The 57,671-nt window shown below is 69.2% G+C and carries 44 protein-coding genes (2 of these 44 cut by a window edge); 18 read left to right on the forward strand and 26 right to left on the reverse strand.

The window, feature by feature from the left end; genetic code table 11:
- On the reverse strand, positions 1 to 979 hold the 5' portion of the coding sequence (locus AB3X08_RS22125; protein ID WP_369935212.1) for a LacI family DNA-binding transcriptional regulator. 86 nt of this gene lie to the left of the window's left edge; the window shows 979 of its 1,065 coding nt (coding positions 1-979); it begins with the start codon at positions 977 to 979; its stop codon lies beyond the left edge, outside the window.
- Positions 976 to 4,041, reverse strand: coding sequence for a discoidin domain-containing protein (locus AB3X08_RS22130; RefSeq protein WP_369935215.1), 3,066 nt, complete (start codon positions 4,039 to 4,041; stop codon positions 976 to 978). Before AB3X08_RS22130 ends, AB3X08_RS22125 begins: the two co-directional genes overlap by 4 nt.
- Before the next feature lie 389 nt (positions 4,042 to 4,430).
- Here AB3X08_RS22130 and AB3X08_RS22135 point away from each other — a divergent pair, with 389 nt between their 5' ends.
- Both AB3X08_RS22135 and plsB read left to right on the forward strand, forming a co-directional pair.
- Positions 4,431 to 5,375: a hypothetical protein gene (locus AB3X08_RS22135; protein WP_369935217.1), complete on the forward strand. Its 945-nt coding sequence runs from the start codon at positions 4,431 to 4,433 to the stop codon at positions 5,373 to 5,375.
- Positions 5,375 to 8,035, forward strand: a complete 2,661-nt coding sequence (plsB, locus tag AB3X08_RS22140) for a glycerol-3-phosphate 1-O-acyltransferase PlsB (protein WP_369935219.1) — start codon at positions 5,375 to 5,377, stop codon at positions 8,033 to 8,035. The genes AB3X08_RS22135 and plsB overlap by 1 nt, the downstream gene beginning before the upstream one ends.
- Positions 8,036 to 8,169: 134 nt before the next feature.
- On the opposite strand, the gene AB3X08_RS22145 is transcribed toward plsB, so the two are convergent.
- Together AB3X08_RS22145 and AB3X08_RS22150 are read right to left on the reverse strand one after the other, a co-directional pair.
- Positions 8,170 to 8,748: a DUF488 family protein gene (locus tag AB3X08_RS22145; RefSeq protein ID WP_369935221.1), complete on the reverse strand. Its 579-nt coding sequence runs from the start codon at positions 8,746 to 8,748 to the stop codon at positions 8,170 to 8,172.
- Positions 8,745 to 8,948 carry a YdcH family protein gene (locus tag AB3X08_RS22150; protein WP_179570107.1) on the reverse strand — a complete coding sequence of 68 codons (204 nt, stop codon included), beginning with the start codon at positions 8,946 to 8,948 and terminating at the stop codon, positions 8,745 to 8,747. The genes AB3X08_RS22145 and AB3X08_RS22150 overlap by 4 nt, the downstream gene beginning before the upstream one ends.
- Before the next feature lie 163 nt (positions 8,949 to 9,111).
- Between AB3X08_RS22150 and AB3X08_RS22155 the strand changes: the two genes are divergently transcribed.
- Positions 9,112 to 9,684 (forward strand): hypothetical protein, encoded by a 573-nt coding sequence (locus AB3X08_RS22155; RefSeq protein ID WP_369935222.1) that lies wholly within the window; start codon positions 9,112 to 9,114, stop codon positions 9,682 to 9,684.
- Between the two features lie 80 nt (positions 9,685 to 9,764).
- Here AB3X08_RS22155 and AB3X08_RS22160 read toward each other — a convergent pair whose 3' ends face one another.
- The 3 genes from AB3X08_RS22160 to AB3X08_RS22170 form a co-directional block, all read right to left on the reverse strand.
- Entirely contained in the window at positions 9,765 to 10,781 is a 1,017-nt protein-coding gene (locus tag AB3X08_RS22160; protein ID WP_369935224.1) for a glycoside hydrolase family 43 protein, read from the reverse strand.
- A 30-nt stretch (positions 10,782 to 10,811) separates the two neighbouring features.
- The gene (locus AB3X08_RS22165) at positions 10,812 to 12,296 is read right to left on the reverse strand and encodes an MFS transporter (RefSeq protein WP_369935225.1); all 1,485 of its coding nucleotides are present in this window, start codon (positions 12,294 to 12,296) and stop codon (positions 10,812 to 10,814) included.
- 174 nt (positions 12,297 to 12,470) lie between these two features.
- On the reverse strand, positions 12,471 to 15,407 hold the full coding sequence (locus AB3X08_RS22170) for a TonB-dependent receptor (protein ID WP_369935226.1): 2,937 nt from the start codon (positions 15,405 to 15,407) through the stop codon (positions 12,471 to 12,473).
- Positions 15,408 to 15,899: 492 nt separating this feature from the next.
- On the opposite strand from AB3X08_RS22170, the gene AB3X08_RS22175 reads away from it, so the two are divergent.
- The 5 genes from AB3X08_RS22175 to AB3X08_RS22195 all read left to right on the forward strand — a co-directional run bounded on the left by AB3X08_RS22175 (position 15,900) and on the right by AB3X08_RS22195 (position 23,836).
- Positions 15,900 to 17,213, forward strand: coding sequence for an MFS transporter (locus AB3X08_RS22175; RefSeq protein WP_369935227.1), 1,314 nt, complete (start codon positions 15,900 to 15,902; stop codon positions 17,211 to 17,213).
- A 99-nt stretch (positions 17,214 to 17,312) separates the two neighbouring features.
- Positions 17,313 to 18,293: an endo-1,4-beta-xylanase gene (locus tag AB3X08_RS22180; protein WP_369935229.1), complete on the forward strand. Its 981-nt coding sequence runs from the start codon at positions 17,313 to 17,315 to the stop codon at positions 18,291 to 18,293.
- Positions 18,294 to 18,351: 58 nt separating this feature from the next.
- The gene (gene uxaC / locus AB3X08_RS22185) at positions 18,352 to 19,770 is read left to right on the forward strand and encodes a glucuronate isomerase (RefSeq protein ID WP_369938614.1); all 1,419 of its coding nucleotides are present in this window, start codon (positions 18,352 to 18,354) and stop codon (positions 19,768 to 19,770) included.
- 62 nt (positions 19,771 to 19,832) lie between these two features.
- A complete protein-coding gene (galB, locus tag AB3X08_RS22190; protein ID WP_369935231.1) occupies positions 19,833 to 22,586 on the forward strand; it encodes a beta-galactosidase GalB in 2,754 nt (917 codons plus the stop codon).
- Positions 22,587 to 22,636: 50 nt separating this feature from the next.
- Positions 22,637 to 23,836 (forward strand): endo-1,4-beta-xylanase, encoded by a 1,200-nt coding sequence (locus AB3X08_RS22195; RefSeq protein WP_369935233.1) that lies wholly within the window; start codon positions 22,637 to 22,639, stop codon positions 23,834 to 23,836.
- 58 nt (positions 23,837 to 23,894) lie between these two features.
- Here the strand turns inward: AB3X08_RS22195 and AB3X08_RS22200 are convergent, their stop codons facing one another.
- The 3 genes from AB3X08_RS22200 to AB3X08_RS22210 all read right to left on the reverse strand — a co-directional run bounded on the left by AB3X08_RS22200 (position 23,895) and on the right by AB3X08_RS22210 (position 27,340).
- A complete protein-coding gene (locus AB3X08_RS22200; RefSeq protein WP_369935234.1) occupies positions 23,895 to 25,064 on the reverse strand; it encodes a serine hydrolase domain-containing protein in 1,170 nt (389 codons plus the stop codon).
- 279 nt (positions 25,065 to 25,343) lie between these two features.
- Complete coding sequence (locus AB3X08_RS22205; RefSeq protein WP_369935236.1) at positions 25,344 to 26,696, reverse strand: XVIPCD domain-containing protein; 1,353 nt, start codon at positions 26,694 to 26,696, stop codon at positions 25,344 to 25,346.
- A gap of 11 nt (positions 26,697 to 26,707) precedes the next feature.
- A complete protein-coding gene (locus AB3X08_RS22210) occupies positions 26,708 to 27,340 on the reverse strand; it encodes a hypothetical protein (protein WP_369935238.1) in 633 nt (210 codons plus the stop codon).
- A 205-nt stretch (positions 27,341 to 27,545) separates the two neighbouring features.
- On the opposite strand from AB3X08_RS22210, the gene AB3X08_RS22215 reads away from it, so the two are divergent.
- Complete coding sequence (locus AB3X08_RS22215) at positions 27,546 to 28,583, forward strand: SMP-30/gluconolactonase/LRE family protein (protein ID WP_369935240.1); 1,038 nt, start codon at positions 27,546 to 27,548, stop codon at positions 28,581 to 28,583.
- 332 nt (positions 28,584 to 28,915) lie between these two features.
- Here AB3X08_RS22215 and AB3X08_RS22220 read toward each other — a convergent pair whose 3' ends face one another.
- Positions 28,916 to 29,791 (reverse strand): aldo/keto reductase family oxidoreductase, encoded by an 876-nt coding sequence (locus AB3X08_RS22220; protein ID WP_369935241.1) that lies wholly within the window; start codon positions 29,789 to 29,791, stop codon positions 28,916 to 28,918.
- Between the two features lie 113 nt (positions 29,792 to 29,904).
- Here AB3X08_RS22220 and AB3X08_RS22225 point away from each other — a divergent pair, with 113 nt between their 5' ends.
- Together AB3X08_RS22225 and AB3X08_RS22230 are read left to right on the forward strand one after the other, a co-directional pair.
- On the forward strand, positions 29,905 to 30,801 hold the full coding sequence (locus AB3X08_RS22225; RefSeq protein WP_369935243.1) for a LysR family transcriptional regulator: 897 nt from the start codon (positions 29,905 to 29,907) through the stop codon (positions 30,799 to 30,801).
- Between the two features lie 483 nt (positions 30,802 to 31,284).
- Positions 31,285 to 31,824 (forward strand): NIF family HAD-type phosphatase, encoded by a 540-nt coding sequence (locus tag AB3X08_RS22230; protein WP_369935244.1) that lies wholly within the window; start codon positions 31,285 to 31,287, stop codon positions 31,822 to 31,824.
- Between the two features lie 23 nt (positions 31,825 to 31,847).
- Here the strand turns inward: AB3X08_RS22230 and AB3X08_RS22235 are convergent, their stop codons facing one another.
- From AB3X08_RS22235 to AB3X08_RS22255, 5 genes are all read right to left on the reverse strand, one after another.
- On the reverse strand, positions 31,848 to 32,327 hold the full coding sequence (locus tag AB3X08_RS22235; RefSeq protein WP_369935245.1) for a hypothetical protein: 480 nt from the start codon (positions 32,325 to 32,327) through the stop codon (positions 31,848 to 31,850).
- Between the two features lie 278 nt (positions 32,328 to 32,605).
- The gene (locus AB3X08_RS22240) at positions 32,606 to 32,848 is read right to left on the reverse strand and encodes a hypothetical protein (protein WP_369935246.1); all 243 of its coding nucleotides are present in this window, start codon (positions 32,846 to 32,848) and stop codon (positions 32,606 to 32,608) included.
- Between the two features lie 59 nt (positions 32,849 to 32,907).
- Positions 32,908 to 33,231 (reverse strand): hypothetical protein, encoded by a 324-nt coding sequence (locus tag AB3X08_RS22245; RefSeq protein ID WP_369935247.1) that lies wholly within the window; start codon positions 33,229 to 33,231, stop codon positions 32,908 to 32,910.
- Positions 33,232 to 33,544: 313 nt separating this feature from the next.
- Positions 33,545 to 33,904: a hypothetical protein gene (locus tag AB3X08_RS22250; protein ID WP_369935248.1), complete on the reverse strand. Its 360-nt coding sequence runs from the start codon at positions 33,902 to 33,904 to the stop codon at positions 33,545 to 33,547.
- Between the two features lie 72 nt (positions 33,905 to 33,976).
- Positions 33,977 to 34,375 carry a hypothetical protein gene (locus tag AB3X08_RS22255; protein WP_369935249.1) on the reverse strand — a complete coding sequence of 133 codons (399 nt, stop codon included), beginning with the start codon at positions 34,373 to 34,375 and terminating at the stop codon, positions 33,977 to 33,979.
- Between the two features lie 107 nt (positions 34,376 to 34,482).
- Here AB3X08_RS22255 and AB3X08_RS22260 point away from each other — a divergent pair, with 107 nt between their 5' ends.
- Positions 34,483 to 34,887 (forward strand): hypothetical protein, encoded by a 405-nt coding sequence (locus AB3X08_RS22260; RefSeq protein ID WP_369935251.1) that lies wholly within the window; start codon positions 34,483 to 34,485, stop codon positions 34,885 to 34,887.
- Between the two features lie 159 nt (positions 34,888 to 35,046).
- Here AB3X08_RS22260 and AB3X08_RS22265 read toward each other — a convergent pair whose 3' ends face one another.
- Positions 35,047 to 35,688, reverse strand: a complete 642-nt coding sequence (locus AB3X08_RS22265; protein ID WP_369935253.1) for a TetR family transcriptional regulator — start codon at positions 35,686 to 35,688, stop codon at positions 35,047 to 35,049.
- Between the two features lie 89 nt (positions 35,689 to 35,777).
- On the opposite strand from AB3X08_RS22265, the gene AB3X08_RS22270 reads away from it, so the two are divergent.
- Positions 35,778 to 36,443, forward strand: a complete 666-nt coding sequence (locus tag AB3X08_RS22270; protein ID WP_369935255.1) for an O-methyltransferase — start codon at positions 35,778 to 35,780, stop codon at positions 36,441 to 36,443.
- Between the two features lie 129 nt (positions 36,444 to 36,572).
- Here AB3X08_RS22270 and AB3X08_RS22275 read toward each other — a convergent pair whose 3' ends face one another.
- The 6 genes from AB3X08_RS22275 to AB3X08_RS22300 all read right to left on the reverse strand — a co-directional run bounded on the left by AB3X08_RS22275 (position 36,573) and on the right by AB3X08_RS22300 (position 48,221).
- Positions 36,573 to 38,060 carry a mannitol dehydrogenase family protein gene (locus AB3X08_RS22275; RefSeq protein WP_369935257.1) on the reverse strand — a complete coding sequence of 496 codons (1,488 nt, stop codon included), beginning with the start codon at positions 38,058 to 38,060 and terminating at the stop codon, positions 36,573 to 36,575.
- A 247-nt stretch (positions 38,061 to 38,307) separates the two neighbouring features.
- Complete coding sequence (locus tag AB3X08_RS22280; RefSeq protein WP_369935259.1) at positions 38,308 to 41,052, reverse strand: glycoside hydrolase family 3 protein; 2,745 nt, start codon at positions 41,050 to 41,052, stop codon at positions 38,308 to 38,310.
- Positions 41,053 to 41,055: 3 nt separating this feature from the next.
- Entirely contained in the window at positions 41,056 to 42,732 is a 1,677-nt protein-coding gene (locus tag AB3X08_RS22285) for a glycoside hydrolase family 43 protein (RefSeq protein WP_369938616.1), read from the reverse strand.
- Positions 42,733 to 42,761: 29 nt separating this feature from the next.
- Positions 42,762 to 44,021, reverse strand: a complete 1,260-nt coding sequence (manD, locus tag AB3X08_RS22290; RefSeq protein WP_369935261.1) for a D-mannonate dehydratase ManD — start codon at positions 44,019 to 44,021, stop codon at positions 42,762 to 42,764.
- A 10-nt stretch (positions 44,022 to 44,031) separates the two neighbouring features.
- Positions 44,032 to 46,023, reverse strand: a complete 1,992-nt coding sequence (locus AB3X08_RS22295; RefSeq protein ID WP_369935263.1) for a sialate O-acetylesterase — start codon at positions 46,021 to 46,023, stop codon at positions 44,032 to 44,034.
- Positions 46,020 to 48,221 carry an alpha-glucuronidase family glycosyl hydrolase gene (locus AB3X08_RS22300; RefSeq protein WP_369935265.1) on the reverse strand — a complete coding sequence of 734 codons (2,202 nt, stop codon included), beginning with the start codon at positions 48,219 to 48,221 and terminating at the stop codon, positions 46,020 to 46,022. The genes AB3X08_RS22295 and AB3X08_RS22300 overlap by 4 nt, the downstream gene beginning before the upstream one ends.
- Before the next feature lie 125 nt (positions 48,222 to 48,346).
- Here AB3X08_RS22300 and AB3X08_RS22305 point away from each other — a divergent pair, with 125 nt between their 5' ends.
- Complete coding sequence (locus tag AB3X08_RS22305) at positions 48,347 to 49,480, forward strand: LacI family DNA-binding transcriptional regulator (RefSeq protein WP_369935267.1); 1,134 nt, start codon at positions 48,347 to 48,349, stop codon at positions 49,478 to 49,480.
- Between the two features lie 26 nt (positions 49,481 to 49,506).
- Here the strand turns inward: AB3X08_RS22305 and xylA are convergent, their stop codons facing one another.
- Positions 49,507 to 50,847, reverse strand: a complete 1,341-nt coding sequence (gene xylA, locus AB3X08_RS22310) for a xylose isomerase (RefSeq protein WP_369935269.1) — start codon at positions 50,845 to 50,847, stop codon at positions 49,507 to 49,509.
- Positions 50,848 to 51,351: 504 nt separating this feature from the next.
- Between xylA and ttcA the strand changes: the two genes are divergently transcribed.
- The 3 genes from ttcA to AB3X08_RS22325 all read left to right on the forward strand — a co-directional run bounded on the left by ttcA (position 51,352) and on the right by AB3X08_RS22325 (position 54,693).
- The gene (gene ttcA, locus AB3X08_RS22315) at positions 51,352 to 52,224 is read left to right on the forward strand and encodes a tRNA 2-thiocytidine(32) synthetase TtcA (RefSeq protein ID WP_369935271.1); all 873 of its coding nucleotides are present in this window, start codon (positions 51,352 to 51,354) and stop codon (positions 52,222 to 52,224) included.
- A gap of 132 nt (positions 52,225 to 52,356) precedes the next feature.
- Entirely contained in the window at positions 52,357 to 53,265 is a 909-nt protein-coding gene (locus tag AB3X08_RS22320) for a recombination-associated protein RdgC (protein WP_369935272.1), read from the forward strand.
- A gap of 648 nt (positions 53,266 to 53,913) precedes the next feature.
- Entirely contained in the window at positions 53,914 to 54,693 is a 780-nt protein-coding gene (locus AB3X08_RS22325; protein WP_369935273.1) for a SprT family zinc-dependent metalloprotease, read from the forward strand.
- A gap of 891 nt (positions 54,694 to 55,584) precedes the next feature.
- Here the strand turns inward: AB3X08_RS22325 and AB3X08_RS22330 are convergent.
- A complete protein-coding gene (locus AB3X08_RS22330; RefSeq protein ID WP_369935274.1) occupies positions 55,585 to 56,427 on the reverse strand; it encodes an alpha/beta fold hydrolase in 843 nt (280 codons plus the stop codon).
- A complete protein-coding gene (gene hemH, locus AB3X08_RS22335; protein ID WP_369935276.1) occupies positions 56,424 to 57,383 on the reverse strand; it encodes a ferrochelatase in 960 nt (319 codons plus the stop codon). The genes AB3X08_RS22330 and hemH overlap by 4 nt, the downstream gene beginning before the upstream one ends.
- 165 nt (positions 57,384 to 57,548) lie before the next feature.
- Here hemH and AB3X08_RS22340 point away from each other — a divergent pair, with 165 nt between their 5' ends.
- Positions 57,549 to 57,671, forward strand: the beginning of a protein-coding gene (locus AB3X08_RS22340) for a lipid-binding SYLF domain-containing protein (RefSeq protein ID WP_369935277.1). The gene runs 777 nt beyond the window's last position; only the first 123 of its 900 coding nucleotides appear in the window; its start codon is at positions 57,549 to 57,551; the stop codon falls past the right edge of the window.

A 57,671-nucleotide genomic window follows, 5' to 3' on the forward strand; every position in this document is an offset into this window, starting at 1 on the left:
CTGGCACCGCGGCGTGCGGTTCCAGCGCGGCGATCAGCAACTGCATCGCGCGCGCGCCGAAGCCGGCGATGTCCACCCGCATCGTCGTCAGCGCCGGATGCACGTAACGCGCCATCGGCACGTCGTCGAATCCGGCCAGGGCGATGTCGTCGGGCACACGCAGGCCGGCGTGGGTGAAGGCGAACAGGCAACCCAGCGCCATCATGTCGTTGGCCGCGAACACCACGTCCGGACGCTGGCCTTGCAGCAACGCCTGCCCGGCGCGGTAGCCGGAGGCTTCGTCGAAATCGCCCGGTAACACCCGTGGCGGCACCTGCGGGCAACGCTCGCGCAGTTCGTCGCGGTAGCCGCGCAGGCGTTCGCGCGCGTCGAAGTTGTCGTCCGGCCCGGCGATGAAGGCGATGCGGCGATGGCCGCTGTCGAGCAGGTGGCGGGTCATCGCCCGCGCGCCGCCGTAGTTGTCCACGTTGAGCACCTGCGCATCGGCGATGCGCTCGGCGCAGTTCATCAGCACCGCCGGCAGCGTGCCCGGCAGCATGTCCGCGGCTTCGCCGGCGTCGGTGCTCAGATAGGGCGACATGATCAGCAGTCCGTCCACGCGTCCAGGCATGCGCCGCACCGCCAGCCGCTGCTCTTCCGGCTCGCCGTGGTAGCTGGACACCAGCAGGTGCAGGCCGCGCTCGCGCGCGACCGTATCGATGCCGCGGATCAGTTCGGAGAAGAACTCGCCATGCAGGTCGGGCAATACCACGCCGATGGTGTGGGTACGACGGCTGCTGAGGCTGCGCGCGGCATGGTGCGGCACGTAGTGCAGGGTGCGCGCCGCTTCCAGCACGCGCGCACGCACCGTTTCGGCCACGTGCTGGTGGCCGTTCATGGTGCGCGACACCGTCGCCACCGACACGTTGGCCAGGCGCGCCACGTCCTTGATGGTGATGCTCGCGCGCTGTTCCGGCGCGTGTGCGATGCGCGGATTCACCAGCGTGCCTCCAGGGTCCGAAACGGCTTGGCCAGCACCACGCCGGCGGCGTCGTAGGCGTCGATGCGCCGCCCGTCCACGCGCAGCTGCGTCGGCCGCGTGCGCGAGGGCCAGGCCACGCGCACCGCGGTGCCCGCACGCAGGCCGCTGTCGAGCTCGATCCGCAGCGTGTCGCCGCGCTGGCGCGCGCGCATGCTCAGCTGGCCGTAGGCGGTGGGCAGGCGCTGCACCGCCAGGCCCTCGCCCTCGACCCAGGCCGGCGGCGTGCCCGGCAGCAGCACCAGCGCGTCGTCGCCCTCGTGCATCAGCATGCCGAACACGGTGCGCGCGTACTCGGCGCCGATCCAGGTATGCGGCATGTCGCCGAGGTAGCGCGGGAAGCGCGGCCGCGAATGCACCACTTCGGCCAGCACCTGCCATTCGAACGGGCGGCGGTCGCGCAGCATGTCCTGCAGCAGTTCGTCGGCGACCTGCGGCTGGTCCAGATGCACGTAGGTCAGCACGTTGCGCATCTCGTACGGCGAATACGCCCACAACGCATTGGGCTGCTTGCGCTTGCGCACGTCGTCCAGATAGCGCGCGAAGGTGGTGCGCAGCGCCTGCTCCGGCAGCAGGTCCTGCTGGCCGGTGGGATCCAGCGCGATCGATACGCTGCTCGGGTCGCCATCGCCCAGGTCGGCCGCGGCGGGAATGAAGTCGGCACCCTTCCAGGCCATGGTGGCGCGGATCGAGGCGGCCAGCGAGGTGCGCAGCGCGGCGTACTGTTCGCGCGCCCAGGCCGCGGTGGCGGCGTCGCCGAGCGACTCGGCCAGCCATGCGCCATCGTGCCAGCCCTTCAGCGCCCAATAGTCGTCCCAGTAGCTGTGGGTGGGGCTGGAATAACCTTCGTGGCTGATCGACGGCGCCAGGATGCCGCGGAAACGCTCCGGCGCCGGCTGCTCGGCCATGTAGCCGGGTACCAGGGTGCGCTCGCGCAGTTCCTGCATGAACTGCATCGCCAGCTTCACCTTCGGCAGGTAGGCGCGCACGCTGTCCGGGCCGCCGTCCAGGCGCGCCACATCGGCGACCAGGGTGATGTATTCGCCCTGGCTGTCGTATTCCAGGTCCGAGCCGAAACCGTCGTTGACGCTGCCGTCGTCGTTGAGGATCGGCGACACCAAGCCGTTCGGGTGCACCGCGTGGTCGCTGTACCACTGCAGGTAGTCGCGCGCGACCTTGGCCTGGCCCATGCGCAGCAGGATCGCCGAGGTGGCCATGCCGTCGCGGATGAAGGAGCGGTTGTAGTTGCGCGGGCCGGGCTGCATCGCCGGGCCGGTCTGGTTGATCAGCATGTAGGCGGCCTGCGCGCGCAGCATGTCGACCAGACTGGCGTCGGGCAGGGTCAGGCCGACATTGCCGAGCCGGCGTTGCCAGTCGGCGGACACGCGCTCGGCCAATGCGTCGAAGCTGCGGCCGGGATCGCGCGCATCGGCGCCGAGCAGCGCGGCGCGATCCAGCGCCGGCGCCGGCGGCAGGCGGCCCTGCGCATCGGCACTGGCGGTGCCGAGCGGGAACGCCAGCACCACGTCCTGCTGCGCGCCCGGTGCCAGCGTCACCGCATAGCTCAGCATCGCCGCGGCCAGGCCGTCGGCATCGTGCGCTGCGCGCTGCGCCGGCAGCGTGCCGGCGGCGACGTGGCGGGTGATCTCGGTGGCGCCATGCGCACCGAACGCCTCGGCGCCGGCGCCGCTGGGCGCGCTCAGCGATTCCAGCAGCACGCGCCCGTTGACCCGCACCGCGGCGTCCTCGACGGCGATGTCGTGGATCGGCGACAGGCCGCCGTTCTGCCACGGCGGATTCATCTGCATCGGCCGCACCAGTAGCGACAGCGTGCCGCTGACCGGGCTGCTGCCGGTATTGCGCAGGCGGTGGCGCAGCAGCGTCACCGGTTGCCCACCCTGTTCGATGGCGAAGGTCTCGCTGCGCAGTTCCAGCCCCGGCTGCGGCGACCAGCGCACCGACGGCATCGGCTTCCAGCCGTCGCGCAGCGCATGCGTCAGCGCGTGGCCGTCGGCGCCGGCGGCGGTGCCGGACGCGTCGCGCCACAGCGGCTGCACCAGCGGCGCACCCTTCCACGCCTCCAGGTTGCCGTACTCGTCGAAGATCGATTTCTGCCGCCCGGCGTGGATGCCGACCGCGGTCCAGTAGGTCTGCTGCATGTGCAGCGAGGCCGGGAACAGCGCACCCTGGCCGCGCTGCGCGGCGACCTGGTAGTGCTTCATCGGCGTCATCACCGCCTTCGGCCCGAGCAGGCGCAGGCGGCGCAGCGCCGGTGCGGCGCCGCCGGGCGCAGCGTCCACGCTCAGCCGCAGCGCACGCGCCTCGACCGGCGCGATGCCGGCCAGATAGGCACTGTCGCTCTGCCCGGCCTGCGGGTCCTCGGCCAACTGGCGCCAACGGCCCGCGGCATCCTGCGCCTGCAACCGCGCCGCGCCATGCGCACCGGCGAATTCGACGACCAGGCCGGCGCTGGCGAACGCGCGCGGGAACGCGATCTCCAGCTGCCGCGCCTGCGCGCCCTTGCCGGGCATGGCCAGCGCCGCGCCGCCTTGCCACAGCGCCGCCGCCGCATCCGCCGGCACGCCGCGCAGGCGCGCGCTGTCCGCTTCGCCCAGCGGCTCCATCTCGAAGATCGAGATGCCCCAGTCGGCGGTGCGTTCGGGACTGGCCAGGCGCAGGTAGCGCGCGCTGCGCGGCGCGAAGAACAGCGTCTCGGTGCCGCCCATCGAGTCGGCCATGGTGTAGACCGTGTCCCAGCGCTGGCCGTCGCGCGAGGCCTGCAGCAGGAAACCTTCCGGATTGGCGCTGTCCCATTGCAGGCGCACGCCGCCGAGCCGCGCGGCACGGCCCAGGTCGACCTGGAACCAATGGCCGGGACTGAACGCACCGCCGGTCCGGGTGGTGGCATCGCCGTCGATCAGGTAGACGATCGCCTGCGCCTTGACCTGGCTGGAAGAACTGGAGGCACGCCATGCGTCGCGCGGCGGCAAACGGCCGTCCTGCGCATGCGCGGCCAGGGTCATGGCCAGGCCACACAGGAGGCCGGCCAGGGTCAATCCGCCACGGCCGATACCAGCGTGACACAGTGCGCGGAAGATGTCGGACGTGTATCGCACTGGGACCCCCGTCCAGTACCACCTCGATGCAAGGTGGGCGGACGTTAACAGCAACTGCAAGCGGTTACATGATGCGCCGCAACATTGCGCAATGTGGCGGCACACCGTGCGATACGCCAACAACGCAGCGACATCGTTGTCTCAACCGGTCCGGCCGGGTCAGGAATTGTCCCGACGCGACATCGGGGTCCCGTCGCCGCAACCGTCGCGCCCGCACCGCCAATGGCGCACGGCTTGCCCGAATCGCGCGCGCCCAGCAAGATGCGGAACGTTTTGGGGAACGAGCTAAGCGCCATATGCCGCCACGTCAGACCCGGCTCACGCCCTTGCAAGTCGTTCCCGTGCTGCTGCTTGCCGCGCTGGCCCTGTCCGGATGCAAGCGCAGTCCCGCCGAACTGCCCGGCGCCAGCGCCGAGCCGGCCGCGGCGGTGCGCGAACTGGCGCATACGCTGCAGCGCAACGATCTGGCCGGCTATGCGCGCGCCGCGGTGCCGCCCGCGCACTATCAACAGTTGCAGCAGGCCTGGAGCGAGGACCGCAGCCGCTGGCCGCTGACCCAGCTGCCGCTGGCCGAACGCCTGCCCGAAGTGCTCGACACGCTGTCCGCGCCGGACGCCGAGCGCACGCTGCAGCGCGCCTTCGACGCGCAGTTGGGCGGGCAGACGGCGAGCCTGCGCCAGGCCGCGCACTCGCTGGGCCTGTTCGGCGTGCAATACCTGCGCAACCAGAGCGACTACACCCCTGAACAGCGTGGCCACTACGTGCAACTGGTGGAGGCGCTAAGCGCTTGGGCCGAACAGGCGCCGCTGGCCGAGCGCAAGCGCGCGCAGGCGGCGATCTCGCAACTCAGCGCCGCCGCGCGCCGCACCGGCCTGCGCAGCGATGCCGACCTGCACGGCCTGGGCATGGAACAGAGCCTGCAGCGGCTCGGGCCGTTCCTGGGCGTGCTGAAGACGGTGCTGGCCGGCTACGGCCTGGACCTGGACGCCAGCGCGCGCGAACTGCGCACCGGGCTGGTCAGCCAGCAGGGCGATCAGGCCGTCGTGCGCATCCAGTACCCGCTGGGCGGCGCGGAGATCGACACCACTGCGGTGCTGGTGCGCCGCCAGGGCCGCTGGTACCTGCGCGATACCCTGCACGAGGTGGACGCGTTGCTGGCCGCCGCCGCGGCACCGCGCGCGACCTCGTCCGAGGCGCCGCCGGCGCCGCCCGCCGACCCCGCGCCGCTGGCTAAGCGATAATGACGCCGATGCCAGAACAAAATCCTCTCCCTTTCCCCGACGACGCTGCGGCTGCGCGCGCCTCGGACCCGGCGCCCGCGCCCGCCTCCGCGACCGGCGGCGACGCTGCCGGCAGCGCGCCGGCCACCGGCGCCGCCGCGCTGCCCAGCCCGGCGCGCGCTGCCAAGCGGCCGCTATGGGCGCGCCTGCTCGGGCGCATCGCCGATCCATGGCTGGGTCTGAACATCGAACCGGCCGAACCCAGCCAGTACGACGACGGCCGCCCGGTGGTCTACGTGCTGGAGGACTACGGTCTGTCCAACGCGCTGATCCTGGACAAGGCCTGCCGCGAAGCCGGCCTGCCGTCGCCGCTGGTGCCGCTGCCCGGCGACCCGCTGGGACGCAAGCGCGCCTACCTGGCGCTGTCGCGGCGCAGCAGCAACAACGCGCTGATCCCCGAGCAACGTGGCGCCAAGACCCACTCCGATTCGTTGGCCAAGCTGCTGCAGGCGCACCGCGAACGCCCCGACCTGGACATCCATCTGGTGCCGGTGTCGATCTTCGTCGGCCGCGCCCCGGACAAGCAGAGCGGCTGGTTCGCGGTGCTGTTCTCGGAAAACTGGGCGCTGGTCGGCAGCTTCCGCCGCCTGCTCGGCGTGCTGCTCAACGGCCGCAGCACCATCGTGCGCTTCGCCCCGCCGGTGTCGATGCGGGCGACGATCGAGGAAGGGTTGCCGCCGGAACGCACCGTGCGCAAGCTGCAGCGCGTGCTGCGCACCCATTTCCGGCGCATCCGCGAGGCGGTGATCGGGCCCGACCTGTCCACCCGGCGCCTGCTGGTGGACCAGGTGCTGGCCGCCGAGCCGGTGCGCGAGGCGATCGCCGCGCAGGCCAAACGCGACAACAGCAAGCCGGTGGACGCCTGGCGCAAGGCCCACGCCTATGCCTGGGAAATCGCCGCCGACTATTCCAGCCCGGTGGTGCGCTCGGCCAGCTTCCTGCTGACCCACGTGTGGAACCGCATCTACGCCGGCGTGCTGGTGCACCACCTGGACAAGCTCAAAGAGGCCGCGCCCGGGCACGAGGTGATCTACGTGCCCAGCCACCGCAGCCACATGGACTACCTGCTGCTGTCCTACCTGCTGTACGAACGCGGCATCGTGCCGCCGCACATCGTGGCCGGCATCAACCTCAACCTGCCGGTGGTCGGCACCCTGTTGCGCAAGGGCGGCGCATTCTTCATCCGCCGCTCGATCAAGGGCAACGCGCTGTACTCGGCGGTGCTCAGCGAATACGTGGCGCAGCTGGTTGCCGGCGGCTACTCGATCGAATACTTCGTCGAAGGCGGGCGTTCGCGCACCGGCCGCCTGCTGCAGCCCAAGGGCGGCATGATCGCGATGACCCTGCGCGCGTTCCTGCGCCAGCCGCGCAAGCCGGTGCTGTTCCAGCCGATCTACGTCGGCTACGAGAAGCTGATGGAAGGCAACAGCTACCTCGACGAGCTCAGCGGCCGACCCAAGGAGAAGGAATCGATCTGGGCGCTGCTGTGGGGCATCCCCAAGGTGCTAAAGCAGAACTACGGCCAGGTGGTGGTGAACTTCGGCGAGCCGATCGCGTTGAGCCAGGTGCTGGCGCAGCGCGCGCCGGAATGGGACGGCCAGCCGCTGGGCGAAGACGAGAAACCCACCTGGCTGAACGGCACCGTCGATGCGTTGGCGCAACAGATCCAGGTGCACATCAACGCCGCCGCCGACGTCAATCCGGTCAACCTGCTGGCGCTGGCGCTGCTGTCCACGCCCAAGCACGCGATGGGCGAGGCCGACCTGATCGCGCAGATCGAGCTGTGCAAGAAGCTGCTGGCCGAACTGCCGTACTCGGACCGGGTCACCGTCACCCCGCATTCGCCCGAGCGCATCATCGCCCACGCCGAAGAGATCAACGTGCTGACCCGCACGCCGCATCCGCTCGGCGACGTGCTCAGCGTCAACGGCGACAACGCGGTGCTGCTGAGCTACTTCCGCAACAACGTGCTGCACCTGTTCACCGCCTCTTCGTGGGTGGCGTGCTGCTTCCAGAACAACCGGCGCATGAGCCGCGCCGGGCTGCTGCGGCTGGGCCGCACCGTGTATCCGTTCCTGCAGGCCGAATTGTTCCTGCCCTGGAGCGAGGACCAGTTCGCCGAACGCATCGAGCGCACCATCGCGGTGTTCGTGCGCGAAGGGCTGTTGCTGCAGGTCAACGACGACGACGGCGGGGTGCTGGCGCGCAACACCGGGCAGACCGACGAGGTGTTCCGCCTGCGCGCGATCGGGCATTCGCTGCAGCAGGCCTTCGAGCGCTACTACATCGCCATTTCGGTGCTGGTCAAGAACGGCCCCGGCAAGCTCGGCGCCGGCGAACTGGAAAGCCTGTGCCAGCAGGCTGCGCAACGCCTGAGCCTGCTGTACGCCCCGGCCGCACCGGAGTTCTTCGACAAGACCCTGTTCCGCGGCTTCATCCAGAAGCTGCGCGAACTGAAGCTGGTGTGGCCGGACGAGAACAGCAAGCTGATGTTCGACGAACGATTGGACGCGTGGGCGAAAGACGCCAAGTTCATCCTCGGCCGCGAACTGCGCCACACCATCGAGCGGGTCAGCCCGGAAGCGGCGAAGCCGGAAGAGCCGGTGGTGTCGCAGGATTGAGCAGCGATGGCGCCGGCGTCGCTTTCGCTAGCCATCGCGCGCCCCTGTAGGAGCGGCTTCAGCCGCGACAGACGTTACCGGTAAGGCCTGTCGCGGCTGAAGCCGCTCCTACAGGGTGCCGGGTATGCAGCCGCTCACGCGCCGAACAGATCGCCAGTCACCGACCCGGCAGGCGCGGCGTCCGCCGGATACACCAGCTGCCCGTGCGCGTCGCTGCGCGCGGCCGGGTTGAGCACGGCCGGCTCCTGGCGCTTGGCATCGATCAGGTGGATCACCGGGTGGCCGTGGTGCAGCAGGTGGTCGCAGATGATCTGGCGGTGGCACTGGCGCCAGTAGGCCTCGGCGCACATCACCGCACACGCGCCACGGCTGCCGAGTTCGCGCAGCTGGGCGAATGCCTCGCCGAATTCGGCGCCCAGCGCGTAATCGGCATAGTTGTGGAAGCTGACGCTGCGCCAGTAGCCGTTGCGCTGCGGGTCCACGCCCGGCTGCTTGCCGCGGCGCCCGCCCAGCGCGCGGAAATGCTGGTAGCCGATGCCTTCGGCCGCCAGGGTCTGGGCCAGCGCGCTGCCGTCGAACTGCGGGAAGCGCCGCGAATACGGAAACGCGCGCACATCGGCCAGATGCGCGATCTGCGCGCCGCGCAGGATCTCCAGGAACGCGTCCAGGCTGCGGGTGGAGTGACCGATGCTGAAGAACGTCGCCGCGCTCACGCCGGTTCGTCGGGGATCAGCAGGTTTTCCAGGCGCATGATGCAATCCTTGAGCTGCAGCTTGCGCTTCTTCAGCCGCTTGGCCTGCAGTTCGTCGTCGAGGTTGGCCGGGGTGCGCTGGATCTGTTCGTCGAGCGCACGGTGCTCGCGACGCAGGGCGTCGATGCGCAAGGAGATCTCGGCGGGCGTCATGTCGTCCATTGCGTCCGAGCATACACAGCCAATGCACCCGTCGTCACCGTGCGCGGCGCCGGCATTTTCCGCGGCCGCGCTTGCCGGCACAATGCACGCGCCGGGAACCGGCACGGCGCCGCGCTTGGGCGCCGCCAACCGCGGCTGCCGCGCCGCCAGAAAGGAGTCTTCCATGCGTCCCACCCCGTCCCTGCTCGCCCTGGTCCTGGCCACCGCCCTCCCCGGCCTGGCCGCGGCGGCGGACACCAAGTACGACGGCTTCCTGTGCTGCAACATGCGCAGCGACGGCAGCTGGATCAGCGACAGCAACTACGCCGAGAACGGCAAGCGGGTGATCCCCGCCGGCACCCCGGTCAAGGTCACCGGCTTCGGCCGCTATCGGGTCAACCTGCTGATCGACGGCCAGAAGCAATCGATCGGCAACGACTACAGCCGCGACCTGAGCAACGAGGCCTTCGCCCAACGCTACGTGGTCGCGCAGGATCCCAAACTCAAGCTGGCGGCGTATCCGCCGAAGATCCGCGAGGCGATCGGCAGCAGCCGCATCACCAAGGGCATGACCCGCGAACAGACGCTGATGGCGCTGGGCTACCCGATCAGCAGCGAGAACCCGAACCTGGACGCCAAGCTGTGGCGCTACTGGCTGACCAGCTTCGGCGAGTTCCAGGTGTCCTTCGACGCTGCCGGCAAGATCGAGAAGGTCACGGCCGATGCGCAGACCCAGAACCTGGTCTGGATGCCGTAAGCCGCGCTGCGCCTGCGCACGCGCAACGGTGGCCGGCGCGGCGCGTGCGCCGCGGGCCGGCGAACCGGTCTACGCCGTCCTCACTCCCCGTACGGATGGACCAACGCGATGCGCCCCTGCGCATCGTGCCGCAGTTCGGTGAGCTTGATCGAGCGCAGGTGGGTGACGCCGCCGGACAGCACGGCGTCGTGATAGAACAGGTACCAGGTGCCCTGGAACTCGCAGATGGAATGGTGCGTGGTCCAGCCGACCACCGGGCTCAGCAACGGCCCCTGGTAGGTGAACGGACCGTAGGGCGAATCGCCGATCGCGTAGCACAGCAGATGCGTGTTGCCGGTCGAGTACGACAGGTAGTAGCGGCCGCCGTACTTGTGCAGCCACGGCGCTTCGAAGAAACGGCGCGCATGGTCGCCGGCCAGCAGCGGCTGGCCGTGTTCGTCGACGATGCTGACCTCGCGCGGCGGCTCGGCGAACTGGGTCATGTCCGCGCGCAGCCGCGCCACGCGCGGGCCCAGCGCCGGCTCGTCGGCGGCCGGTTCCTCGTGCGCCTGCGCATAGGCGTTGTCGCGGTACTTCTGCAGCTGCCCGCCCCAGATCCCGCCGAAATACAGATAGTGCTCGCCGTCGTCGTCGGCGAACGCCGCCGGATCGATCGAGTAGCTGCCGTCGATGGCCTGCGGCTCGGCGGTGAACGGCCCTTCCGGACGCGAACCGATGGCCACGCCGATCTGGAAGATGCCGTCGGCGCGCTTGGCCGGGAAATACAGGTAGTAACGACCGTCCTTGCACGCCGCATCCGGCGCCCACATCTGCCGCTGCGCCCACGGCACGTCCTTGACGTGCAGCGCCACGCCGCAGTCCACCGCCGGACCATCGGCGCTGTCCATGCGGAACACGTGGTAGTCCTCCATGTCGAAATGGCCGCCGTCGTCGTTGAAGGCGATGCCGGCGTCGATGTCGTGCGAGGGATAGATGTACAGCGCACCCTCGAACACGTGCGCCGACGGATCGGCGGTGTAGATGTGGGTGACCAGGGGCTGGGAGATGGCCTTGCTGGCCAGCCTCTGCAGATCGGCGGCGTCGGTGTCGGCGGACATTGCGTACCTAGAGCGTGGGGAGGAAAAACGTCAGTTGCCGGGCGTGGCGGCCTGCTGGCGGCGCGCATCCAGTTCGCGTTCGATGCGCGATTCCAGCGCCTTGTCGATCTCGTACCAGAACAGCAGCGCCACGCCGAGCAGGAACGGGATCGCGCAATACACGCTGACCGCCAGGCGGATGCCGCCGGTCACGGCGGCGCTCTGCTGCGGCAGCGCGGCGTCGTAGCCGTAGAACGCCAGCAGGCCGGCGACCAGCGCGCCGCCGACGCTCAGGCCGACCTTCAGCCCGCACAGCATCGCCGAGAAGATGATCGCCGTGGCGCGGCGGTGGTTCTTCCACTCCGAGTAGTCGGCCACGTCGGCGATCATCGCCCACAGCAGCGGGATGGTGATCCCGTAGAAGAACCCATGCAGCACGTAGGAGCCGAACACCAGGCCGATCGCCTGCGGCGGATAGACCGCGAACGCCAGCAGGAACAGCGTGGACACCAGCAGCGCCGCGCCGAACACGTTGCGCTTGCCGTAGCGGTCGGCCAGGCGCTTGGAACAGCCGATGCCGACGATCATCGCCAGGATGCCGCCGGCGCTGAACACGCTGAAGGCGGAGGTCGGCGCGTCCTGCGGCCAGTGCAGCGCGGTCAGCCCGGCGCTGGCGAGCAGGCCGTTGATGCCGGCGATGAAGGCGTTGAACCCTGCCTGGTCGAGGAAGCGCGTCAATGCCGCAGCATCCAGGTAGTACTTGAAGTAGTACACGTACATGCCGCCCTTCATCGCCAGGTTGACGAACACCAGGATGGTCAGGGCCAGCATCACCAGCCACGGCTTGTTGCGGACCAGGTCGCCCAGATCCTTGCGCACGCTGGACGGTTCGGCGGCGATCGGCAGCACCCGCTCGCGGGTGGTGAGGAAGGTGATCAGAAAGCACAGCGTGCCGACCACCGCGAACAGCGCCATGGTGCGCTGGAAGCCCTGCGCCTTGTCGCCGTTGCCGAGGATCAGCACCAGCGGCAGCAGCAGCACCTGGATCACGAACTGGGCGATGGTGACCGCGAAGAAGCGGTACGCCGACAGGCTGTTGCGTTGCTCCATGCTGCCGGTGAGCACGCCGCTGAGCGCCGAGTACGGCAGGTTGTTGGCGACGTAGATCAGCACCAGCAAGGTGTAGGTGGTGAACGCATAGACCACCTTGCCCTGCTCGCTCAGCGCCGGGGTGCTGAAGGCCAGCAGCGAGATCGCGCCGAACGGCAGCGCGGTCCACAGGACCCACGGCCGGAACTTGCCCCAGCGCGTACGCGTGCGGTCGGCGAGCACGCCCACCAGCGGCGTGAACACCAGCGCGCCGACCAGGCCGACCACCGAGATCAGCGTGGCCGCGGTGCCGGCGGGGATGCGGTAGATGTCGGTGTAGAAGAACGCCAGGAACGTGATCAGGGTCTGGAAGATCAGATTGGCGGCCAGGTCGCCCAGGCTGTAGCCGATCTTTTCGCTGAGCGGGAGGCGGTGCGTGCTGGTCATGGGCCTGGAATCGCGGGAGGAGCTTGCTGCCCTCTCCACCGGGAGAGGGGCCGGAGGACGAGGGTACGGCGAAGGCGGAAGCGGATGGGAGTTGCGGCGCGCCCGGCGGCAGGCCCGCGGCCGACCGCGCGCGCGATGCCCCGCCGTCGCGGGGCACCGCGTGCTGCGCCAGGATCAGAACGAACCGCGGATGCCGAGCATGATGGTGCGGCCAGGCTTGTACAGGTCGTAGGTGGCGTTCGGATACTGGAAGGTGGTGCGCAGCGGTTCGTCGGTGAGGTTGGTGACGTTGAGGGTGATCTGCGGCGCCGAAGGAAGCTTCGCCAGGGTGTAGCTGGCCGACAGGTCCAGCTGCCCGCGCGCATCGGCCATCAGCCGCGCGTCGGGAATGCCGTTCTGGTTGGCGCCGGAGATGATCATGTCGTCGTTCCAGGCATAGGACAGGCGCACCGAGGCGTTGTTCTTCTCCCAGTACACGGTGCCGTTCCACAGATTCGGCGCCACGCCCACCGCCACCGCCTGGATGCCGTCGCCCTCGGACTCCTGCTTGACGTGGGTGTAGTTGAGGCTGAAACCCAGGCCGTCGAGCAGGCGATCCAGCGGCTGCACCCAGATCGCTTCCAGGCCGCGGATGTTGAGCGTGCCGTCGGCGTTGACCTGGGTCTGCACGTCCACGGTCGCCGCGTTCGGCCCGCCGCGCTGTTCGATCGCGGCCTGCTGGGTCGCGGTCAGATCGCTGTAGGCCACGCCCAAGTCCAAGAACGGAATGCGCCGCACGCCGTTGACGGTGAAGCCGTCGATGCGCTTGTCGAACAGGGTCAGGCCGACGAAGCCTTCGCCGCCGGTGTACCACTCGCCGCCGATGTCCACGTTGGTGGACCGGTATGGCGCCAGGTTGGAATTGCCCTGGGTGGCGGTCTGCGCGGAGGGATCGCTGAAGTTGGTGTTGGGCAGCATCGCGCTGGGATCGGGGCGGGTCAGCGTGCGCGAGCCGGACAGGCGCAGCACCACGCTGTCGGCCACGTCCCAGGCCACGTTGAACGAGGGCAACAGTTCGTTGTAGTCCGAGTTCAGCACTTGGTAGCGGCGCACTCCGCCGACGGTGACCGGGCCGCTGATGGTCTGGTCGGTGGTCACGTAGCGCACACCCGCGTTGAAGCGCATCGAGCGGTTCCACACGTCGGTCTCGCCGTTGGCTTCGACATAGAAGCCCCAGTTCTTTTCCAGGATGCCGCCGGTGGAGGCGCCGGTGTTGGCCGCGTTGGTCTCCGGCGCGGCGGCGCTCAGGCCGTAGTAGCCGCTGTCGCGCAGGAAGCGGTCGAAGTCCACGGTGATGAAACTTTCGCCGGACTTGAGGTAGGAAGCCAGCGCCGACTGCGGGATCAGCGAACCGGCGCCGCCGGTACAGGTGGCGCCGGCGCCGCGGCAGACCAGGGTTTCCCACGCGGTGCTGTTGTCGAAGCCGCGGATATGGCGCTCGGCCTGATCGTAGGCGACGCCGACCTTGACGTTGCGCTTGTCCTCGCCGAATTGCAGGTCGGCGCGTGCGCCGCGGGTCTCGGTCTCGCGCTTCTCGTTGCTGATGTTGAGCCGGCCGCCGGTCCAGCTCCAGCCCAGATTCGGATCGTTGAGATCCAGCGGGCTCTCGATCGAGGGCTGGTCGCCACCGGTGTTGCTGTAGTCCACGGTGGTGAACGGCGAAGTCACCAGGATGCTCGGCGATTGCCGGTACATCCAGCTGCGCGTGGCATTGGCCTGCACATTAAGCTTGATGTCCTGGTTCGCGCCGAACAGCAGTTCGGCGCCCGGATTGACGCTCCAGAACTTGACGTTCTCATGGTACGGCCGCGCTTCCAGGAAGAACTGCGCGTTGGTGAAGGTGGCATCGGTGACCACGCCGTTGCCGTCCACCTGCATGTTCAACGGAATCATGTTCCCGTTGCGCCCGATCAGGTTCATGCTGGTGCGGTCGGTGTCGCGCGTGGCCTTGGAGAACAGCGTGTCCAAATAGAAATGCGCGGTGTCGCTGGGTCGCCATTCCAGCGACATCACCGACGCGTCGCGGCTGCGATCGCCCTGCATCTGCACCCGGCGACCCAGGCGCGGGATCAGCGCGTCGCTGATCTGCCCGATGCTCAGGCCGGGGTTGTGCGCCAGCAGCCACGCAGCATCGATGCTCTGCCCGGGAGTGAGGCCGGCGCCGGCGGTGACCGGCACGGTATCGGGAATGCGCCAGTTGCCGCCGCCGTTGGCGTTGCACGCGGCCGGCTGGTTGGTCGATGGCGTGCCGGCCGGCGGGGTCAGCCCGCACTGCGCGTAGGTCAGGCCCGGATTGGTCCAGCCGATGGTCTCGAAACCGTCCACGCCGAGCTTGCCGCGCACCGAGGCCACGCCGAACAGCGCGCCGAAGGTGCCGGACTCGTTGGTCCAGCTGCCCATCAGCGCGCCGCGTGGCGTGGTCTTCTCGCTGGTGCTGTTCCAGTCGCCCTGCAGCTGGTAGGTCAGATGCGTACCGGGCCGGTCGAACGGGCGCGCGCTGCGCATGTCGACCACGCCGGACACGCCGCCTTCGAGCATGCTCGCGGTCGGCGTCTTGCTTACCGTCAACTGGGTGAAGAACTCGGTCGGAAACAGATTCAGGTCCACTTCGCGGTTCTGGTTCTGCGCGTTGAGGCCGATCGAGGCGGTGGCGATGCTGGCGCCGTTGAGCGTGGTCTTGGTGAAGCTGGTGCCCAGGCCGCGGATGGCGATGTTCAGGCCTTCGCCATTGACGTCGCGCGAGAGCTGCACGCCGGGGATGCGGTTGAGCGACTCGGCGATGTTCATGTCCGGGAATTTGCCGATGTCCTCGGCGAACACGGTATCGCTGAAGGTCACCGAATCGCGCTTGGCGTCGGTGGAGAACTGGATGCTGCGGCGATAGCCGGAGACGGTGACCGTATCCAGTTGCTTGACCGCATCGTCGCCGGCCGCTGCCGGCGATGGCGCCGTCTGCGCCGCAGGCGCTTCTGCGGGCGGTGCGGTCTGCGCCCAGGCGCTGCCCGCGGCCATGCCGAGCAGTGCGGTGGCCAGTGCATGAGACAACGTGGTGCGCGCGTAACTGTTCTTCACCGTGATCCTCCCCAAAAAACAGGCGACCTGCGGCTCCGTGCGGTTTGACGCGGAGCGACCAGCCGACGAAATGCCCGAGCGACGGAAAAACGTGCAGCGACTGCAATGGCCGTGCCTGGCCATGGCCGCGGATGTTAGCGCTACCAAGATGGCTGTCACGCTGCAGGGCAACATAATCCCGCTGCACACGGATACATTGCGGAAAACGTGCGCTTGGGTACGGCGGATGCACGCCGCAGATCGGCGTCGGCATCGCGGTTTGTGCTGCTGTGCACGATGGATCGCCTGGCGTGGCGTGTTAATGATAGCGCTACCAAACGGCGGCAACCGCCGCGCATCGTGGGAATCGAAGCGTATGCACCGAGCCGGGAACAGCGCAGATTGCGTGTCGCATCGCAGCATCAGACAGCAGCGCGGGTGCAACGCCATCTGCCGCTACCGGACTGCGCAGCGCGCTGCGCGCAGCTGGATTGTTGTGCCGGTGCCGCGGACATGATTCCCTCGCCCGGTACCGAGACGAGCGACACCACCTCCGTCACCGCCAGCGGCACGCGCCTGGGGCGCATGCGCTGGCGCATCTGCGCGCTGCTGCTGGCCGCCACCACCATCAATTACATCGATCGCCAGGTGCTGGGTGTGCTGGCGCCGTTCCTGCAGACCCAGATCGGCTGGAACGAAATCGAATACGGCTACATCGTCACCGCGTTCCAGGCCGCCTACGCGCTGGGCCTGCTGTGCAGCGGCGCGGTGATCGACCGCTTCGGCACGCGCGCCGGCTACGCGCTGGCGATCGGCATCTGGAGCCTGGCGGCGATGAGCCATGCGCTGGCGACCACCTTCATCGGCTTCGCGATCGCGCGCTTCTTCCTGGGCCTGGGCGAATCGGGCAACTTCCCGGCGGCGATCAAGACCGTGGCCGAATGGTTTCCGCGGCGCGAGCGCGCGCTGGCCACCGGTATCTTCAATTCCGGCTCCAATATCGGCGCGATCGTCGCCCCGCTGCTGGTGCCGGTGATCGCCAGCAAATGGGGCTGGCAGTCGGCGTTCCTGTTCACCGGCGCGCTCAGCGCCACCTGGCTGGCAGTGTGGTGGCTGCACTATCGCGCGCCGGAACAGCAGCCACGCCTGAGCGCGGCGGAACTGGCGCATATCCGCAGCGACCCGCCCGAACCGGTGCAACGGCTGAGCTGGGCGCAGGTGCTGCGCCACCGCCAGGCCTGGGCATTCGTGGTGGCGAAGTTCGTCACCGATCCGATCTGGTGGTTCTTCCTGTTCTGGCTGCCCAAGTTCCTGCATGCGGAGTACGGCCTGAGCCTGCTGCAGCTCGGCGCGCCGCTGATCGTGATCTTCGTGCTCGCCGACGTCGGCAGCATCACCGGCGGCTGGATCGCCGGGCGCTTCATCGCCCGCGGCTGGAGCGTCAACCGCGCGCGCAAGACCGCGATGCTGCTCTGCGCGTTGGCGGTGGTGCCGATCGTGTTCGCCGCGCGCGCCGACAACCTGTGGCTGGCGGTAGGCCTGATCGGTCTGGCCACCGCTGCGCACCAGGGCTGGTCGGCCAACCTGTTCACCCTGCCCTCGGACATGTTCCCGCGCCACGCGGTGGCCACCGTGGTCGGCATCGGCGGCTTCGCCGGCGCGGTCGGCGGCATGCTGATCGCCACCTTCATCGGCTTTCTGCTGGAGGCCACCGGCAGTTACGTGCCGGTGTTCCTGATGGCCGGCTCGGCCTACCTGCTGGCGCTGGCGCTGGTGCAGTGGCTGGCGCCGCGCCTGCAGCCGGCGCGGTTGGAAGACAATGCCTGACCGCGACCGCTCTGCACACGTCGGGACGCGCGGCCGCGCGGGCATATCCGCGTCCATCCGACCAGGTTCCGTTCCGCTCTCCCACCGCGAGATGCCACGATGAAAACGATCGCATCGCTCCTGTTCGCGCTGTCGCTGGCGGTTTCCGCCATGGCGGGCGCCGCGCCGCTGGCCGCCGGCAAGCAGCGCTTCCTGGGCAGCGCCTATGGCCCGGCGCAAGCCCAGGATTTCACAACCTACTGGAACAAGGTCACACCCGAGAACGCCGGCAAATGGGGCAGCGTGGAAGCGATGCGCGGGCGCATGGACTGGAGCGCGCTCGATGAGGCCTACGCCTTGGCCAAGCGCAACGCCATGCCGTTCCAGATGCACGTGCTGATCTGGGGCAGCCAACAACCGCTGTGGCTGCGGTCGCTGCCGGCGACGGAGCAGCGCGCCGCGATCGAGCAGTGGTTCGCCGCGGTGGCGCAACGCTATCCGGACATCGACCTGCTGGAGGTGGCCAACGAAACCCTGCCGGGCCACAATCAGCCCGACGACAGGAAAGACGACAGCGGCAACTACCTGCAGGCGCTGGGCGGCGCCGGCAGCACCGGCTGGGATTGGGTGCTGCAGTCGTTCCGTCTGGCACGGCGCCATTTCCCCCGTGCCAGGCTGATGATCAACGACTACGGCATCACCAACAGTGCCGACGCCACGCGCCAGTACCTGCAGCTTATCCAGCTGCTGCAGCGCGAGCACCTGATCGATGCGATCGGCCTGCAGCAACACGCCTTCGAGACGCGGGCGGACGTGCCGATCTCGGTCCACCGCGCCAACCTCGACACGCTGGCCGCCACCGGGTTGCCGATCTATGTCACCGAACTCGATCTGGATGGCCCCACCGATGCGCAGCAACTGGCCGACTATCAGCGCGTGTTCCCGCTGTTCTGGGAACACGCGGGTGTGCGCGGCGTGACCCTGTGGGGCTTTCGCCGCGGCCTGTGGCGCGACAAGGAAGGCGCCTACCTGATCCGCGACGACGGCAGCGAGCGCCCGGCACTGGCCTGGTTGCGCGACTACGTGGCGAGCAAGCCGTAGCGCGCAGCGCGCTTCTTCCGACCCTCATTCCTCCGCGACCCGCATTCCGACCATGACCCTGTCCTCCCCCGCCCTGTCCCTGCATCCCGACCGCCTGCTGCCGCCGGAGCCGGGCATGCGCGCGATCGCGCGCCGCCTGTACGCGCAGGTCGCCACGCTGCCGATCGTCAGCCCGCACGGCCACACCGACCCCGCCTGGTTCGCCGAGGATGCGCCGTTCGCCAATGCCACCGAGCTGCTGCTGGTACCCGACCACTACGTGTTCCGCATGCTTTACAGCCAGGGCGTGGACCTGGATGCGCTGGGCGTCCCGCGCGCCGACGGCAGCCGCGCCGCGGTGGACCCGCGCGCGGCCTGGCGCGTGTTCGCCGAACGCTTCCAGCTGCTGCGCGGCACGCCATCGGCGCTGTGGCTGAACCATGTGTTCCACGAGGTGTTCGGCCTGCGCGTGCGCCTGGACGCGGCGAGCGCCGACCTGTACTACGACCGCATCGGCGAGGCGCTGCAGACGCCGGCGTTCCGGCCGCGCGCGCTGTTCGATCGCTTCGGCATCGAGGTGATCGCCACCACCGAATCGCCACTGGATGCGTTGCAGCACCACGCCACGATCCGCGCCAGCGGCTGGGGCGGACGGGTGATCACCGCCTACCGCCCCGATGCGGTGATCGATCCGGAACACGAGCAGTTCCCCGATGCGCTGCACCGTTTCGGCGAGCTGACCGGCGAGGACGTGTACGCCTGGGACGGCTATCTGCGCGCGCATCGCCAGCGCCGCGCGTTCTTCGCGCAGATGGGCGCCACCTCCACCGACCACGGCCACCCCAGCGCGGCCACCGCTGACCTGCCCGCGGCCGAGGCCGCTCGGCTGTTCGCGCGGGTCCGCGGCGGTGGCGCCAGCGCCGCGGAGGCGGAACTGTTCCGCGCGCAGATGCTGACCGAAATGGCGGCGATGAGCGTGGACGACGGCCTGGTGATGCAGTTGCATCCAGGCTGCTTTCGCAACCACAACCGCAAGCTGTTCGCGCGCTACGGCCGCGACAAGGGCGCCGACCTGCCGCTGCGCACCGACTACGTGCGCGCGCTGAAGCCGCTGCTGGACCGCTTCGGCAACACCCCCGGCTTCAGCCTGATCCTGTTCACCCTGGACGAGAGCACCTACGCGCGCGAACTGGCGCCGCTGGCCGGGCACTACCCGGCGCTGCTGCTCGGTCCGGCCTGGTGGTTCCACGACGCGCCGGAAGGCATGTGGCGCTTTCGCGAGCAGACCCTGGCCAGCGCCGGCTTCTACAACACGGTCGGCTTCAACGACGACACCCGCGCGTTCCTGTCGATCCCGGCGCGGCACGATGTCGCCCGCCGCGTCGATTGCGCGTTCCTGGCGAAACTGGTCGCCGAGCATCGCCTCGACGAGGACGAGGCCACCGAGGTTGCGCTGGACCTGGCGTATCGGCTGCCGAAACAGGCCTACCGGTTGTGACGGCGGGTGCCGCCCGTGCTGGCGCCGCACCGGCATGCGAACCTGCGCAGAAGGCGGTGGCGATGCCCAGGCGTGGCCGGCAACGCGCGCTCGCGCCGCTGCTGTTGCTAGTGCTGACGTCACTTACCGCCGGCAGCGTCGACGCGGCGTCGGCGCCGGCGTCGCAGTCGCCGCCCCCGCGCGAGCGACTGTCGCTGGATGCCAATTGGCGGTTCCATCGCGGCGACGCGCCCGGGGTCGGCGACACGCTGGACTACGACGTGCGCCCGGACATCGCGCTCAGCGCCGACGGCAAGGTGGCCGATGCCCGCCCCGATGCCGCCGACCACGTCGCAGCGCGCACCCGGCCGGTCCTCAAGCCCTGGATCCTGCCCACCGGCAATGCCTTCATCGCCGACCCGGCGCGGCGCCACCTGCGACCGCCCGGCGATCCGGGCAGCGATGTGGCCTTCGTCCGCGCCGACTTCGACGACAGCGCATGGACGCGCGTGGACCTGCCGCACGACTGGGCGATCGCCGGGCCGTTCCTGAAGGACGGCCCGTACGGCGGCATGGGCCGGCTGCCCAGCTGGGGGGTGGGCTGGTACCGCAAGCGCCTGGACATTCCCGCCAGCGACCGCGGCCGCGCGGTGTTCCTCGAGATCGACGGCGCGATGTCCTACGCCACGGTCTGGCTCAACGGCCGCCTGGTCGGAGGCTGGCCGTACGGCTACAGCACCTGGCGCGTGGATCTGACCCCGTACCTGGTACCCGGCGGCAGCAACCAGCTGGCGATCCGCCTGGACAACCCGCCGCAATCGGCGCGCTGGTATCCCGGCGGCGGCCTGTACCGCAGCGTGTGGCTGAGCAAGACCGGGCCGGTGCATGTCGGCCAATGGGGCACCCAGGTCAGTACGCCGCAGGTGTCGGCGCAGGCGGCGACGGTGCGTGTGGCGGTGACGCTGGACAACAGCGGCGACGCAGCGGCGCAGGCGCAGGCCAGCACCGCGATCTATGCGCTGGATGCCGAGGGCAGGCCGCAAGGCGCGGCGGTGGCGCGGATCGGCGCGGCCAGCACCCGCATCGCCGCACACGGCAGCGCGACGCTCGACGGCAGCGCGCGCATCGCCAAGCCGCAGTTATGGGGCCCGCCGCCGACGCAGCGGCCGCACCGCTACGTCGCGGTCACCGAGGTCACGCAGGACGGGCGCGTGGTCGATCGCTACGAAACCCGGTTCGGCGTGCGCACGCTGCGCTGGGATCCGCAGCGCGGCCTGCTGGTCAACGGCGAACACGTGCCGATCCGCGGCGTCAACAATCACCACGACCTCGGTGCGCTCGGCGCCGCGTTCAACTCGCGCGCCGCCGAGCGCCAGCTGCAACTGCTGCAAGGGATGGGCGCCAATGCGATTCGCATGAGCCATAACCCACCGGCAGCGGAACTGCTGGAACTGACCGACCGCATGGGCCTGCTGGTCGTCGACGAGATCTTCGACAGCTGGGAAATGAAGAAGACCCCGCTGGATTTCCACCTGCTCTTCCCCGACTGGCACGAGCCCGACCTGCGCGCACTGCTGCGCCGCGACCGCAACCATCCTTCGGTGATCCTGTGGAGCGTGGGCAACGAAGTCGGCGAGCAGTACACCGGGGAAGCCGGCGCGGCGATCGCGCAACGCCTGCAGGCGATCGTGCACCAGGAAGATCCCACCCGCCTGGCGACGGCGGCGATGAACTACGCTGCGCCGGACATGCCGCTGCCCGCGGCGCTGGACGTGATCGGTCTCAACTACCAAGGTGAAGGCATCCGCGACACGCCGGAGTTCGCAGGCACCGAGCGCATCCGCAAGCCGCCGCAATATCCGCTGTTCCATGCGCGCTTTCCGCACAAGCCGATCTTCAGCAGCGAAACCGCCTCGGCGTTGAGCAGCCGCGGCGTCTACCTGTTTCCGGTGACCGAAGAGCACAGTGCGCCGGTGCGCGACGGTCGCGGCGGCGATCCAGTGGCGCACCAGGTCAGCGCCTACGAACTGCACGCGGTGGATTTCGGTGCCAGCGCCGACAAGGTGTTCGCCTCGCTCGACACGCATCCGTTCGTCGCCGGCGAATTCGTCTGGACCGGCTTCGACTACCTGGGCGAGCCGACCCCGTACTACTCCTCGCGCAGTTCCTACTCCGGCATCTTCGACCTGGCCGGTTTCCCCAAGGACCGCTACTGGCTGTACCAGGCGCGCTGGCGCCCCGAACTGCCGATCGCGCATCTGCTGCCGCACTGGACCTGGCCGGGGCGCGAGGGCCAGGTCACGCCGGTGCACGTGTTCACCTCCGGCGACGAGGCCGAACTGTTCGTCAACGGCGTCTCGCAAGGGCGCAAGAAGAAGGCGCCGCTGCAGTACCGGCTGCGCTGGGACCAGGTGATCTATGCGCCGGGCGAGCTGCGCGTGCAGGCCTACAAGGACGGCAAGCCTTGGGCCAGCGAGCGCGTGCGCACCGCGGGCCCGGCCGCGCGGCTACAGACGACACCGGACCGCACCACGCTCCGCAACGACGGTCGCGACCTGGTCTTCGTGACCGTGCGCCTGCTCGACCGCGACGGCAATCCCGCGCCCACCGCCGGCGACCGGTTGCGCTTCCGCGTCGAGGGCCCCGGCGAACTCGTCGCCGCCGACAACGGCGATCCCACCGACCTGGAGTCGTTCGCCGCACACGAGCGCAATGCCTTCAACGGCCTGGCGCTGGCGATCGTGCGCGCCTTGCCGGGCAAGCGCGGCACCATCACCTTGCACGTCGAATCGGACACGCTGCAGGCTGCCAGCACGCAGCTGCGGGTGCAGCCATGAGCGACGCGCGCCCGCGTGCTACCCACCACGCTCGAACAAGGACCATCGCCATGCCCGCACTGCGCAACACATGCGTCCCGGCCCTGCTGCTGGCCTGCCTGCTCGGCACGGCGGCGGCGGGTGCCGCCGACCACCCTGCTGCCGCGACGCGCACGCCGAACCCCGCGGTGGACGGCCGCAGCCTCAAAGACGCCTACGCCGGCGCGTTCCTGATCGGCACCGCGGTCAACGCCGACATCGTCTCCGGCAAGGACGCCGCCTCCGCCGCGCTGGTGCCGCGGCAGTTCAACGCGATCACCGCCGAGAACGCGATGAAGGCCGAAGTGGTCAATCCGCGCCCCGGCGTCTTCGATTTCGCCGCCGCCGACGCCTTCGTCGACTACGGCCGCCGCCACGGCATGTTCGTGGTCGGCCACACCCTGGTCTGGCACAACCAGACGCCGGACTGGTTCTTCGTCGATGCGCAGGGCAAGCCCAATGGCCGCGACGCGCAGATCGAGCGCATGCGCGCGCACATCCAGGCGGTGGCCGGGCGCTACGTCGGCAAGGTGCAGGCCTGGGACGTGGTCAACGAGGTGATCGACGAGGACGGCAGCTACCGCACCACCAAGTGGGTGGAGCGCGTCGGCGATGGCGACGAACTGGTGCGGCAGGCGTTCCGCTTCGCCGCGCAGTACGCGCCGGATGCGCAGCTGTATTACAACGACTTCAATGCCTGGCGCCCGGAGAAACGCGACGGCATCGTGCGCATGGTGAAGATGCTGCAACGCGCCGGCATCCGTATCGACGGCATCGGCATGCAGGGCCACTGGGGCCTGGACTATCCCAGCCTGCACGACATCGAGGCGGCAATCGACGCCTACGCCGCGCTCGGGGTCAAGGTGATGATCACCGAGCTGGACGTGGACGTGCTGCCGCTGACCAAGGAAGGCCAGGTGATCGGCACCGGGATGGCGCACAAGCAGTTCCAGCTGCCGGAGTTCAAGCGCTACCTCGATCCGTACCGCGACGGCCTGCCGGCAGACGTACAGGCGCAGTTGCGCGACCGCTACGCCGAATTGTTCCAGCTGTTCTGGCGCAAGCGCGACAAGCTGACGCGGGTCAGCGTGTGGGGCGTAGACGACGGCATGTCGTGGAAGAACGACTACCCGGTGCCGGGACGGCGCAACTATCCGCTGCTGTTCGACCGCGAGCGCAGGCCCAAGCCGGCGTTCGACGCGGTGCTCGCGGTGCCGGCGCAGGCGCAGTAGAGCGAGGGCAGGCGCGCGCCGATCGCACGCGCCCGCCACCGCGATCGTCGCGCCCGCTTCAGCGGACGAACTGCATATCGCCGTATTCCCACGTCCACGGCGCACCGGTCTTGCCCATCGCGAAGTCGATCAGCGCCGGGAATGCGCGCTCGGCGCGCACGTCGTTCGACAGGATGACCACGCAGCGCTGGTAGCGCCTGGCGCAGACCAGCAGATTGCCGGTGCTCTCGTTGTGTCCGCCTTTCAGGAACGCCGCGCCCTGCGGCCCGCGGAACGCCACCACGCCCAGGCCGGCGGCGAGGTCGGCGCGCCGGCGCTCGGGCGGCAGTTCGTCCTGCAACGTCGGAAACTGCGAGGCGGTGGTGATCGCCAGCTGCGGCGCGGTCAGCATCGCCGCGCTCCGCGGCGAAAGCCCCTTGCCTGCGAGATAGCCTGCCGCGAACCTGGCCATGTCGGCGATCGTCGTGTCCATCGAGCCGGCCGCGCGCACCGTGCTGCGCGGATCGTGCGCTTCCACGCTGCCGTCCACGGTCCATCCATCGGCCAGGTTGGCGGCGAAGTCCGGCCGCCAGGTCATGCTGGTGCGTTGCATGCCGAAGCGGTCGAACACGCGGCGCTGCATTTCCTGGCCCACGTCCAGGCCCAGGCCGCGTTCGAGCACGAACTGCAGCAGGATCAGGCCTTCGCCGGAATAGGCGTAGCGGCTGCCGGGAGCGAAGTGGATGCGCAGCTTGCCGTCTGGCTCCACGAACGCGAAGTTGGCGAAGCCGGCGCTGTGGGTGAGCAGCATGCGCGCCGTCAGCGTGCGCCAGCGGGGGTCGCCGGCGAGATCGGGCCAGGGTCCGTACTTGGGGTCGGCCGGATAGTCGGGAAGCGGTTTGTCCAGGTAGTCGGCGATCGGGCGATCCAGGTCCAGCACGCCCTCCTCGGCCAGTTGCATCACCATGTAGGCGAACGCCATCTTGGTCAGCGATGCGCCATACATCACCGTGTCCGGCTGCAGGGGATCGCCAGCGGCGTTGCGTTTGCCATAGGCGCGCACGTGCACGATGCGTCCCTGATCGATTACCGCCAGCGCGAGGCCGTTGGCATGCGTGGCGGCCAGCGCGCGGGCCACTTGCGCATCCAGCGCGCTGGCGTTGGGCAACCGCGTCGGATGCGGATCCGATGCCAATGCAAACAGGGGCCACACGGCCAGCAGGACGGCAGCATATCGGCGCAGACGCATGACCTCTTCCTCCCTAGTTCGTCATGGCTGCACGATAGGGCGGCAGGCGTCGCGCGACAGCGCCATTAAGTCAGGGTGACTAGCGGGCTATGCGTGCCGCCCGCGGCGCAGACGGCCGACGCCTTCTGGCCATGGCCGCGGGGGAAAGAACGGTCGGCGACACGGCGCCGTTGGCGTCGCGGATGAGACAACCGCAGGAGCCGCGCCACGGCGAGGGCCCCTGCCAGGCGTCGCGCTGCGATGGACGACGCGGCACCGATGTGCAGCCCCGGCTGCGGCTCAGCGCGTCAATACCGGCGGCGCAGTGGCCTGGGTTTGCACCTGCGCCTGCGTGGCCTGCTCCTGCGCCTGCACGGTGCGCTGGGTCTGCGCCTGCTGTGTGCTCTGCTCCTGCAGCTGCTGGTAGGTTTCCTGCGCCGGCCGCGCAATCGCCTCGCTGGTGCTCATGTGCGCGCGGTTGGCGTAGGGATCGGGCGAAGCGCTGGCGCCTTCGCGGTACACGAACGCCAGCTCGCCGCCCTGGTGCGCCCCGGTGGGGCGGTTGAAGCCCACCGACAGCTGGTCGCGCTCGCTGAAGCCGCTCTGCCTGGCCAGCAGGGTCAGGCTGGCGGTCAGGCGTTCGCTGTTGTCGTCCCAGCCCTTGCCGATCGCCTGCTCGGCCTGGGCCACGCCACTGCGCACCTTGTCGCTCAGGGCGCGGTCGGCGCCGGCAGGCTCGCCGGCGCGCGGCGCAGGCGGCAGCGCGCGCGGCTCCGCAGCCGGCGCGGGACCATCGCGGAAGCCGTTCGGTATCCATTCCGGCGGCACCTTGCTCTGGTCGATACCCAGCGCCTTCAGGTCGGCGCGCACTTCCGGCGGCGCGCGCTTGGGATCGCGCAGCTGCGCGGCGTCCTCGGCCTCGGCGACCATGCCCAGATCGCGCGCGCCGTAGTTCTGAGGATAGCCGCGCGCGTCGTAGAACAGCTTGCCCATCGCCTCCACGTTCTTCGGCGCGTTCGCATCGATCTTCAGGTCGTTGCCGAAGGTCAGCCCGTCCTTGGCCTTGTAGGTCGCCTTGGCGCCCACGCCGTCCTTGTCGATGTAATTGGCCATCTCCGTGCTGGCGTTGTACAGGTCCTTCAGCGTCGCCTTCGGATTGTTGTGCTTGACGTAGTCGGCCAGCGTGTTGATGCCGGCGATCTCGTCCTTGGACTCGCGCGTGCGCTCCTCGGCGCCGTGCGCCTTCAATGCCGCGGTGTAGTCGTGCGGCGAGGGCGACTTGGCGATCGCGTCGATCTTGTCCTTGAACGCGGCATCGGACGTGTCGATCGCCGCCTTGTTGATCGCATGCCCGATCTCGTGGCCGAGGATGATGCGCGCGGTATTGGCCGAATCGTCGCGCGGCGCGTCCATCCTGGCGGTGCGCAGCACGTCCATCGGCAGCAGGATCTCGCCGGTGCCCGGCCGGTACGCGCCGGCGCCATCGTGCGGATGCGCCCCGAACCCGGACAGTTGCTTCTGCTCGATCGCCTGCTCCACCCGCGCCTTGAGCTCGGGGGTGTTGTCCAGCATCTGCCGCAGCGCCTTGCCTTCCTTGGCGTGCGCCGCTTCGAACGTGTCCACCATCTTCTTCAGGTCATCGTCGGTCGCCATCACCCATCTCCTTATGCGGTGGCCAGGATCTGCAGCTTCGACACGCAGGCTTGCGCGTCGTCCGCACCGGCGTCGTTGCCGACGAACGCATACACCACCACGGCGCCGCGCTCGAAATGCCAGCGGCCGGGGCTGCCCAGGCGCGGCGGCGCGATCCACTGCGCGGCGAAACCGGCCTCGGACAGCGCCTGTTTGTACGCGCCAAGCGACTGCGTGCAGTGCGCCGGCGCAGCCGATGTCGGCGCGAACGCGAAATCCAGCCTGGACGGCGGTTGTCCATCGGCATCGGCGACCGACTCAAGCGAATAGCGCCCGCCGCCGGCCACCGGACCGGACGCGCTGAACTCCTGCGCGGTGTCGCCGGCATCCACCTGCAGGCCCGCATGCGCGGCGACCTGCGCCGGGGTCAGGTCCCGCTTGCCGCCGATCGCCAGGATCAGCCGCACTACGCCTTGTGCCAGTTGCTCTGGCGTCATCTCCGACATGGCCCGCTCCTTTGTAGTGGGAATCGATGAGGGTTGGGAGTGCGCACCGGCGCAGGCGGCCAGCACCACGGTCGCGAGCAGTACGGTGCCACGCCGCACAAGCCGACGGCCGGCGCGCGGCGGCGCCGGGCGAATGCCGCTGGGGGAAACAGAGTCCATGATGCGCCTCTCCTTTGGACGCCCGTTGCGTATGTCCGCGGCCAGGCATGTTGGCGGCGATTGTAGCCATCGCGCCGGTGCGCTGCAGCCGGTACGCGCGGCGTCGCGGCCGCCGCGAGCATACGCAACCGTGCGGGCGTGCAGAGGTGAAGAGCATGCCCCCGGCAGATGGCATCATCGCCCCACACCACCCAGGAATGCTCCGATGCGATTTCCGACCCGCGTCCTGCTCGCCGTCGCCGTGCTGGCCTTGCTCGCCTGCTGTGCGAAGCGCCAGCTACCCGCGCCGCGCTTCCCCGTGATCGGCCACGTCACCGCATTCGATCCCGCGTTCGGCGAGACGGTGGCGGCGGACGCGCGCATCGAGCGCATCGCCGAGGGCTTCACCTGGGCCGAAGGCCCGACCTGGGTCCGCGGCGGCGGCTACCTGCTGTTCAACGACGTGCCCGAGAACACCATGTACCGCTGGTCCGAGCGCGACGGCCTGTCGGTGTTCCTCAAGCCCTCCGGCTATGCCGGCCCGCCGCTGGACGTCTTGCGCGAAGCCGGCGCCAACGGCCTGCACGCCGAACCGTCCGGCAACGTGCTGCTCGCCGACTCCGGCACCCGCGCGATCGCCCGCCTGGATCCGGCCACGCGGCGCAAGACCGTCCTGGCCAGCGCCTACGACGGCCGCCGCCTCAACAGCCCCAACGACCTGGTGCGGCGCAGCGACGGCGTGGTGTTCTTCACCGACCCGCCATACGGTCTGAAGGACGGCGACACATCCCCGGTCAAGGAACTGCGCTACAACGGCGTCTACCGGCTGGACACCGACGGCAGCGTGCACCTGCTGGACGACAGCCTGAGCCTGCCCAACGGCATCGCCCTGTCGCCCGACGAGCGCACGCTGTACGTGGCCAACTCCGACCCGGCACGGCCGATCTGGAACGCCTACACACTCGACGCGCGCGGCGCGGTCACCGGCAAGCGCCTGTTCGCCGACGCCTCCGACATCGTCGGCGACGCCAACCCCGGCCTGCCGGACGGCATGGCCGTGGCCAGCGACGGCCGCCTGTTCGCCACCGGCCCCGGCGGCGTGCTGGTGTTCGCGCCCGACGGCCGCCGCCTGGGCCGCATCGAAACCGGCGGCCCGGTCTCCAACTGCGCCTTCGGCGACGACGGCCGCACCCTGTACATGACCTCGCACAAGATCCTGGCGCGGGTGCGGGTGAACGCGACGGGGCTGGGGTTTGCGCCGTAGCGGCGGAAGTGTTCGCTGCAAGCAGGTGCTGTGGGGACCATAAAACAACTGCCAGACGCCGCCCTTCCCTTCTCCCATCGGGAGAAGGTGGCGCGCAGCGCCGGATGAGGGTACGTCCGACCGAGGATTTACAAGGCTAGGCACATGCCCCCTTGCCTGGCAGGCATCCGCAGTGGAACGCCGTCCAATCAGATGATGTCAGCGCCGCGATGCCTGCCGCTGCATCCGTCGCGGCTGAAGCCGCTCCTACAGAGAGCATTAGAACGTCTACTCGCTGTAACTAGCGAGCGGCGGCATCTCTGCGAAACACACGCCGCTGTGAGTCGAGCATCTCAGCCGCCTTCTTGCCCAATCCGATTCAACGCAGCCAGCACCTCCGCCGGCAACGACAACTCGGCCGCCACCAGGTTCTCCCGCAGATGCGCGACAGACGAAGTGCCCGGGATCAGCAGGATGTTCGGCGCACGCGCCAGCAGCCAGGCCAGCGCCACCTGCAGCGGCGTCGCGCCGAGGTCCTGGGCAATGGTCGACAGCGAGTCCGACTGCAGCGGCGTGAAGCCGCCCAGCGGGAAGAACGGCACATAGGCGATGCCGTCGCGGCCAAGCGCATCGATCAACGCATCGTCGGTGCGGTGCGCAAGGTTGTAGTGGTTCTGCACGCACACCACCGGCGCGATGCGCCGCGCCTGCGCGACCTGCGTGGCGGTGGCATTGCTGATGCCCAGATGCCGGATCAGCCCCCGTTGCTGCAGTTCCGCCAGCGCGCTGAACTGCTCCTCGATCGGGCCCTCGCTGGGCGCATGCACATCGCCCATCACCCGCAGATTGACCACGTCCAGCACGTCCAGACCAAGGTTGCGCAGGTTGTCGTGCACCGCCTGGGTCAGCTCGGCGGGGCTCTGCGCGGGCAGCCAGGACGCGTCGCCGCCGCGCAGCGCGCCGACCTTGGTGACGATGGTCAGGTGCTGCGGGTACGGATGCAGCGCCTCGCGGATCAACTGGTTGGTGATGTGCGGCCCGTAGAAGTCGCTGGTGTCGATGTGGTCCACGCCCGACGCCACCGCCTCGCGCAACACCGCCAGCGCTGCGTCGCGGTCCTTGGGCGGCCCGAACACGCCCGGCCCGGCCAGTTGCATCGCGCCGTAGCCGATGCGCGTGACCGTGCGGTCGCCGAGGGAAAAAGTGCCAACGGTCGAAAGCTTGCTCATGACGGGTCTCCAGAAGGGGTGGGCCAAAGCCCGGGTGAGGCCTGCACTGTAGGCGGCGCACCGATGCGCGATAATCCGGTCGAATCGGCACGGGCTGTGCGGGATCTCGAACAATGACCACCGACCTGCAGGACCTCTTCGCCTTCCTGGCGGTACTGCGCGGCGGCGGCTTCCGCGAAGGCGCGCGCCTCAGCGGCAGCTCCGCCTCCAGCCTGAGCGAGGCGGTGCGGCGCCTGGAAACCCGGCTCGGCGTGCGCCTGTTCAACCGCACCACCCGCAGCGTGCTGCCGACCGAGGCCGGCGCGCGCCTGGCCGAACGTCTGGTTCCCGCCCTTGGCGAGGTGGAGGCCGCGCTGGACGTGGTCAACGGCTTCCGCGACCGCCCCAGCGGCACCCTGCGCCTCAACGTGCCGGGCGCCGCCGCGCGGCTGGTGCTGCCGGCCATCGTCACCCCGTTCCTGAAGGCCTATCCGGAGATCCGACTGGAGGTGGTCGTGGAAGACAGCTTCGTCGATATTCTGGCTGCCGGCTGCGACGCCGGCATCCGCTACGACGAGCGCCTGGAGCAGGACATGATCGCCGTGCCGATCGGCCCGCGCGTGCAGCGCTTCGCCACTGCCGCCGCGCCCGATTACCTCGCCGCGCGCGGCCGCCCGCAGCACCCGCGCGACCTGCTCGCGCACGCCTGCCTGCGCGGCCAGTTCGCCAGCGGCGCCATCCCGGCCTGGGAATTCGAACGCGACGGCGAGGTCGTGCTGGTCGAGCCGACCGGCCCGTTGCTGGTGCGCCTGGGCGGCGCGGTAGACCTGGCCATCGACGCCGCCTTGGGCGGCCTGGGTGTGATCCACCTGTTCGAAGACTGGCTACGCCCGCACCTGGACAGCGGCGCCCTGGAGCCGGTGCTGGAACCGTGGTGGCAGAGCTTCAGCGGGCCGTTCCTGTACTACCCCGGTCGCCGCCACCTGCCTGCGCCGCTGCGTGCGTTTGTGGATTTCATTCGTGCGCCGTGATCGCGGTGCAGGCGGCGGTGCCACGAAGCCGCTCCGGCATCCGGATGCATCGCTGACCGCTGCTCCCTGCTCCCTGTAGGAGCGGCTTCAGCCGCGACCCGCCTTACCGGCAATGCCCAGCGCGCCTGACGGAGGCGCACCACCCTGCAAATCTCCCGAACACGACAAATAACCCGCCACTACCGGGCGCACTCCACATTCGTTCCTACGTTGACCTTGCAGTAGACCCTCCACACCACCGCAAGGCGTGTGCACTGGAAGATCGAGGACATGACCAGGTCATGCGGAGCGCCCCACGCTGCGGGACCGTGCTGGGCCGATCTTGTGGGTCGAAGACGGCTACATTAACTTCTTGGAGTCGTACACATACGCGGGTGGCTGGCCGCAGGACGAATCACGGTTCCGGCTGACCATCTAACACTTCGTCAAGCCGACGCCGCTCCGCGGCTTAGTTCAGGCGTCAGGGCCCATACCCAGCATTTCATGACACTCTTGGTCCTAGATCTCGACGAGACACTCATCCACGCAACCGAGGTATGCCTGGATCGTGATCCCGACTTTGAGGTCGGACCGTACGCTGTGTACCGGCGACCGGGACTTGACGCGTTTCTGTCCACGGTAAGTTCGCACTTCGACTTGGCGGTTTGGACGTCTTCCACTCGTCTTTACGCGGCGCCGGTTGTCGCGGCCATCTTCCCACCCGACGCCGACCTCAAATTCATATGGTCCCGCGAGCGCTGCACGATGCGCTTTGATCCAGAGCATCAAGACTATGAGTGGACAAAGAATCTCGGCAAAGTAAAGCGCCGGGGTTATCGGCTCGAACAGGTGCTGATGGTGGATGACACTCCCGCCAAACTGGCCAAGCACTACGGAAACCTGGTCAGGGTAAAGCCGTTCTTTGGTGACTTGGCGGACCGGGAACTATTTCAGCTAGGCGAGTACTTGCCCACGCTTGCAAAGGCACAAAATGTCAGGAAGATTGAAAAGCGCTTCTGGCGCAAATCGGCTGGTGAGCCTTAGCAATTCATTCAAGCCGAGCCCGGCTACTCGACACGATTGAAACGGTTCGTCGTTATCTCCGGCTTGCCGTTGATGTTCAGCCAGACGACGGTTTCGAGCATCGTCTTGCCGTCCGCGGCGACAGTGTAGGTGCGTGTCGTGCGCGGCATTCCCTTCAGGTAGAACGCTGCGACCATGACGTTCGGCGTCGGCAGCGCCACAGCCGTTGTATCGACCGTCGGATATCCCTCGCTCGGGGCAGCGGTTCCATTGAGCGGATAGGTCGCGGTGGCATGGATTTCGTTTCCTTCGCGACCAACGACGTCGACATTCGTCCGCCACTTGCCGCCGCCTGCCTCGCTGTACGTCATGGTGACACTTTTCGGCCGCATCTCAGGCGCGGCCTGTACGCTTTCGACATCGAGCACCCATTTGCCGAGCAAGGGAGACTTGGGCGATTCGGCGAGCATTGGCCCACTGTAAGCGAGGCCTACGATCAGCAGTGCTGCTAGCGTCTTCTTCATGTATGAAATCTCCACCTAGGGGCCAGCGTAAATATCCGCTTAAAGCGTATCTCATCGCAAGCGCTGACGATCAGCGCAAATCCCCGGCCACCGAAGCGCTTACTTTGTATGGGTGCATGGATGCGAGACAGTGCAACTTTCCTGCGTGCGCTTCTTCCCTGCCCCCCAACGTTGAGGACGCGGCCGGTACCGGCATGCCACTGCTCTGCGTTCTTCTGTGCCGGCAAGACCTATGGCGCGCATGGATGCGGACATTCCCCGCCGCGCCGTGGGTATCGTCAGTTGCCCGCGTCATTGGTACCGCCGCGCAAGATCGAGCCGTCGCGCGCGACGTTCGCGCCGCATGCAGGGCATCGCCATCCGCCCAGCATCGCCTCTCGGGCGTTGCTTGGCATGCGAAACCTCGGCAAGAGCGCCTTGCACTGTGGGCACGCCTTGCGCGGAAGCAACAACGCAATCACCAGTACCCCCGCCCCGCCAGCGATACCGCCCATCACGGCGCAGACCAGAACCCAAGACATGACCATCCTGCATGTACCTCACTCGGATCGAGCGGCGGCGACGCCTCCGCCCGGATGAATCAGTTCCACAGGACGACGGCAGCCACCATGGATGACGCCACCAGCAGCGGCAGGGCCAACAGCAGCAGTTCCGCGAGGCGGCGGCGCGGCCTAGGTGCGGGCAGACGGGCGAAGGACACAAGGCCAAGCCCGAGCGCAACCACGGACAGCACACACATGGCCAACAACCCGAGGCCCCATGCCCCAAGCAACGGCATGCCGCACACGCCGCCGTCCTGCGTCTCGGCCCACTGGTTGAAGCGCCAGGAAAAGATCGCCACGTAGGCGCCCGGCGCGAGCACCGACAAGGCCAGCATGGCGAGGGAGCAAGCGCGAAGCGTCATGTCATGTCCCGATGGGGCTGTGCATCATATCGAATCAGGAAGCGGCCTCCACAGAAATGGGCGCAGAGTAAATATCCGTTTAAGGCGCGCCTTGTATAGAAAGAGCTAGCGATCAAACGCAGACCCACCACGTGAAGCGCTGTTGCGCCTACGCCGCACGCCAGGTCGCCGAACCGCTACAACGTCTCCAGCCGCGCCCGCACCCACCCGGCCTGCTCGCGCAGCGCCTGCAGCTGCGCACCCTCCATCTTGCCGAGTTGCCGATACACCATCTCCAGCCGCGGGTTCTGCCGAGGACATCGTGGTGGCCGGGCTAGTCGGCAGGCCACTCGCGAAAATTCACGCACACCGTGGTCTTGTCCAGCATCGCGAACTCGCGCGACCCCCAGGGCCTGAGCGCGACCGTGTTGCAATTCGGGTGCAGCAGGTGCGGCACGCGTGCGGACATTTCCGCGAAGATCGCATCGACATCGTCGGTGTCGACGCTGAGCTCCGGACGGTCCTTCGCCGCCCACTCGGGGTTTTCGACCAGATAGGCCTTGGCGCCGTCGCGTGCGACCACCGCCATGGTGCCGTCCTGGTACTGGACGGCAAAGCCCAGGCCATCGACGAAGAAGTCGAGGCCGTCCTGCAGGCGGTCGTAGAAGATCTTCGGGATGAGGTTCTTGAACATTGGATGTCCTGAGTTGGAAGCCTACTGGCACTCGGAACTACGGTAACACCGGGGAACGGAGCCGGGTCTTGGTCATAGTTCCGCAGCATCCTCCACAAGCGCCCATTCCTTCATATCCGCGATCACCTGTCCAGCGACGAACGCGAACACGTCTTCGAAGCTGGCGACGACGATGTTCCAGGTGCGCGGCGATGGCTTGGCGCTGTCGGCGAACACGGGATGAAAATAAACGACCGATTCAGTGATGCGGCCATCGACCACCAGCAAGCCGGCGAAGTCTTCGCGGTCCTGGCGCCTGGCGAAGGTGAAGACCTCGCCGCCACTCACATCCTCGCGAGCGAATGCACGTGACGCGAACGCGAGTTCCGACGCTTCGGCGATGAAGTGCCAGGGCGTGAAGCTGGTCAGCTCCTGCGCAAGAAACCAGCGCAGTGCATTGGGCCAGGTTGGAGTGATCCGATTTCGTTCCATGAGTGTTAGTTGAGCTTCCGCTGCTCTTCGGATGTGTGGGATGCCTCGCCGCAGCCTTACACTGATACGCTCAAACCTCAAGATCATATCCACCTCAAGGGAGAACCATGCGGCCGCTGCTGGCGATTCCATTCGTGCTCGTGGTTCTCATGGGCAGCGCCGATTGCTCGGCGGCGGCGCCCACCGATCGTTGGGATCGATTGAAGGATGAAAGCGACCGACAAACATCGACCTTCCGCGGCATGCTGTGGGAAAGGGAGATGCTTGTGGCGCACAACACGTTCTGGACTCAGGTGTATCAGGCCTGCGCGCCCGAGGCGAGAGCTGCCGGCATCAGCAGCTTCAAGGCCGTCGCAACCATCGACCGCCTCGGTAAGGTAACCGAGTATCTGGTCAATCCGAGCGTTCCCGCGCTGCGCTGCTTCACCACGCAGATGGTGGGCCGTCGGTATCCAGAGCCTCCAACCGCCCCCTTTTATGAGGTCTACGGCGTCACTATCGACCCGGAATGAATCTGGCCGGAAGCCGGCCAGTTCGCACAAAACATCACTGTGATCATTCGTCTTTGCAGGTGAATGACTACGGCGGATCTATGCCGACCCAGCGCCGAGTGCGGGCCGTTGAGCAGGCACAGCTTGGCGCGATCGTAGCCGGCGACGTTGTCTGTCGAATCAAGGCGCGGGACGCGACGCCAAGCGGTGCAGGTAGGCGGAGAACATGTCCGCCATGGCATCGGCATAGGCGCGAATCTGTGCGGCGCTACGGGGCGTTTCCGAGAACGACTTGCCCGCGGCGCCGAGCGTGGTCTTGATCAGATCGCCGGCCACGGCACGGGTGGCGGTCGATGCGTCGGGCAAGGCCTCGCGCATGAAGCGCCGCAACGCGCGCTTGCCGGAGGCGCGCGCCTGCTGGGCCTCGGGCGTATCGCGGTACAGAGGGGCGGCGGCGGCGAGTGCGGTACGCATCGCCGCCTCCTCGCATTCGGAGCGGATGAAGGCGTGCACCAGCAGGCGCAGCCGTTCCAACGGTGGACGCTGCGCGTCTTCGAGGATGCCGCGCAGCAGGTCGCTGGTCTGCCGCCATTCGTCGCTCTGCAGTCGGAACAGGATCGCCGCCTTGTTCGGAAAGTACTGGTACAGCGAGCCGACGCTGACCCCTGCGCGTTCGGCCACCCGTGCGGTGGTGAAGCGCTGCATTCCCTCCTTCGCCAAAACCTGAGCTGCCGCTTCCAGGATGACGTCGACCAGCGCGTTCGAGCGCGCCTGTTTTGGCTGTTTCCGCTGGGAAATCTTCGGTTTCTGGCGTGTTGCCATGGGTGCCTGCCAATGCGAATAGCGAACCTGACGGATCCGTCGCATTCTAGCAACGTCCAATTCCGGGCATACGACATCGGATGACCTGCATGACCACGTTGACCACGGCGCCGCTCGCACCGTTGCTGGAGCGTTTGTTCGAAGAAGCCGTTGCAACCTCGCCGGCGATGGCGGCCGCGCTGGCCGGGCTCTCCCGCCAGGAGCAGGAGCGCCTGATGCACAGCAAGACCGAATACCAGGCGTTCTACGGGCGGCTGAAGGAGCTTGCGCTGCCGGTTTCGCGCGAGACTGGCGCATTGCTGTACATGCTGGCGCGCAGCTGCCGCGCACGCACGATCGTGGAGTTCGGCACCTCGTTCGGCATCTCCACCCTGCACCTGGCCGCGGCCTTGCGCGACAACGGCGGCGGCAAGCTGATCGGCAGCGAGTTCGAGCCGTCCAAGGTGCTGCGCGCGCGCGACAACCTGCGTGCCGGCGGGCTCGACGACCTGGTGGAGATCCGCGGAGGCGACGCCCTGCAGACGCTGCGCGACGACCTGCCCGACAGCATCGACCTGCTGCTGCTCGACGGCGCCAAGGCGCTGTACCCGCAGGTGCTGGCACTGCTTGAAACGCGCCTGCGACCCGGTGCGTTGATCGTTGCCGACAATGCGGACTACAGCCCCGAATATCTGGCGCAGGTGCGTTCTCCCGCGTCGGGCTATCTGTCCGTTCCGTTCGCCGAGGAAGTGGAGCTGTCGATGCGGATAGGGTGATGCCGCTGCACGGATGCGGGAAATGAAATGGCGTGTGTCATGCGCGCTACGGCAAAGACAGTGACTGCCTGGCTGGATGCGACCGGCACCAAGACGACGTGGCGGCGCTGTCCCTGGGCGCGCCGGACGCTATCGCTGGTGCGATCGGTGGGCGATCGCGGCGACTAGCGCGTGCTGCGCATCCTCCGCGCCGGTATCGCCCAGGCTGGCGTAGGCGTCTTTCAGCGCCTGCACGAAACGTAGGTCGCCTGACAGCGGCGCGAACACCGCGTCCAGTGCGAGGAACGCCCCGACATCGTGGCCGGATTCGCCCCGCGCGCTGCGTCCGATCGCGCTCAGTGCCTCGGCCATCGGATCCACCAGCGCCACGCCAGCGCGCGCCTGCCTGCGCACGAACTGCATCCACGCCGCGACGGGCAGGCACAGGCGGTCGATGCGGCGGCCTGCGGCCAGGGCGTCGGCGATGGTGCCGAGCAGGCGCACCGGGATTTTTTGCGAGCCGTCCCAGGCGATCTGCGCCAGCCGGTGGGCGATGGCCGGGTTGCGGAAGCGGGCGAGGATGGCGCCGGTGTAGTGCTGCGGGTCGAAGCCGGGCAGCGGGTGCAGGGTGGGCGCGATGTCCTCGCGCATCAGGGTCTCGACGAAGGCGGCCAGGTGTGGGTGGCGCATGGCGTCGGCGACGGTGTCCAGGTCGAGCAAGGAGCCGAGGTAGGCCAGTGCCGAGTGCGGACCGTTGAGCAGGCGCAGCTTGGCGCGATCGAAGCCGGCGATGTCATCGCTGAGGGTGACGCCGGCGCGCTCGAAGGCGGGCCGGCCGTTGCAGAAGTTGTCTTCGATCACCCATTGGCTGTAGCGCTCGCGCTGGATCGGCCAGGCGTCGTGGCAACCGAGTTGCGCGGCGACGTGGTCGCGCAGGGCATCGTCGCTGGCCGGGGTGATGCTGTCGACCATCGAGCGCGGGAACGCGGCTTCGGTTTCGATCCAGGCGGCCAGGGCCGGGTCGATGGTGTGCGCGAACTGCAGCACGGCGCGGCGCAGCTTGCCGCCGTTGTCGGGCAGGTTGTCGCAGCTGAGCATGGTGTACGGCGCCAGGCCCAGGCGCAGGCGTTCGCGCAGGCCGGCGACGAGGTAGCCGATGGCGCTGCGCGGAGCACGCGGGGCGGCGAGGTCGTGGACGATGTCCGGGTGCGCGAAGTCCAGCTGTTCGCCGGACAGGCAGTAACCTTTCTCGGTGACGGTGAGGGTGACCAGGCGCACCGCCGGGTCGGCCAGGCGGGCGAGGACGGCGGGCTGTTCGTCCTGCGCGCACAGCACTTCGCGGATGGCGCCGATGATGCGCAGTTGCGGGTGTTCGTCGAGCAGGGCCAGGGTGTAGAGGCCGTCTTGCGGGCGCAGGGCGTCGCGCACCTGCGGGCTGTGCAGGGAGACGGCGCTGATCGCCCAGTCCGGTTCGGTTGCGAGCAGGTCGTCGATGTAGACCGCCTGGTGGGCGCGGTGGAAGGCGCCGGCGCCGAGGTGGACGATGCCGATGCGCACGCGGTCCAGGGCGTAGCTGGGGCGGGCGATGGTCGGCGGCAGGCTGGGGAGCGTGGCGGCGGTGAGGCGTGGTTGGGTCACGGGCGGTCCAGGAGGGGGATTTCGATCTGAAGCTTGGTCGGTAAGGCTGTCGGGACTGAAGTCCCTCCCACAGGAGTCTTACGCGGGCGGGGGTTTGGTCGGTGAGGCGGTCGCGGCTGAAGCCGCTCCTACAGGGGGCGCGTTGGTCAGATGCTTGGTTGGTCGCTTGCCGGGGCTGAAAGTCCGAGGTCATCCGCGGCTACTGTTTCGGTGGTGCGAACGTTGACGGCTCGCACCACCGATCGAGCTACTTGTGCGGCGTTGCCTGCGTCGCGGGCGACGGCTGCACGCTGAAGCGCTGGCGCAGGCGGACATCTGCGCTGGAGGCGCCGACCTGCAGTTCGTAGTGGCCCGGATCCACCACATAGGCCTTGCGCGCTTCGTCGTAGATGCGCAGGTCGGTTTGCGGGGAGATGGCGAAACTGACTTCGCGGGTTTCGCCGGGTTGCAGGGCGATGCGCTGGAAGCCGCGCAGTTCCTTGGTGGCGCGTTCGCGTTGCGGCGCCACCGGCTGCAGGTACAGCTGCACCACTTCGTCGCCGGCACGCTGGCCGGTGTTCTTCACCTTCAGCGTGGCGTGCAGGCTGCCGTCGGCCGCGAGCTTGCTGTGGTCCAGGCGCAGATCGGAATAGGCGAACCGGGTGTACGACAGGCCGTGCCCGAACGGGTACAGCGGCGTGCCGGCGAAGTAGCGGTAGGTGCGGCCGCGCATGGCGTAGTCGTCGAAGGCCGGCAGCGTTTCGCTTTCCTTGTAGAAGGTCACCGGCAGGCGGCCGCCCGGGTTGGCGTCGCCGAACAGCACGTCGGCCACGGCGCTGCCGCCGCGCTGGCCCGGGTACCAGGCCAGCAGGATCGCCGGCACGTGCTGCTGCGCCCAGTCGATGGCCAAGGCCGAGCCGGTGGTCAGCACCGCCACCACCGGTTTGCCGGTGCCGTGCAGCGCTTGGAGCAGCTCGCGCTGCGGCTTGGGCAGGCGCAGGTCGGTGCGGTCGCCGCCGGCGAAGCCGGGATAGTTGACCTTCATCTCCTCGCCTTCCACGTCGCCGGTCAGGCCGCCGACGAACACCACCACGTCGGCGCGGCGCGCGGCGTCCAGCGCTTCCTGCAGCGGCGGCTTGGCGCCGGGCTGGCGCCAGGCCAGGCGGACGCCGGCGTCGCGCTCGCCTTCGTAGTACTCCAGGCGCAGGTCGTAGCTGCGGCCGGCTTCCAGGCGCACGTCGACGCCGTCGGCGTGCAGGCGGTCGCTGGCGCTCCAGCGGTCGATCAGGCGCTTGCCGTCCAGGTACAGGCGCACGCCGTCGTCGGCCGCGGTTTCCAGGTGGTAGGTACCGGTCGCCGGCGGCACCAGCTTGCCGCTCCAGCGGATGCTGAAGTTGTCGGCCGGGATGGCCTGGTCCGGGCCGGCTTCGCCGCGCGCGAGCAGGTTGTCGGTCGGCGAGCCGCGGTCCCATTTGAAGCCGATCTGCGCATCGGTGCGCACCAGCGCCGGGGTGCCGGACAGGTCGCGGTTGCGGAAGTATTCGCCGCGCAGGCCGCGCTCGGGCGAATCGGCCGACGGACGCAGGTATTGCGGTTCGATCAGCGGCGTGGCGGCGGGATCGTCGCGGCCTTCGACCAAGTCGGCGCCGCGCGCGTAGAGCACTTCGGCATCCGGCGCCGCCTCACGAATGCCCTGCAGCACGGTGACCGGCGCGGCCGGGGTGCCGTAGTAGTTGCCGAGCAGCGCCATGGTGTCGTCGGCGGTGGGACCGATCACGGCGATGCGCTTGAGCTTGGCGCGCGACAACGGCAACACGCCCTCGTTCTTCAGCAGCACCAGCGATTCGCGCGCGGTGCGCCGCGCCAGTGCGTCGTGTTCGGGCGACTGGTTGGCCGAGATCGGAGTCTGCGCCCAGCGCAGCGTGTCCGGCGGATCGAACATGCCCAGGCGCATGCGCGAATACATCAGCTTCCGCAGCGCCTCGTCGACCTCGGCTTCGCCGATCAAGCCCTTGCGCACCGCGGCCGGCAGCGTGGAGTATTCCTCGCCGCATTCCAGCTCGGTACCGTGCTTCACCGCCAGCGCGGCGGCTTCCTCGCGGGTGGCGACGATCTTGTGGTTCTTCCAGATATCCACGATCGCCCAGCAGTCGGACACCACGTAGCCGTCGAACCCCCAGCTGTCGCGCAGCACGTCGCGCAGCAGGAACTTGCTGGCGCTGGCCGATTCGCCGTACACGCGGTTGTAGGCGCCCATCACCGCGTCCACCTTGCCTTCCTTGACCAACGCTTCGAACGCCGGCAGGTAGGTCTCGTACAGGTCGCGCTGGGTCGGGCGCGCGTCGAAATGGTGGCGGTCGGCCTCCGGGCCGCTGTGCACGGCGAAGTGCTTGGCGGTGGCGTCGAGCTTGCGGTAGACCTCGCCTTGCGCGTTCTTCGGCGCGTCCGCGCCCTCGCCCTGCAAACCCTGCACGAAGGTCACGCCCATGCGCGCGGTGAGGAACGGGTCCTCGCCGTAGGTCTCCTGGCCGCGGCCCCAACGCGGGTCGCGGAAGATGTTGATGTTCGGCGACCAGAAGGTCAGGCCCTGGTAGCGCGCGTGCTGATCGTGGCGCAAGGCCTCGTGGTGTTTGGCGCGCGCCTCGTCGCTGATCGCGGTGGAGACGTCGTGCATCAGCGGTACGTCGAAGGTGGCCGCCATACCGATCGCCTGCGGGAACACGGTGGCGCCGCCGGCGCGGGCCACGCCGTGCAGCGCCTCGTTCCACCAGTCGTAGGCCGGCACGCCCAGGCGCGGAATCGCCGGCGCGGCGTTCTGCATCTGCGCGGCCTTTTCCTCCAGCGTCATCCGCGCCACCAGGTCGGCGGCGCGCTGCTCGAAGCTGCGCTGGGTGTCCAGATACGGCGGCGGCGCTTCGGCGGCGGGCGCCGCGCATGGCGCGAGGGCCAACAGCAGCGCCAGCGTCGCTACGCGGCGGCCACGTCCTTGGTACGGCGCAGTCTCGATGTACATTGCCTACTCCTTGCTGGATCGATCCGGTTCGCGGCGGGCGTACGGCCCGAGGGTGGTGCCGGTGAAACCGCCGGCCACGGCCGTGCTGAGCATCGCCGCATCGTCGTCGCGGCGCAGCCACTGCCAGTCCTGGCCATCGGCAGCGAAGGCGAAGCCATAGCGGCCACCGTCGCCGGCGATCTTCAGGCGCAGCGCGCCCTTGGCCTCGACCGCGCTGCGCGCGACGGTGGTGGTGCGCTTGCCGTCGCGCTTGTCGAGGAACACTTCGGCACGCGCGCCGCGGCGGCGCACGCCGAGCACATACCAGGCATCGGCATTCTGGAACGCGGCCAGGCCGGCGACCAGGCCCGGCCGCGCCGGTATCTGCACGGCGGTGCTGGCGTCGAAGCGCGTGTGCTGCTGCCGGTAGCCCAGGAACGCGGGATTGCCGCTGCCGTCCAGGCCTTGCACATCGGGTTGCAGCGTCAGCCAGCCCGGGCGCGCGCGCAGATCCAGCCATTCGCGCTTTGGCGTGCGCAACAGCAGCCAACGGCGATCGCGCTGCGGTGCATCGAAGCCATCGCGCCAGGTGAAGTTGCCGGTCAGCGGTGCGGTTTCAGTGTCGGCGCGCAGCCCGGCCGGACCCGGAGCGACATAGGGAATCGGCTGGCCCGCCGGCAGGACCGACGGCCAGCCGTCGTGCCAGGTCACCGGCAGCAGGAAGGTTTCGCGGCCGGTGTTGTAGCGGTCCTGCGCGTACGGACGGCTGGCCAGGAACAGCGCCCACCACTTGCCGTCGGGGCCTTCGACCAGATCGGCATGGCCGGCGTTGCTGATCGGGTCGGCGCGCGTGGCGGGCAGGTCGCGCTGGGTCAGGATCGGATTGTGCGGCGCCGGCACATACGGCCCCCACGGCGTGCGGCTGCGCAGCGCCACCTGCGAGTGCTGCGGGCCGGTGCCGCCCTCGGCGCAGGACAGCACGTACCAGCCGTCGCGCTTGTACAGATGCGGGCCCTCGATCCAGATCGGCTTGCTGGCCAGGTCGGTGCCGCCGTTGACCAGCACCTTGCGGGGGCCGACCGGTTGCAGCCGCGCCAGGTCGAAACGCTGCATCCAGATCGCGCGGTGGCCTTCGTACAAGGGCGTGCCCTCGGGCGGGCCGTTGTTGAGCAGGTAGGCGCTGCCGTCGTCGTCGAAGAACAGCGACGGGTCGATGCCGTCGATGTCCGGCAGCCAGTGCAGCGGCGACCACGGCCCGGCGGGGTCGTCCGCCGTGGCGATGAAGTTGCCGCCGCTGTCCACCGCGGTGCCGACCACGTAGAAGCGGTCCTGATGGTACGCGATGCTGGCGGCGAACATGCCGCGCGACACCTTCAGGCCGTCGTAGTCCAGTTGCTCGGCACGCTCGACCACGCTGCCGACCTGACGCCAGTGCACCAGGTCGCGGCTTTCGAACACCGGAATCGCCGGGAAATAGGCGAAGGTGGAATTGACTAGGTAGTAGCGGTCGCCGGCGCGGACGACGCTGGGATCGGGATAGAAGCCGGCCAGCACCGGATTGCGGTAGTGGCCGGGCGGCAACGGCGTGGCGAACACCGCATCGTCGCCGCGGTATTCGAACCAATCGAATTCGGCGATGTCGGCGGCCCGCCCGCGCTGCGCCGATGCCGTCTGCATCGCCACGACACACAGCAGCGCCAGACCAAGTGCGCGTCCCCAGCGCATGCGCCTCACCAGTCCCACATCGCGCCGTCTTCCAGGCGCGCGATCGGCAGTTGCTTGGGCGCGTACGGATAGCGCTTGGCCAGGGTTTCGTCGATGTCCACGCCATGCCCGGGCGCCTCGCCGCAATGCAGGCGGCCGGCATGGAACGTGTAATCGTGCGGAAACACGGCGTTGGCCTCGTCGGAATGGAACATGTATTCCTGGATGCCGAAATTCGGCACCCAGGTGTCGAAGTGCAGCGCCGCGCCCATGCACACCGGCGACAGGTCGGTGGCGCCGTGGAAACCGGTGCGCACCTGGTGCAGCGCGGCGAAGTCGGCCAGCCGGCGCACGTGGGTGATGCCGCCGGCGTGCACGATGGTGGTGCGGATATAGTCGATCAGGTGCTGTTCGATCAGGTGCTTGCAGTCCCAGATCGAATTGAACACCTCGCCCACCGCCAGCGGGGTCACCGAGTGCTGGCGGATGGTCTCGAACGCGCGCTGGTTTTCCGCGGGGGTGGCGTCCTCCAGCCAGAACAGCCGGTACGGTTCCAGGTCGCGCGCCAGCCGCGCGGCCTCGATCGGGGTCAGGCGGTGGTGCGCATCGTGCAGCAGTTCGATCTCGTCGCCATGGTCGGCGCGCAGCTGTTCGAACAGCTTGGGCACCACGCCAAGATAGCGCGGCGTGGACCACACGGTTTCGGTCGGCAGTTCGCTCTCGGCCGGTTCGTACGGCTTGCCGCCGCTGGAAATGCCGTAGGTCTTCTTGATCCCGGGCACGCCGCACTGCGCGCGGATGGCGATGAAGCCGAGTTCGCGGAAACGGGCGACTTCCTCGCTGGTCTCGGCGATGTCGCGGCCGTTGGCGTGGCCGTAGACCAGCGCGCCCTCGCGCGAGCGCCCGCCCAGCAGCTGGTACAGCGGCATGCCGGCCATCTTGCCGAGGATGTCCCACAGCGCCACGTCCACCGCGGCGATCGCGGTCATCGTCACCGGCCCGCGCCGCCAGTACGCGCCGCGGTAGAAGAACTGCCAGATGTCCTCGATGCGGCCGGCGTCGCGGCCGATCAGGTTCGGCACCACGTGGTCCTGCAGGTAGGACGCCACCGCCAGTTCGCGGCCGTTGAGGGTGGCGTCGCCCAGGCCGTATACGCCGGAGCGGGTGACGATCTTGAGGGTGACGAAATTGCGCCCCGGGCAGGTGACGATGACCCGCGCCTCGACGATCTCGCGGTCGCGGGCCGAACCTTGGGCGGAAGAAGCGCTATCGGAAGTCTGGTTCATTGCGGGTCGCTCACGGGGAAGGAGCCGCGGCCACTGGGGCCGCGGACGGGAGGGAAAGTTCGAACGGACCGGCCGGCAGCCCGGCACGGTCGAACAACGTGCAGACCGGGCTGTCAGCCCAGCAGTAGCGCACGCGAGTCGGCGCAGTGCCGGCGGGAACCGGCAGGCGCACGCTGCGGCCCTGCAGTTCGGCCCGCGCGTAGCGGCAGCTGCCGGAGGCCGCGCCGCACAGTTCGAAACCGATCGGCGCGTCCGCGCTGTAGGTCTGCAGGGCGCCATCGACACCGTCGAAATCGACGACCAACGCGGCGCCATCGCGACGCAGCGCGTGCGGCACCGGCCCGGACGGCGCCACCGCCTCGCCGTAGACCACGTGCCGCGCCGCGCGCGCCAGGCGCCGGCCGAGTTCCTGCTTGTTGGCCGGATGGATGTCGTAGCGGTCGCCGATGTCGATCGCCACCGCCAAGCCGGCATGCGGATCGGCGGCGACGAAGCGCCGTTGCGCCTCGCGCAGCTGCGCCCAGCCGCTGTCGCCGGGCTGGGTGGGCGGCGCGCCGAAGTTGGCCAGCTGCACCAGCAACAACGGCAGCTGCGCGCCGAAGCGCTGCCGCCAGTCGCGCTGCCAGGCCTCGAGCAGCGCCGGATAGCCGGCCGCATCGCCGGTGTTGGATTCGCCCTGGTACCACAGCACGCCGCGCAGGCCGACCCGGCCAAGCGGCGCGATCATGCCGTTGTACAGCGTGGTCAGGCCAGCGGCCGAGGACCAGGGCGCGCGTGGCGGCGTGCCCAGTTGCGGCGGCACGATGCGGTACTGCCAGCCGGTCAGCGCCACCCGGCTGCCGTCGCCCAGTTGCAGCTGCTGCGCGTACGCGCCACCGAGCAGACCGCCACGGCGGTAGCTGTTGTACACATTGACCACCACGGTGTTCTTGCCCGCATGCAGCACGCCGCGCGGCAGGCGGTAGCTGCGCGGCTGGTCGGCGCCGTAGCTGCTGCCTACCGCCTGGCCGTTGACCCAGGTCTGGTCGAGCTCGTCCACCGGCCCCAGCGCCAGCGTCGCTTGCTGTTTCGCCTGCTCCGCGCTCAGCGTGACCGTGCTGCGGTACCAGACCATGCCGTTGAAATTGACCAGCTGCGGCACGCCCCAGTCGTCCCAGGCGCCCAGCGCCGCCGGTGCGTCGCGCCAGTCGCCGCCGGTATCGTCCGGCTGCCACGGCGCGCCGTTGCCGTGCGCGCGCCACCACGTCTCCCATAGCCGGCCCCAGCGCGGCGCCGCCTGCTGCGGATCGTTGGCGTAGCGCGCCAGCACGTCCAGCGCGGGCGCGTTGCCGTCCACCTTGCGCAGGGCCGCGTCGCCGATCCACGCCTGCATCTGCGAACCGCCCCAGGAGGCATTGATCAGCCCCATCGGCACGTCCACGGTCTTGCGCAGCTCGCGCGCGAAGTAATAGCAGGCCGCGGAAAAATCGCCGACCGCCTCCGGCGTGGTCGGCTGCCACGCGGCGGGGCCGCCGAACTGCGCCTGCGGGGTCGGGCTGGACTGCGCCGGCACCTTGAACATGCGGATCGCCGGCTGCTGCGCATCGGCGATCTCGCTGCGCGTATCCAGCGTGCGCAGCACCGGCAGCTCCATGTTCGACTGGCCCGAGCACAGCCACACATCGCCGATCAGCACGTCCTCGGCGCGCTGCACGCGGCCGTGCGCGGTGCTGGCCTGCAGGACGTACGGGCCGCCGGCCGGCAGCGCCGCCAGCTGCGCCTGCCAGCGGCCCTGGCGATCGGCGCGCGCCTGCACGCGCTGCTGCGCCAGCTGCACGGTCACCGTCTCGCCGGCCGCGGCCTGCCCCCAGACGCGAATCGGCGCGTCGCGCTGCAGTACCGCGTGGTCTTGGAACAGGGGATTCAACAACGGCGCGTCGGCGGCATGCGCGAACGCGGGCACGCACAGCGCGACCAGCAGCAGACGGCCGGCGAGGTGGACAGCGGAACGGTAGGGCGTCATTTCGGATTTCCCGGTGCGTACGGAAACGACAGCGCTTGGTAATACGCCAGCGGATGCGGCGGCGGCACGGTGCCCGGCGGCAGCGCGCGGCCCGACACCTGTTGCCAGTAGGCGATGCTGGCATCGCGCCACCACTGCGCCTCTTGCTGCTGGATCGCCAGGAAGTCGGCGACCTGGCGATAGCGCTGCGCATCGACGTAGGGCGCCAGTCCGCTCCAGGTCGTGCGCATCCGCGCCACCTCGGCCACGCCGTGGTCGTAGCGGCCGATCAGCGCGTTCCACAGCGGTTGGCCGGACGCCATGCGGTGGTCCCAGGGCACGTGGTGGAACCACAGCAGGTATTGCTCCGGCACCGTGCGCACGTCGCCGAAGCGGCGCGCCAGCGGCGGCGCGTACTGCGCCACCGCGTTGCTGCCGGTCGCGCTGCGGTCGAAGCCGATGCCGTTGCGGTCGGCGCGGTGGTAGTACACCGGGTCCCAGTCCGGCCGCGCACTGCCCGCGTCCCACGGCGCCGGGCCGTAGTGGTGGCCGCGGCCCATCAGGTGATGCAGGCCGAGCGGGGTCATGTAATCGACCGCCGCTTGGTGCGAGGCCATCATCATGCCGACCACCGGCGCCACCAGCGCCGGCGCGTTGCCGAAGGTCATCCGCACCCAGTCCTCGGCGATGGCCTGCGCATCGCCCTGCGGATCCCAGGCCAGCCGCCCGAACGCATACCAGTTGGCCTGGTCGAAGATCGAGCCGCACCAGTTGCGGTCGGCGCCGATGTTGGCCACTCCGGCGATGCCGCTGAGCGCATGCCCGTCGACCGCGCCCTCCACCACCCGCGCCACCGTCGCGCGCTTGCCGCGCCGCGTGTCGGCCTGCAGGGTTTCCTGGTACAGCGTGCCCAGGTAGACCAGGTGGGTGGCGAAGCCCAGGTATTCCTTGGTGATCTGGAATTCCAGCATCAGCGGCGTCTTCGGCATCGCCCCGAACAGCGGGTGGAACGGCTCGCGCGGCTGGAAGTCGATGGCGCCGTTCTTGACCTGCACTACCACGTTGTCGCGGAATGTCCCGTCCAGCGGCACGAACTCGCTGTACGCCTGCTTGGCGCGGTCGTCCGGCTGTTCGTGCGAATAGACGAACGCCCGCCACATCACCACCCCGCCATGCGGCGCGAGCGCGTCGGCGAGCATGTTGGCGCCGTCGGCATGCGTGCGCCCGTAGTCCTGCGGGCCGGGCTGGCCTTCGGAGTTGGCCTTGACCAGGAAGCCGCCGAAATCGGGAATGCGCGCGTAGATCTCGTCCGCCTTGGCCTTCCACCAGCGTTGCACCGCCGGGTCCAGCGGATCGGCGCTGCGCAGTCCGCCGATCTCGATCGGCGCGCTGAAGCGCGCGCTCAGGTACACGCGGATGCCGTACGGACGCAGCGCCGCGGCCAGCGCCGCGGTCTTGTCCAGGTAGGCCGCGGTCAGGCTCAGTGCCTTGGCGTTGACGTTGTTCAGCACCGCGCCGTTGATGCCGATCGAGGCGTTGGCGCGCGCGTAGTCGGTGTAGCGCGGGTCCACGTAGCCGGGCAGCTTCTGCCAGTCCCAGAGCGAGGCGCCGGCGTAGCCGCGTTCGACCACACCGTCCAGGTTGTCCCAGTGATCGAGCACGCGCAGCTTGACCCGCGGCGCATCGCGCAGCGCCAGCGGCGCCGGCGCCTGCCCGGTCTGCAGCAGGCGCAGGAAGCGGAACGCCGCATACAACGCGCCGCGTTCGCCACCGCCGACGATGGCGGTGAGCGGGCGGCCATCGACCACCACGCTGCGGATCAGGTAGCCCTCTTCGCCCAGGCCGCGGGTATCCAGCCGCAGCCGCGCGATCGCCGGCGAGGCCGGGGTGCCGAGCACGATCGCGCCGGCGCGGTCCGCGCTTGCCGCCAGCGGCGGCTCGGCGCCGAGCAGGCCGCCCAGGCCGCGGCGCAGCTCGTCGCGCGCGGCCCGTTGCATCGGCGTCTGCGCGTCGGCCACCAGCTGCGTGGCGGCCGCGCGCCATGGCGCAGCCTGCGTTTCGGCCAGCGGCTGGTAGCGCAACCATAGATCGTAGCCGTCCTCGGCCTGGGCCACGGCGATCGGCAACAACAGCGCCAGCCACAGGCACGCGCTGCGCAGCCACCCGCCGCGCAATGGGCGCCGACGCTGCAGCGCGCGCGACTGCGGGCGGCCGCTCATGCGCGCCCCCACTGGCACGGCACCGGCGCGCGCCCGCAGTCGCCGCCCACCCGGCTTCCCGGTACCATGCAGCCGTCACTCGTGTCGGGATCCACACCGTGTCGCGACGCTGTCGCACACGCGGCTTGCGCAGCACGTCCCCGGTCGCGATCCACGCCCGCAAGCCAACGAAGAGGCGCATCTTGGAGAAGGTCAGGAAATCGGTTCGCCGCAAGAGCCTCGCCGTGACCATCGACGAGGTGGCCGCACTGGCCAAGGTCTCGCCGATGACCGTGTCGCGGGTGATCAACGGCCAGGGCAACGTGCGCGACAGCACCCGCGAGCAGGTCATGCGCGCGGTCGACACGCTCGGCTACACGCCGAACCTGGCGGCCAGCGCGCTGGCCGCCGCGCAGAGCACGCGGGTCGCGCTGATCTACAGCAACCCCAGCGGCGCCTACCTGGGCGAACTGCTGGTCGGGGTGCTGCGCGCGGCCTCGCGCACCTCGATCCAGGTGGTGATGGACTACTGGGACGACCTCGGCCCCGACGCCGAACGCAAGGCCGCGCGCACGCTGGCCAAGAGCGGCGTGGCCGGGGTGATCCTGCCGCCGCCGCTGTGCGAATCGGATGCGGCCATCCGCGAGCTGGTGCGCGCCAAGGTGCCGGTGGTGGCCATCGCCTCCGACCGCTTCAGCGACCGCGTCGCCTGCGTGCGCATCGACGAGTTCAACGCCAGCAAGGACATCACCGCGTACTTGATCGCGCAGGGCCATACCCGCATCGGCTACATCGCCGGCCGCTCCAACCTGTCGGCCAGCGCGCGCCGCTTCGAGGGGTTCCAGGCGGCGCTGGCCGAGGCCGGGCTGCGCCTGGACCGGCATCTGCTGCAGCCGGGCGACTACACCTACCGCTCCGGCCTGGACGCGGCGGAAAAACTGCTGTCGCGCCGCCATCGGCCCAGCGCGATCATCGCCAGCAACGACGACATGGCCGCCGCCGCGATCTCGGTCGCGCACCGGCGCGGCCTGGACGTGCCGCGCGACCTGTCGGTGGTCGGCTTCGACGACACCTCCGCGGCGACCACCGTGTGGCCGGAACTGAGCACCATCCGCCAGCCGATCGCGGCCATGGCCGATGCGGCGGTCGACATCCTGCTGCGCAGCATCCGCAGCAAGGAGCGCACGGGCCGGGCGAAGATCGATCATGTGCTCGCTCATCAGCTGGTCAAGCGCGATTCGGTGGCCGCACCGGCCGCCGCGCGCACCGAACGGCGCTGACGCGGCGGCGGGCGGCAGGGTCCGCATCAACGGATCAGGTACTGGTTGATCAGGTTTTCGTAGGCTTCCTGGCGGCCACTGACCTGCTTGGGCGCGCCGGCCTTGGCCGCATGCGCCGCCAGGTCCGCCAGCGTGCTGCTGCCGGCCGCGAACGCCGCACCGGCGCCACTGTCGAAGCTGCTGTAGCGCTGCGCCCGCCACTGCTCCAGCGGCGAGGCCGTCAGCAGCGCATGGGCCACTTCCAGGCCGCGCGCGAACGCGTCCATGCCGCCGATGTGCGCCAGGAACAGGTCCTGCGGATCGGACGACTCGCGCCGCACCTTGGCATCGAAGTTCAGCCCGCCCGGCGCCAGCCCGCCCTGCCGCAACACCACCAGCATCGCCCCGACCGTGTCGTACAGGTCGGTCGGGAACTGGTCGGTGTCCCAGCCGTTCTGCGGGTTGCCGCGGTTGGCGTCGATGCTGCCGAGCAGGCCCGCATCGGACGCCACCTGCAGGTCGTGCTCGAAGCTGTGGCCCGACAGCGTGGCGTGGTTGGCCTCGATGTTGAGCTTGAAGTCCTGGTCCAGCCCGTGCTGGCGCAGGAAACCGATCACCGTGGCGCTGTCGAAGTCGTACTGGTGCTTCATCGGCTCCATCGGCTTGGGCTCGATCAGGAAGTTGCCGGTGAAGCCGATGCTGCGGCCATAGTCGCGGGCGATGGTCAAAAAGCGCGCCATGTTGTCCTGCTCGCGCTTCATCTGCGTGTTGTGCAGGCTGGCATAGCCTTCGCGGCCGCCCCAGAACACGTAGTTCTCGCCGCCCAGCTCCACCGTGGCCTCCAGCGCGGCCTTGACCTGCACCGCCGCGCGCGCGACCACGTCGAAGTCCGGATTGGTCGAGGCACCGTTCATGTAGCGCGGATGCGAGAACAGGTTGGCGGTGCCCCACAGCAGCTTGATGCCGGTATCGGCCTGGCGCTGCTTGGCGATGCCGACCATGTGCTTGAGGTTCTTCTCGTACTGGCCGACGTCGTCGGCGTCCGGCGCCAGGTCGATGTCGTGGAAGCAGTAATACGGCACGCCGAGCTTGGTGAAGAACTCGAACGCCGCATCGGCCTTGGCCTCGGCGCGGCCCAGCGCGTCGCTGCCGGCGTCCCACGGATAGGCGCGCGTGCCCGGGCCGAACGGATCGGCGCCGTTGCCGCAGAAGCTGTGCCAGTACGCCACGGCGAAGCGCAGGTGCTCGGCCATGGTCTTGTCGCCGATGCGCTTGTTGGCGTCGTAGACCTTGAACGCGAGCGGGTTGTCCGAGGCCTTGCCTTCGAACGCGATGCGGCCGATGCCCGGGAAGTATTCCTTGGCGCCGATGTAGACGGAGTTGCTCATGGGAGGTGGAATCCTGTCGAGTGGGAGGAACTAGAAGACGGACGTTCGGCCGCAGCGGCGAAAGGCGGGCGGGATGGACCCAGGCATGCGTCGCTGGAGGAATGCCGGCGCCGGCAGGGGCGCGGCGCGATCGCCGCAGCCGGCAGGCGCAACCAGCGCGCGGATGCTGCAGGCGCAATCCCGGACACGCAGGCACCGCATTCCGCGATCTGCGCGGCCGCCACGCCGCGCCATACGCGACGTTATGGTAGCGCTACCAAAAATCGCGCTAAAAAAAGCTTCACTGCAGAGGGAAGCCGACGGGGCCATCAGATGCGGTTCGCAAGCCTGGGACAGACGGACTTTACCCAGCCCACCGGCGAAACGCTTGCTGCGCTGCGCCATCGGTGCGCGCGGCGTGCGCGCCAGCACAGTGCGACGCGCCGGCGGCAACGTGCGCTGCGTCGCGCTCGCGCACGGTTGGCGCATGCTCCCCGCGCAGCGCGCCGACTACAATGCGCGCCGATGACTTCCGCACCCCAGCCCCTGCCCCGGCTCCTCGCCGATCCCGCCCCGCGCGAGCGGCGCACGCCGTCGGCGCTGGGCAAGCGCCTGTGCCGGCAGGTGGGCCAGGCGATCGCCGATTTCGGCATGATCGAGGCCGGCGACAAGGTCATGGTGTGCCTGTCCGGCGGCAAGGACAGCTATACCCTGCTGGACATCCTGCTGCAGCTGCAGCGCAAGGCGCCGGTGCCGTTCGAACTGGTCGCGGTGAACCTGGACCAGAAGCAGCCCGGCTTTCCCGCACAGGTGCTGCCCGATTACCTGCGCGGGCTCGGCGTGGCCTGGCACGTGATCGAGCAGGACACCTATTCGGTGGTCAGCCGCGTGGTGCCCGAGGGCAAGACCATGTGTTCGCTGTGCTCGCGGCTGCGCCGCGGCGCGCTGTACCGGTATGCCGCCGAAAACGGAATCAGCAAGATCGCGCTGGGCCACCACCGCGACGATCTCGTCGCCACCTTCTTCATGAACCTGTTCTTCCATGCCAGGCTCGCGGCGATGGCGCCGAAACTGCGCAGCGACGACGGCTGCCACGTGGTGATCCGGCCGCTGGCCTACGTGCGCGAGGCCGACATCGCCGAGTACGCGCAGGCGCGCGGCTTCCCGCTGATCCCGTGCACGCTGTGCGGCAGCCAGGAGACTCTGCAGCGGCGCCAGGTCGGGCTGATGCTGCAGCAGTGGGACCGCGAGCATCCCGGCCGCGTCGAGCAGATCGCGCGCGCCATGGGCAACGTGCAGCCGTCGCAGCTGGCCGACCCCGCGCTGTTCGATTTCCGCACGCTCGGCAACGCCGAAGCCGCGCCGGCCGCGGCCTGGCCGCTCGACGAGGACGCGTGAGGCCAAGGCCGGCGGCGGTCGCGCGCCGCTGAACCGCGCGTTGCGGTATCCGGGCGGGAGCGATGCGACAATGCCCGCCGCCCACCCTGCGCACGGCGCCGGGCCGTTCCGTTTCCTTCTGCTGGATGCTCGATGTTCTTTCGCAATCTGACCCTGTTCCGCTTCCCCACCACCCTCGACTTCTCCGAGATCGACAAGCTCCTGCCGGAGGTGCAGCTCAAGCCGGTCGGCCCGCTGGAAATGAGCTCGCGCGGCTTCATCTCCCCGTTCGGCCGCGACGAGCACGAGGTACTGTCGCACCGCATCGCCGACTTCCTGTGGCTGACCGTCGGCGGCGAGGACAAGATCCTGCCCGGCTCGGTGGTCAACGACCTGCTCGAGCGCAAGGTCGCCGAGATCGAGGAGAAGGAAGGACGCCGCCCGGGCGGCAAGGCGCGCAAGCGACTCAAGGACGACCTGATCCACGAACTGCTGCCGCGCGCCTTCGTCAAGACCTCGCGCACCGACGCGATGCTCGACCTGCAACACGGCTACGTCGCGGTGGACACCTCCAGCCGCAAGACCGGCGAGAACGTGATGTCCGAGATCCGCGGCGTGCTGGGCAGTTTCCCGGCGCTGCCGCTGAACGCGGAAGTGGCGCCGCGCTCGATCCTGACCGGCTGGATCGCCGGCGAGCCCCTGCCCGAAGGCCTGAGCCTGGGCGAGGAGTGCGAGATGAAGGATCCGATCGAAGGCGGCGCGGTGGTCAAGTGCCAGCACCAGGAACTGCGCTGCGACGAGATCGACAAGCACCTGGAAGCCGGCAAGCAGGTCACCAAGCTGGCGCTGATCCTGGACGATCACGTCTCCTTCGTGCTCGGCGACGATCTGGTGATCCGCAAGTTGAAGTTCCTCGACGGCGCCCTGGACCAGCTGGAGAACGCCGACCAGGACGGCGTGCGTGCCGAACTGGACGCCCGCTTCGCGCTGATGAGCGCCGAAGTACGGCGCCTGTTCCTGTTGCTGGAGGAGGCGTTGAAGCTGAGCAAGGCGGAGACCTGAGGCAAGGCCGGCAGCGGGCCGCTCGATTTGCCGGCTCCGTTCGTCGCGGCTGAAGCCGCTCCTACAGAAAGCCTGCAGCGATCCGGCTGGGTGCACTGCAGGAGGGGCTTCAGCCCCGACAGATTCCAACCGCAGCCGAGATTCCGGCTCCGTTCGTCGCGGCTGAAGCCGCTCCTACAGAAAGCCTGCAGCGATCCGGCTGGGTGCACTGCAGGAGGGGCTTCAGCCCCGACAGATTCCGACCGCAGCCGAGATTCCGGCTCCGTTCGTCGCGGCTGAAGCCGCTCCTACAGAAAGCCTGCGGCGATCCGGCTGGGCGCACTGTAGGAGGGGCTTCAGCCCGACAGATTCCGACCGCGGCCGAGATCGCGGCTCCGTTCGTCGCGACTGAAGTCGCTCCCACAAGGGAAGCCCGACGCGCCGGCTGGGTGCATTGTGGGAGGGGCTTCAGCCCCGACTGCTGCCAGGCCGGCAGCCTCCTGACGTCGTTCGTCGCGGCTGAAGCCGCTCCTACAGAGCCGAGGCATCCACTGTCCGATCCACGCCGAACGCTCCGGAAGCGACTGTGAACGACACGCAGCTGAAGCATGCAGCGCGATCGGTGCGCGCTGTCACCGTGCGTGCGCGCATGAGCGGTATGCTGTGCGCATGCCCGATTTCCTACGTCGCCTGATCGCGCCGCCCGCCGCGGTCGTCGAACGCGACCTCGTCCGCCTGCGGTTGGACGAGCGCGAGATCGACGTGCTGCGCGTGCGCGACCCGCGCGCGCGGCGGATCAAGCTCAGCGTGGACGAACGCGGCGCGCGCCTGACCCTGCCGCTGCGCGCCAGCCTGGTGGCCGGCGAGCGCTTCCTGCTCGAGCACCGGCACTGGCTCGGCGAGCAGCTGGCGCGCTACCAGGACGAAGACGACGAACCCGGCCTGCAGCGCGGCGTACCCGGCTGGCTGCCGTTGCGCGGCGAACGCCTGCCGCTGCGCTGGAGCGAGGGCCGCTACGCACGGCTGCAGGTCGATGCCGACGGGGCGGAACTGCAGTTGCCGGCGCGCGCCGGCGATGCGGCGATCGCACGCGCGCTGCGCGAGTTCTACGAAGCGCAGGCGCGCGCCGATGTCGGCCGCTGGTTGCCCAAGTACCTGCCGTCGTTGCCGCGCGCACCGGCGCGGGTGCGGCTGAAGGTGATGTCCTCGCAATGGGGCTCGCTGGCGCCGGACGGCTCGATGGCGCTGGATCTGGCGCTGGTGCTGGGCCGGCCCTCGGCGTTCGAATACGTGCTGGTCCACGAGCTGTGCCATCTGCTGCAGGCCAACCACTCGCCGGCGTTCTGGCGCGAGGTGGAAGCGCGGTTTCCCGCCTGGCGTGCCGAGCGCGACTACTTCCACGCGCACGGGCGGCGCCTGAAGGCGCAGTTGCGGCGGCTGTTGAGCTAGTCGCCGCGTGCGCGCCGCTGCTGCGCGCGCATCGGGGCAAGGCACCAGGAACGCATGGGCGCTGTTCCAGCCCGGACGATGGCGCAGCGCCAGGGCGAGGATCTGCCGGACGCGGTGGACCGCGTGCCAACGACGCCGAGCCGGCCACGCCTGGGCGCATGAGAGCGGCTCTGCGGGTTGAGCTGAAAGACCGCCGGCCGTTCGGTGCGGCACGGCCACCAGGCGACAGTCGCGGCATGCCGGCGAATCCGGCGGTGTCTTCGGGAAGGATCTCGCGCTTCGAGGCGCGCAGCGCCGCGGCGATTGGACGGATCGGAGAAAACGGCAGGAACGGCGAGTTTCGCCTCAGCGCTGCGGAAGAAGAACTCCATGCGCAGCGCCCGGCAGGCCCCCTCTCCCCGCCTACCTCACACCTGGCGCGACCTCCGGCGCCAGCGAACGATACGGTCCGAGCGGCACTACGCCGGCATGTCATGACGCCGGGATCGGGCCGCGTACGCAAGACGTATCGCGTCTATGCCTGTTTTGTCGGCAGGCGTGGCGGGAACTTAAGCGAAATTTTTTCTACACACAAGCTTCACGGAGGTTGTGTAGGCCCCGCATTCAGCTGCCGGCCTGGGCGATGGCCATCCGCACGCCTGGCGGCCAAGCGCCACCGCAAGGCAACCCAACCCTGACGCTGTGCCAGGCCGTGATGCCGCATGCTCGGAACCGTGGGCGCAAGGTGCCTGTCGGCAATAGCAGAATCGAACGAGCGCGACTGTCACGCATGCCCAGGCTTGCACTGGCCGCTTGACCGCGTCGGCTCGGGCGCGCGGCGCGGATGCCCAGTGCGGCTGTCGCATGGTGCAGCGATCGCGGGGCTAGGCCGTCACGGCGCCGGCCGGTCGCTCAGAAGAAGTCGCGCAACAGCGCCGCCACCGCGGCTGGCTGCTCCATGTGCAGGTGGTGAGTGCCCGGCAGCACGTGCACGCGGCCATGGCGCAGCCGCGCCGCACGTTCGTTGCGCAACGCCTCCGGGAAATACGCCTGCGCCGGGTCGGCGTAGATCACCCGCGTCGGGCACTCGATGCCGGCCAGCAGCGCCTGCACCTGCGGCTCGCTCAGCCGCACCGCGGTGGGCAGGGTCAGGCGCCGGTCGCTGCGCCACACGTAGCCGCCCTCCACCGCCTCGACCCCGCGTTCGACCAGCAGCCGCGCCGCCGGCTCGCTGAGCTGGTTGGCCAGCATCCGCGCGCGTACCGGCGCGGCCAGGTCGGGGAAGACGCGCAGCGGCGAGGCGCTGGCGCGGCGGGTCGCGGCGACGCTGTCGCGCAGGCGTTCCACGGTGCCCTCGACGGTCTCGGCCAGGCCGCCGAGCATCTCGATCGCGACCAGCTGCTCGACCCGCTGCGGCGCCGCCGCGGCCAGGATGCTGGCGATCGCCGCGCCCATCGAATGGCCGATCACCGCGAAGCGCTCCCAGCCCAGCGCGTCGGCCGCGTCCAGCAGCGGATGCAGCGCGCCGGTCAATAGATACTCGGCGCCGGCCGGCAACGACGCGCTGTGGCCGTGGCCGGGCAGGTCCAGCATCGCCAGGTCCAGCTGCGGCAGTTGCGCGCTCAGCGGCACGAAGCTGGCGGCGTTGTCCAGCCAGCCGTGCACCGCCAGCACCTTGCGGCCGTGCGGATCGCCGCCGCGCAGTCCGGCCAGCGTGCCCACCCGCGACGGGCAGGCGAACTCGCGCAGGCTCATGCGGCGCGGGCGGCCAGCTGCGCCAGCGCGCGCGCGTGCGCCGGGGCGTCGTTGAGGCAGGGGATGTAGCGCACCTGCATGCCGCGCGACGCGCAGGTCTCGACGAAGCCCATCGCCACTTCTTCCAGCGTTTCCAGGCAGTCGGTGGCGAAGCCCGGGCAGATCACGTCGACCCGCTTGGTGCCCTGCTCGGCCAATTGCCACAGGCTCGGCTCGGCATACGGCTGCAGCCAGCGTTCGGCGCCGAAGCGCGACTGATAGCCGAGCTGCCATTCGCCGGCGCCCAGGCCCAGCGCCGCGGCGATCGCCTGCGCGCTGGCTTCGCAGCGTTGCGGATACGGGTCGCCGTTGTTGGCCACGCGCTGCGGCAGGCCATGGAAGGAGAAGAACAGCATCTCGCCGCGGCCGTGCTGCGCCCAGTGCGCGCGCACGCTGTCGGCCACCGCTTCGACCCAGGCCGGGTCGGTCGGATAGTCCTCGATCAGGGTCACCGGCAGCTGCGGATTGCGCGCCTGCCAGGCCTGCACCACGTCCTCGATCGAGGCGGTGGTGGTGGTCGAATACTGCGGGTACAGCGGCAGCACCACGATCCGGCGCACGCCGCCGTCGCGCAGCGCGTCCAGTGCCGGCGCCAGCGCCGGGGTGCCGTAGCGCATCGCCCAGGCCACGCGGTGCCCGGGCAGTTCGCGCTGCATGCCCTCGGTCAGGCGCCGCGTGTACACCGCCAGCGGCGAGCCTTCCGGCAGCCACACCAGCGCGTATTTCTCCGCCGATCGCGGCGAACGCCGCGGCAGGATCACCCAGTTCAGCAACGGCCACCAGAACAGCTTGGGGATGGCGACCACGCGTTTGTCGCCGAGGAATTCGGCCAGGTAACGGGCGACCGCAGGCGCGGTCGGCGCCTCGGGCGTGCCTAGATTCACCACCAGGATGGCGGTCTCGGGTGCGTCGGACATGCGCGCATTGTGGCAGAGGCGCCCGCCGCGCGCGTCGCGATCGTGTCTATCGCAACGATCGACGCGCCCGCGCATGGCCGCGCGCGCTCATTGCCGATTCATTGCGCTGTGACTAAGTTCAAGGACTTGCAGTATCTTGCTGCGGACCTATTTCGGAAGCCCGCCATGCCCCGCCTGCCGCGCCTCGCCCTGTTGTTGAGTACCACGCTGTTCGTCGGCCACGCCGTGGCCGGCCCGGAAGAAGACGAGCGCGCCCGCAACGCACTGCGCGTGCTGACCGACATCCAG

Origin of the sequence: Xanthomonas sp. DAR 34887, assembly GCF_041245805.1 — a bacterium.
GTDB lineage: Bacteria > Pseudomonadota > Gammaproteobacteria > Xanthomonadales > Xanthomonadaceae > Xanthomonas_A > Xanthomonas_A tesorieronis.

Bases quoted from the DNA above. Each gene is read 5' to 3' on its own strand.
- AB3X08_RS22130 (WP_369935215.1), bottom strand. From the start codon at position 4,041: ATGACCCTGGCCGCGCATGCGCAGGACGGCCGTTTGCCGCCGCGCGAC.
- AB3X08_RS22135 (WP_369935217.1), top strand. From the start codon at position 4,431: ATGCCGCCACGTCAGACCCGGCTCACGCCCTTGCAAGTCGTTCCCGTG.
- plsB (WP_369935219.1), top strand. From the start codon at position 5,375: ATGACGCCGATGCCAGAACAAAATCCTCTCCCTTTCCCCGACGACGCT.
- AB3X08_RS22150 (WP_179570107.1), bottom strand. From the start codon at position 8,948: ATGGACGACATGACGCCCGCCGAGATCTCCTTGCGCATCGACGCCCTG.
- AB3X08_RS22155 (WP_369935222.1), top strand. From the start codon at position 9,112: ATGCGTCCCACCCCGTCCCTGCTCGCCCTGGTCCTGGCCACCGCCCTC.
- AB3X08_RS22160 (WP_369935224.1), bottom strand. From the start codon at position 10,781: ATGTCCGCCGACACCGACGCCGCCGATCTGCAGAGGCTGGCCAGCAAG.
- AB3X08_RS22165 (WP_369935225.1), bottom strand. From the start codon at position 12,296: ATGACCAGCACGCACCGCCTCCCGCTCAGCGAAAAGATCGGCTACAGC.
- AB3X08_RS22175 (WP_369935227.1), top strand. From the start codon at position 15,900: ATGATTCCCTCGCCCGGTACCGAGACGAGCGACACCACCTCCGTCACC.
- AB3X08_RS22180 (WP_369935229.1), top strand. From the start codon at position 17,313: ATGAAAACGATCGCATCGCTCCTGTTCGCGCTGTCGCTGGCGGTTTCC.
- galB (WP_369935231.1), top strand. From the start codon at position 19,833: ATGCCCAGGCGTGGCCGGCAACGCGCGCTCGCGCCGCTGCTGTTGCTA.
- AB3X08_RS22195 (WP_369935233.1), top strand. From the start codon at position 22,637: ATGCCCGCACTGCGCAACACATGCGTCCCGGCCCTGCTGCTGGCCTGC.
- AB3X08_RS22200 (WP_369935234.1), bottom strand. From the start codon at position 25,064: ATGCGTCTGCGCCGATATGCTGCCGTCCTGCTGGCCGTGTGGCCCCTG.
- AB3X08_RS22205 (WP_369935236.1), bottom strand. From the start codon at position 26,696: ATGGCGACCGACGATGACCTGAAGAAGATGGTGGACACGTTCGAAGCG.
- AB3X08_RS22210 (WP_369935238.1), bottom strand. From the start codon at position 27,340: ATGGACTCTGTTTCCCCCAGCGGCATTCGCCCGGCGCCGCCGCGCGCC.
- AB3X08_RS22215 (WP_369935240.1), top strand. From the start codon at position 27,546: ATGCGATTTCCGACCCGCGTCCTGCTCGCCGTCGCCGTGCTGGCCTTG.
- AB3X08_RS22220 (WP_369935241.1), bottom strand. From the start codon at position 29,791: ATGAGCAAGCTTTCGACCGTTGGCACTTTTTCCCTCGGCGACCGCACG.
- AB3X08_RS22225 (WP_369935243.1), top strand. From the start codon at position 29,905: ATGACCACCGACCTGCAGGACCTCTTCGCCTTCCTGGCGGTACTGCGC.
- AB3X08_RS22230 (WP_369935244.1), top strand. From the start codon at position 31,285: ATGACACTCTTGGTCCTAGATCTCGACGAGACACTCATCCACGCAACC.
- AB3X08_RS22235 (WP_369935245.1), bottom strand. From the start codon at position 32,327: ATGAAGAAGACGCTAGCAGCACTGCTGATCGTAGGCCTCGCTTACAGT.
- AB3X08_RS22240 (WP_369935246.1), bottom strand. From the start codon at position 32,848: ATGTCTTGGGTTCTGGTCTGCGCCGTGATGGGCGGTATCGCTGGCGGG.
- AB3X08_RS22245 (WP_369935247.1), bottom strand. From the start codon at position 33,231: ATGACGCTTCGCGCTTGCTCCCTCGCCATGCTGGCCTTGTCGGTGCTC.
- AB3X08_RS22250 (WP_369935248.1), bottom strand. From the start codon at position 33,904: ATGTTCAAGAACCTCATCCCGAAGATCTTCTACGACCGCCTGCAGGAC.
- AB3X08_RS22255 (WP_369935249.1), bottom strand. From the start codon at position 34,375: ATGGAACGAAATCGGATCACTCCAACCTGGCCCAATGCACTGCGCTGG.
- AB3X08_RS22260 (WP_369935251.1), top strand. From the start codon at position 34,483: ATGCGGCCGCTGCTGGCGATTCCATTCGTGCTCGTGGTTCTCATGGGC.
- AB3X08_RS22265 (WP_369935253.1), bottom strand. From the start codon at position 35,688: ATGGCAACACGCCAGAAACCGAAGATTTCCCAGCGGAAACAGCCAAAA.
- AB3X08_RS22270 (WP_369935255.1), top strand. From the start codon at position 35,778: ATGACCACGTTGACCACGGCGCCGCTCGCACCGTTGCTGGAGCGTTTG.
- AB3X08_RS22280 (WP_369935259.1), bottom strand. From the start codon at position 41,052: ATGTACATCGAGACTGCGCCGTACCAAGGACGTGGCCGCCGCGTAGCG.
- manD (WP_369935261.1), bottom strand. From the start codon at position 44,021: ATGAACCAGACTTCCGATAGCGCTTCTTCCGCCCAAGGTTCGGCCCGC.
- AB3X08_RS22295 (WP_369935263.1), bottom strand. From the start codon at position 46,023: ATGACGCCCTACCGTTCCGCTGTCCACCTCGCCGGCCGTCTGCTGCTG.
- AB3X08_RS22300 (WP_369935265.1), bottom strand. From the start codon at position 48,221: ATGAGCGGCCGCCCGCAGTCGCGCGCGCTGCAGCGTCGGCGCCCATTG.
- xylA (WP_369935269.1), bottom strand. From the start codon at position 50,847: ATGAGCAACTCCGTCTACATCGGCGCCAAGGAATACTTCCCGGGCATC.
- ttcA (WP_369935271.1), top strand. From the start codon at position 51,352: ATGACTTCCGCACCCCAGCCCCTGCCCCGGCTCCTCGCCGATCCCGCC.
- AB3X08_RS22320 (WP_369935272.1), top strand. From the start codon at position 52,357: ATGTTCTTTCGCAATCTGACCCTGTTCCGCTTCCCCACCACCCTCGAC.
- AB3X08_RS22325 (WP_369935273.1), top strand. From the start codon at position 53,914: ATGCCCGATTTCCTACGTCGCCTGATCGCGCCGCCCGCCGCGGTCGTC.
- AB3X08_RS22330 (WP_369935274.1), bottom strand. From the start codon at position 56,427: ATGAGCCTGCGCGAGTTCGCCTGCCCGTCGCGGGTGGGCACGCTGGCC.
- hemH (WP_369935276.1), bottom strand. From the start codon at position 57,383: ATGTCCGACGCACCCGAGACCGCCATCCTGGTGGTGAATCTAGGCACG.